Here is a 57,671-nt window from a genome sequence, read left to right as displayed (position 1 = left end):
CTGAGTAAGATAGTTGATTTTTAGGTAAGGTGATTAACCTCTCAGGGGCTTGTACCTGGGAGGTTAGTTTTTTATAACAGCAATTCAAAATATGAATTACCGGCATTTCTTAACAAAAAAAGCTACTTAGAATCTAAGTAGCTTTTGTACCCGGGGCCGGAGTCGAACCGGCACGAAGTTACCTCCATTGGTGTTTGAGACCAACGCGTCTACCAATTCCGCCACCCGGGCTGAAATGGGAATGCAAATCTAAAGAAAATTATTTAGGAATCAGTTGATTTTTTACTCAAAATCTTTATTAGTTTCCTGATATTTCACTTCTCCATGATTACCGGTAGGCAATAAACGACGCTCATTAACCGGTAATTGAGCAGTTAAATGCTGTGAAATATGTGGAAATTTATTTTTCATAATCTCCATTATGTCGTTAGAGTTACTGCCAAACTTAACTTCAACAAAATCTCCGGCTATTTGATCTCCTCTTTTGTCAAATAATGAAAAGTGAACCTTCACTGTCCGCTCGAAATTATTGGTAGCTCTGTCAAGGCAACGATCATAGTTTGTAGCTAATTCAAACTGGTTTATGAATAAGAAATAATTTGTTTGATATTTATCTGACAAATAAGAAAACATCTCCGGATTAGGAATAACAACATTCATAAATCGGCGGTCAGGATCGGGTACATCATATTTATCTGTTTGCTGACCTTTTTCTTCATCTCTGTTAGATGAAAGTAAATTTCTTAGTCCTCTACCCGGTTTTTCTTTTTGCTCTAACTCTGCAGATTCGTTTGAGTCTTCTGTCTTACCAATTGTAAATTTCCCGACAGGTGCTTCCATACGGTATCTCAAACTTCTGTAAACGGCATTTAAGTCCTCCAGTGCACCTTCAATTGTATCATTCAGCAATGACCTGGTTTCGTAAGCTGCAAGAATGTGTGCATTGATGTTTGTATTAAGCCCATGTCGGAACATTGCTCTTACTTCAGGTATACTGATTTTATTATGTCTGGCTAATTCATGGTCTGCATCTGAAAAGTACATATCCTGATTAAAAGGAATTATCATGACAGATTTATTGCTGCTAAATCCTTGAAAAGAGATACATATAAGCAGTAAAAGTAGAAAATTTCTCATGTTAAAAAATTAATTTAATGATACAACGGATTGTGCTTTTTTAATTAAAGTGCACTTTTCAGTTGCATAAAATTACACAATGCATTTTTTAAAACAAAATTTTTACCCTCCGGTGATGAGTTTATAAATATCATTTCCAAATGCAAATGCCATTAAAAGCAGGAGTAAAACCATACCAACTCCCTGTGCTTTTTCCATAGTTTTCTGACTGACAGGCTTTCCCTGTATCACTTCTATGAAGATAAACATAATGTGTCCACCATCGAGGGCAGGTATTGGAAGTATGTTCATAAATGCCAGTATGAATGAAATTAATCCGGTTAAATACCAAAATCGTTTCCAGTCCCATACACCACCATAAATAGTTGCGATACCAATTGGACTTTGTATGGATTCAGTGGCTTTGACCTGACCGGTAAACACTTTACCCAAGCCAATAGCATTGTAATAAATTGCTTCAAAGCCGTCTATAGTACCGTATTTTAAAGAGTTAAATACAGTATAAGGTTTTGTATCATAGTCCATCAAAGGGTTTGGGAAGAAGCCTAAGCGGCCATCTTCACCTACTTTAACGTAGTCCGTAAAGGTTTCACCGGAGCGCTTTACTTCAATTTCAATTTCTTGTCCTGCATATCCGCTCAGGGTTTCTGAAAAGTGGCCAAAGCTGCTTATTTCTACGGTATCTAATCTTAAAAACTGATCTCCTTTTTGAAGACCAAATTCCTCAGCAGGAGTCCCGGGCATAACTTCACTTACTTCAAAAGGGACATTCAGAAAACTAATGAACTGCCCTCCGCCTCTTCCGATTTCAAGAAATAAATTATCAGGGAGTTGAATTTCCTTTGTTTGTCCGTTTCTTTCCAAGGTTACTTTAGCTCCGAAAAGCATTTTTAAGGATTCAACTTCTTTGGCTCTGTCAAATGACCGGCCATTTATTTTAGTTATTTTATCTCCGGTTTTCAGCCCTGCATTTCTGGCTATTTCATGTGCATAGATGCCATTTTCGACAGCACTTATGGGCACATATTCCTTGTCAAAATAAAGAGTAGAACCGGCAAAAATCAAAATACCGACGATAACATTCATAACCACACCGGCAACTAAAACTATAAATCTTTGCCAAGCAGGTTTTGATCTGAACTCATAGTCTTCAGGAGGCTTTTCTAACTGATCTTTGTCCATGGATTCGTCTACCATCCCTACAATTTTCACATACCCTCCTAATGGAAACCAACCGATTCCATATTCTGTATCACCAACTTTTTTACTGAAAATTTTTGTATTTCCAAAGTCAAAAAAAACGTAAAATTTTTCAACTTTTATTCCAAACGCTTTTGCTGCGAGAAAGTGACCTAACTCATGGACAAATACCAAAAGGCCTAATCCCAAAAGAAGCTGGGCTACCATTATCAATGCTTCCATTAACTATAAATGATTTAAATTTTTGAAAATTAACGGCAAAGTTAGTTTAATTATTGAGTATAGACAATTTAAGCTGCTGTTAAAGTGAGAAACAACAAAGCTTTATGATAAACGCAGTTCCTGCAATATAGTTTTAAATTCACTAATTACCATTGCAGTTGCCCCCCAAATTATTTCATTGTTAATCTCTATGCAGGGAGCAATTAACTCAAAATTTTTAACTGCCGTAATTTTTTTATCTTTTACCAAATTGTCATTAATCAAATCTCTTACTTTAATTTCAAGCAGATAAGCTACTTCTTTTTTATCCGGTTTCATTTCCGGTCTTTGAGTGCTGTAGGCAATGGTTGGGTAAATATAAAAGTTGCTGGCGGGTATATACAATTCAGATAAACTGCCAATTATTGTCAAATTACTTTTACTCACACCTGTTTCTTCAGAAAATTCACGAATGGCCGTTTCAATAATATTCCGGTCAGAATCTTCTTTTTTGCCGCCCGGAAAACTAACCTGACCGCTGTGAACACCTTGATAATCCGGTCTTTTCATTAACAAGACATAAGGTGTTTTTTCAAAGTTGTACAGAAAAATCAGTACTCCCCCAACTTTTGCCTTCAACTTATCAGGCAACTTATAAGAGTCAGGATTTCTGAGCTTTGGAGCCATTTTAATTTGAGATTCCCAGCCGGGCAGAGGTTCCTTTAATCTTTTAGTGAGAAAATTAACTAAATCTTCAAGTTTCATTACTTTTTAAACTGAGGAGAAACTACTAATTCCTTACTGCCTTTAGTATAAGTATAAAAGCCCTGTCCTGTTTTAACGCCTAAATGTCCGGCTGTAACCATATTTACCAGTAAGGGACATGGAGCATATTTTGGATTTCCGAAACCATCGTGTAGAACCTCTAAAATAGAAAGACAGACATCCAAGCCTATAAAATCAGCTAATTGTAATGGTCCCATAGGGTGAGCCATACCAAGTTTCATGATTGTATCTATTTCTTCAACTCCTCCCACTCCTTCAAACAAGCTGATAATTGCTTCATTTATCATAGGCATTAAAATTCTGTTTGCTATGAATCCCGGATAGTCGTTCACGGCTACCGGTATTTTATTCAATTTTTCAGATATTTCAATAACTGCTTTGGTAGTAGCTTCATCAGTTGAATATCCTTTTATAATTTCTACCAGTTTCATAACCGGTACAGGATTCATAAAGTGCATACCAATTACTTTTTCAGGTCTTGTAGTTGAGGCAGCTACTTTCGTAATGGGTATAGAAGATGTGTTTGTTGATAAGATTGTTTTTGGAGGGCAAATGCTATCCAGGTTTTTAAATAACTTGAGTTTAATATCCAAATTTTCTGTTGCTGCTTCTACAACTAAGTCAGCATTTTTAGCAGCTTCTTCCAGTTTTGTATAGGTTTTGATATTTGCAAGCGTACTATTTTTTAGATTTTCGTCAATTCTGCCTTTTTCAAGCATTCTGCTCAGGTTTTTATCAATAGTTTCCATAGCTTTTTTCAGGGAATCTTCAGAGATATCCATTAGGCTAACTGAAAAGCCATTCATTGCAAAAACGTGTGCAATTCCATTCCCCATAGTTCCGGAGCCGATAACTGTTATATTTTTCATAGATTTAGTATTATTTTTTATTAAAAAAAGTCAATGTGTAAGTTTAAAAATCGAAATTCAATATTGTTCATCCTCGTTTGGAAAATCTTTTAGTTTTACATCTTCCACATAGCGACTTACGGCAACTTTAATGTCATCATAAAGGTTGAGGTATCTTCTCAGAAAGCGAGGTTGAAATTCTTTGGTAATCCCAAGCATATCATGTAAAACCAAAACCTGACCATCTATTTTTCCTCCTGCACCTATCCCGATTACCGGAATTGTTAGTTTTTTTGCTATTTTTTCTGCCAGATGGGCAGGGATTTTTTCAAGTACAATAGCAAAACAACCTAATTCTTGCAGAAGCATAGCGTCACTAATTAATCTTTCTGCTTCTTCATTTTCTGTTGCCCTTACAGTATAAGTGCCAAATTTGTAAATTGATTGAGGCGTCAATCCTAAATGTCCCATAACCGGGACTCCGGCTGTAAGAATTCTTTGAATGGATTCTTTAATTTCAATTCCCCCTTCCATTTTAATTGCATGAGCTCCGGATTCTTTCATTATTTTTATAGTTGACTCCAAAGCTATTTTTGAATTTCCCTGATAAGAACCAAAGGGTAAATCAACTACCACTAGTGCTCTTTTAACTGCCCGAACAACTGAAGTTGCATGATAAATCATTTGATCTAAAGTAATTGGTAAGGTAGTTTCATGACCTGCCATAACATTTGAAGCAGAGTCTCCTACTAAAATGACATCTACATTAGCGTCATCTACTATAGTAGCAAGTGAAAAATCATATGCAGTAAGCATAGAGATTTTTTCGTCATCATTTTTCATTTCTTGCAGGGTATGAGTGGTAACTCTTTTTACTTTTCTGTGGACAGACATAAACAAATTTTGGTGCAAATTATTAATTAATAATAAGATGAACAAATCAGCGCCTGCTTTCTTTACTATTTTAAAGGACTTTCGTTACTTTTGTCATCAAATTCAATTTCTTCAAACAAATTACTGCATGTTACTGTTTTTAACTGTCAAGAATAGATTCCTTCTTGTTTTATTAAGTTTCTCACTTTTCTTCTCAGCCTGCTCAACTGACTTTGACTTGGCAGATGACTGGAAAGAGGGTATGGCACTGTATGGATTAATCAATCCGGAAGATTCAGTACACTATGTTCGTATTAATAAAGTTTTTTTGGATCCTGAAACTGATGCTTTAGTGATTGCCCAAAACCCGGATTCAATTTATTATTATGAAAATCTTGATGTAACTATCAGAGAATTACCTAACGGGCCGGAGTGGACAGCTCAGCAAATTGACGGGAATTTAACTGATATAAACAAAAGTGAAGGGATCTTCTCGAATGAAAGAAATATTCTGTACCGATTTAATTTTCAGCCGAATCTGGACAGAAATTATCAAATTACAGCTACAAATTCAGAAACCGGATATACTGTAAGTTCGGTTACCGGTTTAGTAGGCGAGCTTCAAATGACTTTTCCAACTAACCCTGTAGTTACTCAAATTAATAAACTTTCTACCAACAGGCAGACAATCCGTTTTAATACTCCTGAGAATGGACGGGTTTATGATTTGAAAATTCGTTTTTTATATGAAGAATGGGAAATAGGAGATAGTGATAACAAAGAATTAAAATCCGTTGAATGGACGGCTTTTTCAGGGCTTACATCTCCCGGAACTTCAGGTGGAACATTGCTGACTTTCCAATATGACAATCGGGAGTTTTATAATCAGCTTGCAAATAGAATTCCTGCCGATAATTCTAAAAGAAGAAGAGTTAAACCATTGGGAAGTATTCAGTATATATTTATATCCGGTGGGGAAGAAATTTATAATTATATCATATCCGAAGGTGCTCAGTCAGGCTTGTCTGACGGGAGTGCCGGTTCAGTATACTCAAATATTGAAAATGGATATGGAGTATGGAGTAGTAGAAGTACAAGTTCCTTTGGTGACTTTAGAATTACTCCTACTTCAGTAGATTCACTTGCTTGTGGCAGCTTGACAAGACAATTAAACTTTGCTGACAGAGCCGGTTTTTTTGATTGCAACTAGCTGTCTATATGTCAGAAGACTAATGTTTAGATATTAAATTTGACTGTAATTGTGACAAAATTACAGCAAATAGAAATAAAAAGTCTATTGGCACAACTATTGAACTCCCAAAAGAAAAAAAATAAAATGGGAAAAATAATTGGAATTGATTTAGGTACAACAAATTCATGCGTTTCTGTAATGGAAGGTAATGAGCCGGTTGTAATATCAAATGAAGAAGGCAGAAGAACGACTCCTTCTATAGTTGCGTTTTTAGAAAACGGAGAAAGAAAAATTGGAGATTCTGCAAAAAGACAGGCGATTACGAATCCGGCAAACACAATTATGTCGATAAAGCGATTTATGGGAAATCGTTTTTCTGAAATCGGTAATGATGCAGAGCGTGCTTCTTACAAAGTTGTGAAAGGGGAAAACGACACCATTCGTGTTGATATAAATGGCAGAATGTATACTCCACAAGAAATTTCAGCTATGGTTTTGCAAAAAATGAAAAAAGTAGCTGAAGACTATTTAGGTCATGAAGTAAAAGAAGCTGTTGTTACAGTTCCTGCTTACTTTAATGATTCACAGCGTCAGGCAACTAAAGAAGCCGGTGAAATTGCAGGTCTAACTGTTAAGAGAATTTTAAATGAGCCAACAGCTGCAGCTTTGTCATATGGTCTGGATAAGAGAAACAAAGATATGACTATTGCAGTTTTTGACCTAGGTGGAGGTACGTTTGATATTTCTATACTGGAACTCGGTGATGGTGTTTTTGAAGTAAAATCTACAAATGGTGATACCCATCTGGGTGGCGATGATTTTGATCAGATAATTATCGATTGGTTAGCCGATGAATTTAAAAAAGAAGAAAATGTAGATTTGAAGAAAGACCCTATGGCACTTCAGCGACTAAAAGATGCAGCTGAAAAAGCAAAAATTGAACTTTCAGGTTCCTCAGAATCAGAAGTCAATTTACCTTATATAACTGCTATAGATGGAGTTCCTAAACACTTAGTGAAAAAACTCAGCAGGTCTAAATTTGAGCAATTGGCAGATGAATTGATACAACGTACGCTTGAGCCGTGTAAAAAAGCATTAAAAGATGCCGGAATGCAGTCTTCAGATATAGATGAAGTGGTCTTAGTAGGTGGTTCAACCAGAATACCAAAAATTCAGGAAGTAGTAGAAAAATTCTTTGGTAAAAAGCCATCTAAAGGAGTAAATCCGGATGAAGTAGTAGCCATTGGAGCAGCTATACAAGGTGGAATTTTAAGTGGGGATATTGACGATGAAATCGTTTTAGTTGATGTTACTCCGCTTTCCCTTGGTATTGAAACTATGGGTGGTGTAATGACTAAACTTATAGAGTCTAATGCAACTATACCGAAACGCGAAACTCAGGTGTTTACAACAGCTGCTGACAATCAGGGTTCAGTTGAAATACACGTATTACAGGGAGAACGCCCAATGTCTTCAGATAACAGAAGTATTGGCAGGTTCCATCTGGATGGAATACCGCCTGCACCAAGAGGAGTTCCGCAAATTGAAGTGACTTTTGATATAGATGCAAATGGTATATTGAGTGTTAAAGCTAAAGATAAAGGTACCGCTAAAGAGCAATCTATTAGAATTGAAGCTTCTACCGGATTGTCGAAAGATGAGGTAGAAAAAATGAAGCAGGAAGCAAAGGCTAATGAAGATAGTGATAAGAAAGCAAAAGAGAAGATAGAAAAACTTAATACAGCTGATTCATTAATCTTCCAGACCGAAAAGCAGCTGACTGAATTTGCAGATAAACTACCTGCGGAAAACAAAACAAAAATTGAGGAAGCTCATAATAAGCTAAAAGAAGTGCATAAAGCACAAAATATGGAAGAGCTGGATTCAGCTATTGAAGCTTTGAACAGTGCATGGCAGGAAGCTTCCCAGCATATTTATAAAGAGCAGGGAGGAAGTCAGCAACCAAATCCTGATCAACAACAAAACGGTGAAGGGAATAAGCAAAACGAAGATGATGATGTGACAGATGTTGATTACGAAGAGGTAAACGATAAGGATAAAGATAAAAAGTAATTGGTTAATTGTTAATTGTCTCAAATAAAAAAGTCCGGTAAAATTTACCGGACTTTTTTTATTGTACTTTTTTTTAAACATTTATAAATGACTGTCTATAATCTTTTTTAAATCTGAAAAACTTAATACCCCTGACTGTTTCCATGCAATCCGTCCATTTTTAAATAAAATTAATGTAGGAACTCCCATTATCTGATACTTTTTAGTGGCACTTTCATTTTTATCAACATCAATTTTTATCACTTTTAGTTTACCCTTAAAATGCGTTGCTATTTCATTGATGGTTGGCATCATCATTTTACAGGGTCCACACCATTCAGCATGAAAATCTGCTAATACGGGGATTTCTCCGTTTATTAACTCTGTAAATTTACTCATTATATAATTCTATTTTTTTGTTAGAAATTAGATGGCACACTTTTCTATGCATTGAATAATTTGTAAAACCTCAATTTTTGCTAAAGAATAGTAAGTGTTTTTCCCATCCTTTCTAAACTCAAGCAACCCATTGCTTTTCAATATACCAAGATGATGTGAAACGGCAGCTTGCTCCATTTCTAGTAAACGGTAAATGTCTGTTACTATAAGTTCTTTTTTCTTACCCAATAAGTCTACAATAGCCATTCTGGATGGATGTGCAATGGCCTTCAACATACTGGCGCATTGAAATAGTTTTTTTTCTTCTATTCGTTTTGTTAAAATCTCTGACATAGTTCATGTATTTAAATATCTAAATGCAAAGATATGAATAAAGGTTCCTATGAATAGCGTTTGGACTAAAAAAATCAATAAAAAAATAAAAGTAAATCTGATTACAAATTTTGTTTGAGCTATTTTTATTAGCTCATTAAATCCATAAAATTTAAAAAGAGTAGTTTGAAAAGGAGAGGTATTGAAAGAAAAAAGTATGACTTTTCGTATAGTTTTTAATTATTTAACATGCATTGATTTTTAGATAATTTTATGTCAAAAGCATGAATTAAAATGGAGTTAAATCTTCCGGTATTGTTTTTGATCAATATTATGTAACAGAATATATATTGGCTATATTTGCAGCAACAAAATAGGAATAGATTTATTTACGTTAAAGAAACTTAATTAAAAAAAAGTATGGATTTAATACTCTTGCAAATTGTAGAGGAGACACAAGGTGAAGAAACTATGTCTTTACTGTCATTATTATTTAAAGGTGGGTTACTGTTAATACCCATTCTGATTCTTTCCATTATAGCTGTTTATATTTTTATTGAACGCTATTTGACTATTAAAAAGGCGTCTAATATTGAAGCAGATTTTATGTCTAAAATTAAAGATTATGTAGTTAATGGTAATATAGAGTCTGCTTTGGAATTGTGCAGAAATACACCAACTCCGGTTGCCAGAATGATAGAAAAAGGAATAATTCGTATAGGAAAACCGTTAAAGAATATTGAAGTAGCGATTGAGAATATTGGGAAACTGGAGATTTATAAATTGGAGAGAGGGCTCAGTGTATTGGCAACCATTGCGGGAGCAGCTCCAATGCTTGGTTTCTTAGGAACAGTTGTAGGTATGATTCGGGCTTTCTTTAATTTGGCAAGTGAAGGAGCAAACATAGATGTAGGACTATTGGCCGGAGGTATTTATGAAGCTTTGATAACAACTGCTGTCGGTTTGGCCGTTGGAATTATTGCCTTTATAGCATATAATAGTCTAATTACAATGATAGATAAGGTAATTCACAGAATGGAAGCTACTTCTGTGGAATTTATTGATTTACTTCAGGAACCTGCTTAATATATGGCACTTAAAAGTAGAAATAGAGCTAATGCAACTTTCAATATGTCGTCTTTGACGGACATCATATTTTTATTGTTGATTTTCTTTATGCTTACATCCACTCTTGTAAGTCCCAATGCGTTAAAGCTGCTTTTGCCCAGCTCTAAAAGCCAGACTATGGCTAAAACTACAGTTTCTGTTTCTATAACTGAAAATATCGATTATTATATAGGAACCCGTCAAATTATGGCAGATAATCTGGAAGAAGAGTTATTAAATGAGCTAAGAGGCATTGAAGAGCCTACAGTTGTTTTAAATGCAGAAAAAAGCGTACCAATAGAATATGTAGTAAAAGTTATGGATATAGCGAATAAACTCAAAGTTGATATGATTTTGGCTACACAACCTAACTAATAGAGTTTAAGCTGATATTATGATAAAAGAAAACAAAAACTGGCAGCTGATTGAAGATAAAAACCGCAAAAGAGGTTTGGTATCTACAGTGCTGTTTCATGCTTTTTTGTTTATAGTTTTACTATTTGCAGGATGGAATTATCCATATCCGCCGCCACCGGAAGAAGGAGTTTATATAAATTTCGGGAGTATGCCTGAAAGTGCTTCTGAGGCACCACCTGAACGTCAGGGTGAAAGACCACCTCAGGAAACAGTAGATGATGCACAGCCGGAAGCCACAGAAAGTCAAACGGAAGCTGTGCAACCTGTAGAAACAGAAGTTGCTACTCAGGATCATACTGAAACAATAGCTATGCAGCCTGATGAAGAAGAAACTCCTGAAGAAGAAGAAGTTGTAGAAACTACTCCTGAGCCTGAGCCGGATCCTGAATTAGCATTTGACCCCACTCGTTTAAATTGGGGAAGCCCGGATGCTACAGACCCTAATGGTCAAAATCCACGTGAAGGTGGAGACAGAGCCGATGCTCAAGCTGACAGAGGAAGTGGTGATCAGGGAATACAGTTTATAGATGGTGGAGATGGCTTTTCTTATAGCTTAGGTAACAGATCGCTTGGCGAAACACCCAATTTAACAGCTCGTTCCAGGGAAGGTGGGCAGGTAACTATAAATATAGTAGTTGACAGGCAAGGTAAAGTAATTAGTGCAACTCGCTCGCAGAGAGGAACTACCACAACCAATCCACAGTTAATCAGACTGGCTATTGATGCTGCATATCAAGTTACTTTTAACCCCGATCCAAATGCACCGGATGAACAAAGAGGAACCCTTAGAATTGACTTCCGACTCAATTAATTCTATCGAAAGCTTATATAAGCAAAATCTGGATTTTTTATATAACCAGCTTCCCATGTTTCAAAATGTTGGGAAAGTCGCTTTTAAAGCTAATTTAGATAATACTTATAGCCTCTGCGAAATCCTTGATAATCCTCAAAAGAAGATTAAGACTATACATATAGCCGGTACAAATGGTAAAGGTTCTGTAGCGCATATGCTGGCAGCTATTTTTCAATCAGCCGGTTACAAAACAGGATTATACACCAGTCCGCATTATACAGAGTTCAGGGAAAGAATAAAAGTAAATGGGGAGATGGTCTCCAAAAGTTTTGTAAATACTTTTTTAGATAAAGTTAGAAGTCAGGTAAAGGAAATGCAGCCTTCTTTTTTTGAACTTACTGTCGCAATGGCTTTTGATTATTTCAGAAATGAACAAACTGATATCAATATAATTGAAACCGGAATGGGAGGAAGGCTTGACTCTACTAACGTAATTTTACCCGAATTAACAATTATTACAAATATCGGTTTGGATCACACAGCCTTTTTAGGTGATACACTTGAACTGATTGCAGCTGAAAAAGCAGGCATTATAAAAGAAAATACAGCTGTAGTTTGTGGTGCAATGAATGACAGTGCGTTACAGGTTATTAAAAATATTGCACTGTCTAGGAATGCTCCGGTTTATCAAACAGTTCAATCGCATCAGATAAAAAGTTCTTCTAATGGTACCTTTGATTATGATTTAGGCGAAGACTTTTTGATAGATGAGGTAAATCCATCTTTAAAGGGAGCTTTTCAGCAAGAAAATATTCATACGGTTTTAACTGCTATCAAAATTCTGAAAAATAAGTTTAATTTAGATGTTAGCAGCATTAAAAATGGACTGGAGAATACCAGAGAATTGACATCCATGTGGGGAAGACTACACTTTATAGCTCAAAACCCAACTATTGTTTTAGATGGAGCTCATAATGAAGAAGCAATTAAGTCTGTCATCAATGATATAAAAGCTATTAAATATGAGAATTTACACATTATCATAGGGTTTGTAAGTGATAAAAATCCCGAAAAATTTCTAAAGTACTTGCCGATAAATGCTGCATATTATATTTCTAAGCCTTCCGTAATAAGAGGAATGGATGTAAATGTTTTAGCCGGATTTTTTGTTGATTCTAAAAGAGAATTTTCAATTCACTCAACGGTAAATGAAGCTTATTTGTCAGCTGTAAATAAAGCCGGTAACAATGATTGTATCTTTGTTACCGGCAGTATCTTTACAGTTTCTGATGTTTTAGTCAGTTTATAAAATCTGTACTTTTCGGGTAACTTCGTTCCCATCTTTATGAAAACGAATCAGATACAAACCATTTGAAACGGAAAGTTTGGTAAAAGGAATTTGAATATGTTGCATCCCGTTTTGAACAAACTCCATATTGTTATAAATTGTTCTGCCTAAGTTATCAAAAACAGTAACCAATAATTCACCTGAGGATTCAGAATTAATTTTTACAGTTAAATCAGTGTTGTTAAACAAAGGGTTAGGATAAATTTTGATGTTATTTTCAAGTTTATTCGTTTCTTGCAAACTTGAAATGACCGTTGAATTAAAACCGGTACATCCCCTTGAATCTGTTACTTCAACCTGATAATTAAAGCCGGGTTCAATATTTCCGACAAATGAATCAGAACTACCGGTATTCCAGTTGTAGCTATATGGTGGAGTACCTCCGCTAACGCTTAAGTTTAGCTGATTTCCTTGTTGTACAAAGTCTATTTCTACCGGCTGAGGTTGAGAAACATCAACATTAAAGTTTATATCATTTCCCTGAACATCACTGATAGTTACAGAATAAGTTCCGGCACTAACATTAGATGCAGTGGGTCCGGTTGAATTATTACTCCAGTTATAGGTGTATGGTGGTGTCCCACCGTTAATATTTAAGACAATAGACCCGTCAGTATTATCAAAACAAGAGGGTTTGTTAACAGTAACTTCAGGTTGTAATACTGAAATATTCCCGGTTGAAAAGAAACTTACATCTGTTGGTGGTGTACAAGTATATGCACTATTATATGGCCTTACACTCCATCTGTAAGTATTAATATTAGGGTCAAGATTTGTAACAATGAAAGTAGTATCAGTTATTACTGTGTCTATGTTCGAGATATTCGGATTAATATATCTGCTGATGAGCACATGATAATGAGTTGCTCCTTCGACAGAGTTCCATCTGAATTGAGTGAAGTTGGGAAATAAGTTCGTTTGTCCGTCAGCAGGTTCAATAATAGTTGTTTTCTCAAGTGAATCAATTGAGGGTGGGGCATGATTGAGTAAGTTCGAACGCTGATTGAGCAGGTATGTGTTCATAGCATGCATCTGTTCATTACTAAAATATTCCTGACAAGCATCAAATGAATAAGACATAAAGTTGGCTGCGTCCGGATTTATAGGTGTTCCTGTAGGATCTGTAAGGCTTCCTGTATACGGACAATTCCATCTTGTCGCAATATAGTCTGCCGGTGTGTCACAAAAGAAGTCTGCTGAAGTAGCACAGTTACTACCATCTACTCTTTCCGGATTGCCGGGGGTATTTCCACCTTCCCAGCCGAAAAAGGTATGTGGAAGAGAAAAATAATGCCCAAACTCATGGGCTATGGTTGAGTTACCGGAGCCTGCGCAACTATTGTTTATGGCAATAAAATCTATAGAACCGGCATAATATCCACAGGCACCTGCGGGATTATTCACAAAAAACATATTTGCAACATTAGATACAATGTTGTTTTGAATCACAAAAGTATGAGGTCCCCAAAAACTGGTGTGTTCATACAAAGAGGTGTTGTTAATGTAATTTATATCCTCATAAATGTAAAAAAGGAAACCGGTTTCCTCAAATTGCTGATTCAAATTACAAAAAGCATTTAACAAATTTGAGGTTCGGTAGTAGCCTCCACCTATATCGTTACCGACTATATGTACTTTTACAGGAATGTAGTAAGGTTCAGCACTTCTTCTGAAAACAGGATTTGTGTTGTTTTTTACATGCTCCTTTAGCCATTTTGTCATTTCTTCTGGAAACTCTGTAGCACATGGCTCAAAAGGTTTTGCGGTTAAAAATAAAATACTGAGAGAGAAAGTTAAAAATAAAATTTTGTACATTGTGTGTATAAATTCATAAAAAAAGAAAAGCGAATATACTAAAAGAAGTAAAAGCTGATTAGGTTTAGCTTGAGTTTTTCCTTGAAAATAGTTAATATTTTCAATTACAATTATCGATTTATCATCTCTTTTAACGAATAATTATCTTAAATTTGTTCCCGAAACATCAAATAAAATAATAAAAAATTAAATTTTTATGAAAGTTACAGTAATCGGAGCAGGTAATGTTGGATCCACTTGCGCCAACGTAATTGCACAAGGAGACTATGTTAAAGAAGTAATTGTATTAGATATTAAAGAAGGCGTAGCTGAAGGTAAGTCATTAGATATGTGGCAGACAGCGCCTATTAACATGTATGGCACCAAGTTAACAGGAGTTACAAATGATTATGAAAAGACAGCAAATTCAGACGTTGTTGTCATAACCAGTGGTTTACCAAGGAAACCGGGTATGAGTCGTGATGATTTGATTTCTACAAATGCAAATATTGTAAAAACTGTTACTGAAAACGCCATTAAATATAGCCCTGAAACTATAATAATTGTTGTTTCCAATCCACTGGATGTAATGACATATTGTGCGTATTTATCAGCCAAAATTGATTCTAAAAAAGTTTTTGGAATGGCCGGTATATTAGATACGGCTCGTTATAAAGCCTTTTTGGCTGATGAGTTAGCTTGTTCTCCTAAAGATATACAAGCAGTTTTAATGGGCGGACATGGTGATACTATGGTACCACTTCCAAGATATACAACTGTAAGTGGTATACCTGTAGATGAGTTAATTGATGCTGATAAGCTAAATGCAATCATCGAAAGAACCAAAAAAGGTGGAGGCGAAATTGTAAATTTAATGGGTACTTCAGCATGGTATGCTCCCGGAGCGGCTGCGGCTCAGATGGTTGAAGCAATATTGAAAGATGAAAAAAGAATTTTCCCTTGCTGCACATGGTTACAAGGTGAGTATGGATTAAGTGACATTTATCTGGGAGTACCGGTTAAATTAGGTAAAAAAGGAATTGAAGAGATTATAGAGTTAAAGCTTAACAATGAAGAAATGGAACTTTTAAATGCCTCTGCAGAGTCAGTGAAGGAAGTTATGAGCGTACTTGATAAAATGGAACTTGTATCCTAAATTATAGGTTAATAATGGTGAGTGTGCATAGCACTCACCTTATTTTTTAATTTTTATGAATAATATAGAAATCCCTCTAATCATTACAGAGCTTGAAAAAGAAAGTTATCATCTTTTTTTTGAAGGAGTAATCCAAAATAAACCTGTCAGGCTGCTTTTGGACACAGGCGCTTCAAAAACAGTTTTAGATAAAAGCTTTCTGGAGGAGTTTCTGCCCGAAGTAATTGTAGAATCAAGCGACGATATAACAGGTGGCTTAGGAGCGTCTAATATTAAAAGTCAATATGCTGAAATTGAAGATTTTTCTCTTCAAAATATGCCATTGCCAAATATGAGAACAGCAGTTTTAGATTTAAGTCATGTAAACCAATCATATCAAAGGATTAAGCAACCTACAATTCAAGGTATTATTGGCAGTGATTTGCTTAAGCAATTTAATGCAATTATAGATTATGGCAATTCTAAAGTAGTTTTCGTTAAGTAAAATACGTATTTAATAAATGCGACTTTCAACTTGGAAAAATATTACTCTCTCGATAATTTTCCTGTCTTTTTTGGCAGGCAATATCCATGTTGTATTAATAGGATCGGCTTACGAAATAAATAAAGAATATATTATTGTCAATTTATGTAAAAATCAGCAACAAGATGATTTTGTATGCGATGGTTTGTGTTATTTAAAAGAACAGGTTGAGAAAACTACCTCAGATGAATCATTGCAATCTCCTAAAATTAATTTTTTATTTTTTAGTGAAGTAACTAAGAACTTTACATTTTATTCAACTGAATTGGATGTATTACTTCCGGTTTATTCTCAGAAGGATTATGCTGTTAACATAAGTATTCAACTCCCACCACCCAAAGAAATTTCCTAAAAGCGTATTCACAGCATTATTCAAATTTTTTCAATTAATCAGCGCATTACTAATTTGCAGACTAAAGCGAATGAGTATGCAATTTATCCATTTAAAATCTAAAAAAATGAACTATAAAAATATATTAAAAATAGTCTTTATGCTAATGCCTTTGTTATTTATTTTAACGGCATGTGATAAGGATGAGGACGAGAAAGATGAATTACAAGAAGTTAATTTTCACATTCATACTAATTTCGGACATCAGGAGCTTAAAATCAATCATGACTATTTTATTGACGACAGAAAAATTGTTTTTGATCATGTAGCTTATTATTTATCTGAATTTACCCTTCACAGAGAAGGTGGTGAAGATGTAATCTTGGATGACACCTACCTTTTGGTAACTCATGATGAAATGAATTATAAAGGGCAGAAAGTAGAGCCGGGTAATTATTCCGGTTATTCTTTTGTAGTAGGTGTTCCTGCAAATAAGAATACTGATGAAGGAGCAGATGCAAAAGATCCGTCAGAATATGAAGAAGGACACCCTTTAGGATTTCATTCGCCTTCCATGCATTGGAGCTGGAATACAGGTTATATATTTGTTAGAATAGATGGGCAGGTTGATGTATCAGAAGCGAAAGACGGATCTCAAATGGAGAGTTTAACCATCCATTTAGGTACAGATAATTTACTGCGTCAGGTGCATATGCATGAGAATTTTATAGTGCACACATCTATCCCAAGAACACTTCACCTTGATGTGAATTTAAGACATTTATTATCGCATCTGGACTTACAGGTAGAGAATTCTACAATGACAATGAATAATCCTGAGCTGGCAGAAAAAATTGCCGACAGAATTCCGGAAATCTTCGGGTCTCATTAAGAAAATTAAATCCCGGCAGTTTATTATTACTGTGTAATAGTTAGACTGCCGGGAATATTCTTATTTAGTTTTTATTTTAAAGTTTAATTCTTTTTAATTTTTAACAAAATGTATAAAAAATACTTTTTTTGTATAGTATTCCTATGGATTCTTTTGTCCGATAATAAGGTGTCAGCATGTGGGCCTTGTGGTTGCAGACCGGTTTCTTCTGTAAATGGAATATTGCCGGAGTCAAATACCAATTTTCTATCGATGAATGTTTTGTACAGTAAGTTTAAGACTGCTTCTGATAATTTAGCTGAGCACAATGAACAAAGGGTGAACATGAATTTACATTCAGGTTATTATGTTTTACCTAATTTATTAGTAGGTATAGAGATTCCCTATTCAACCATAGTCCATGAAAGCTTATATCATGGCAGAGATATAATTTATGGATTTTCAGATCCTTATTTGTATGGTAAATATGTTTTTACTTTTAATAATTTTATTGAAAGAGAAGATCAAATTAACACGCTTACACATGAACTTATTTTAGGTGCAGGAATACAGTTTCCTTTTGGCAGTCATACTCAGTTGAATTCAGAAGGTTATGCTGAACCCAGAATGCAGGCCGGTTATGGCAGTTGGGGATTTGGTTTTCATACGGACTATATGCTAAAACACAATAATGCCGGTATGCTTGCATCACTTCAATATAGATTTTTTAGTAAAAACAGTATGTATTTTAAACCCGGCAATTCTTTTTCATTAAAAAATGTCTTTTTTCATCAGTTTTTTAGAAATGACTTAGTTTTTACACCTGAAGTCGGATTTTTATTAAATGTTTTTGGTAAGGATTATATGGATGAATATGTTTATGAAAATGATAATGGTTTTTACCTGCTGAATGCCGGCATATCCGGAAGTGTTTATTATTTGAATAAAGGCGTCAGTATCGGCTTGAAATATCCTTTGTATCAGAAAAATGATCCGAACAGACTTTCCAATACTATTAATCTGCATGCAGCTTTTACTTATTTATTTTGATAGAGTTTCGGCCGGGATTTTTTAACTTCGGTTTTTAATCTAAAATAATTGTACATGTTGTTTCTTTCAGATGCTGAAATTGATGCTTTGGCTATCCATAAAGTGGGTAATAAAAATAGGGAAGAAGATTTGTTAATCTCTGATGAGTTATTAAATATCAGAGATTTAGAATTGAAAGATGCAGTTGCAAAGTATTTTTTTTCTTCTATGAAGGAAGATCTTTTTTTTACTTTTCATCATGAAACGGATATCGCGTTAAATGAAGTTTTTTATTACAGCAAAGAAATTTTTAAAAATCCTGATTCATTGTTGGAACATTCGGCTAACTTAGCCAAACTACTTTATGAACGTTCTGTGCACCCCAATGTAAAATCCGGTGAACTTTATGTGGGTTATTTCAAAAAATGTCAGGTGAATGAAGAGGAGGTTGATGCAATCGGACTTTTTAAATCAGAGTCAAGGCATAGTTTTTTAAAAGTATTGCAAAACAATAATAAAATAGATTTGGCGCATGAAAAGGGGATAGACATATCCAGATTAGATAAAGGCTGTTTGATTTATAAAACGAATGAGGAAAATGGTTACATACTGTCAGTAGTGGATAACACTAATAAAAGGTCAGAGGCAAAATATTGGATGGATGAATTTCTTCAGGTTAAGGAAAATGAAGACAATCATTATACAACGAGGAATTTTATGAATTTATGCAAGGATTTTATTACTCTGGATTTACCGGATAAATTTGAAGTTTCCAAACCGGATCAAATGGATTTATTAAGTAAGTCCGCTAATTATTTAAAGGAAAATGAGAGTCTGGATTTCAATACTTATGCGGAAAGTGTAATGGAACAGGGAGAAGTGATAGAACGTTTTAATAGTTTTAAAGACCAATATCAGGATGAAAAAGGGGTTAATCTCTACAATAACTTTGAAATATCCCCATCAACAGTTAAAAAGCAATCCAGAATTTTTAAAAGCATATTGAAGCTTGATAAGAACTTTCATATTTACATCCATGGAAATCGAAATATGATTGAACAGGGAGAAGATGAAAATGGTAGAAAGTTCTATAAGATTTATTATGAAAAGGAATCTTAGCATTAGTTAATTTAGATTATTAAAGGGTCATTTCCACAAAATAAGATTAGATATTGAGCTCAAAGTCAAATATTTTCATGCTGCCTTAATATAATGATGATTCTGACATTTAAGTCCAATATTTTTTATAGATAAAAGTAAATATATAAAATAAACTTTCTTTTAATCAAATTTATATGTAAATATATCGCATAAAAATAAAAATTAATAAAACATCTAACTACTGATGTTTTGCTGTCTTTTTGTTGTCATTTTACTTTTTTAAAATAGTCTTTTTTTGTATTTTTGCGCTCGATTTCAATCCGCATAGCGGAAATATATTTAACAATCAAAAAAAGTATTTATGAGTTTAGTAGGAAAAAAAGCACCCTTATTTGATGCAAATGCAGTAGTAGGTGGAGAAGAAATGGTAGAAAATTTTTCATTAGCTGATTATGAAGGTAAGAAGAATGTAGTTTTCTTTTTCTATCCATTGGATTTCACCTTTGTTTGCCCGACTGAGTTGATCGGATTTCAAGATAAGCTGGCTGAATTTGAGAAGAGAGATACGGTTGTTATCGGTTGCTCTGTTGATTCTCATTTTAGTCACTGGAAGTGGTTGCAAACTCCTCAGGATGTAGGTGGTATTCAGGGTGTAACTTATCCATTGGTTTCTGATTTATCTAAAACTATAGCTATGAACTATGGTGTTTTAGCCGGAGATTATGACTACAATGATAATGGAGAAGCAGTATTTAACGGAAATCCGGTTGCTTACAGAGGTTTATTTCTAATTGATAAGTCAGGAACTGTAAGACATCAGGTAGTGAATGACATGCCTTTAGGAAGAAGTGTGGATGAGGCTATCAGAATGGTTGATGCTTTGAACTTTTTTGAAGCAAAAGGGGAAGTTTGTCCGGCAAACTGGAAAGAAGGGGAAGATGCAATGCAGGCTTCTCAGGAAGGTGTTTCTTCTTACTTGTCTAAGAAAAAAACGGTTAACAATTAGTTTTAACCAAAGAAACAGTATTGTAAGAATAAAAAAGCTACCGGAAAATTTTCGGTAGCTTTTTTATTTAAAAATCTTTAAAGGTCAAATCGTTTACATTTTTAAAATCTGCTTAAGATAGCTGTTATCTTTAGTGTTGATTTGTAAAATATAACTTCCGTTTAACCAATTGTTGGTTTCAATTTTATGAGTAAAATCAATTGAGTTGGTATTAATACCTTTTTCTCTGAAAATAACTTTACCTTCTAAATTATAAACTACAACATCTACTTCCATATACTTATCCTGTAAATCATCAAATTGTATGTATAAGAAATCAGTTGCAGGATTAGGAAAGACGTTAATGCCGGACTCCTGAATTGAAAAAAACTCAACAGAAGTGGTATCTTCAGGAATAATAATTTCAAAATCACAATCCTCATTAGCAAAATCACTTTTGTATATTTCTTCTTCCAAAACGAAAGTGCAAAGCAACAGATTATTATTAACTGTATTACCGGGAAAATTAGAGATATAAGTAAATCCGGCATTGGGACCAATACCTTCAATAAAAGTTAATGGCATAGTTGTATCTTCTAAAAAAAGCAAATAATCAAACTCAATGTGTATCTTATCATCAATGACAGTTCTACTTGTGACTGTAGTTACAAGTAAACCACCGGCATTATCAATTTCAAATTCATCTCCTACATCTAAGCTTAAGTCCATTATGAGGATTTCTTCATCATTATCAAAATTTGCAGTAAAAAACCAGGTTTTACCGGCATTTAAATCTTCTCTTAGAAAGCCAATAACATTTCCTTGTTCATTTTCAATTTTAAAATAAATGATTCCATCTATAAAAACAGTTGATTTTGGTGTTTTGAAAATTTGCGTAGTCACCTCTTCATTTTGATAGCTTGCGATATGCCATTTAATTGTATCCGGCAACATCGAAGAGTAATTTTGAGCGTCAATTTTATTGAATGTAAATAACAAACAACAAATAGAAAGTAATAAATATTTCATAAGTAACTGATTAATAAAACTTTTTAAAAAAAATTATGGAATAAATTGGTTTATCAGATGTAAAAATAAGCTATAGTATTTAGAAAACTGAAAAAATCACCATCTAAATCTAACTTGTGCTTTAATTTCAGAGCGAACATTTCCATCAATTTCTTCAAGTCCGGAGCCGATTGTTTCTCTGTTAGTATAGTAGGTCTGGGCAAAACGCAGCCATAAATCTACATTTCTGATGACAGTATATCTCAGAAGTAAGTAATAGCGGGTACCTCTGTTTTGAAAAGCGGGGATTGAATAGCCGTAAAGAACATCATTTTCGTATGCATAAATTCGACTGTCAAAAGACTCTGTATCAAAAAGTGCAAATCTTGCAGTAACTCTCAACGGAAAACCGAGACTTGCATATCTTATATCCTGATAAATCAGAAAACCGGTTTCCTGAGGCCTTACGTTGTCATCAAAAAATGACATTTCAAACCGATTCCTTAGAGTGAAAGATTCAGAGATTTTGTAAGATGCCTGAAAACGAACATTGCTTCTTATCTGATCATCAATATAATTCATATTTTCTTCATTATCTCTTACATTTCTTGGTTTATTTTTAGTTTTATATCTGCCGTAAATTTCAATATTTCTGGATGGACGATAGGTTAACTGAACTAAATAATCCGTGCCAAAGGAAGGTGCGTCAGTTTGAAAACGCAACCAATCGTGTCTGAAAATATCTGCATAAGCATCTAAACGCCAGTTTCTCACCGGCCTGATAGACAGCCCCATATATAAGCCGTTTTCATTTACCGGTCTGGTTTGCTCAGCAAAGGCATTAGCAAAAAGGCTTTGGTAATCTTTCGTGAAATATCTATGCAGCAAAGAAAAGTCTGCCCGATTACCTAAACCGGCAATAAGTCCGTTGAGTGTTGCAAAACCACCATTTTGACTCATAGCGGTTTCTCCAAAGAAGTTGAGGTTTCGCCAAATATAATTATACTCAAGGCTGAAATTAGTCAGTGAACCGCTAGAATATTCAAATTGGTTATAAGGTCGTGTATTTCTCTGAAAATCTGTATCTGTTTGATGGTGGACAGCAGAAAGTCCTATGTATCTGGTTCTTTGCTGATATCTTAAGTTAGCTCCAAAAATAGTTTGCTGGACGGCATTCCGATTTCTCATTTCCGTTTCTGTACGATGCAGCCCGCTTTGCTGAAAAGAAGAAAATCCAACAACTTGAAATACTTCCGGGTCAAGGGTGTCTGTTTGAGTTATCACAGATGCATCTACGGGTTTGTGTGATCCAAAAACTGTTGCCTGTAAGTTATCCGTAATATTAACAGTCCCGGCTACACCGCGGAGAAATCTGTTTTCATTTACAGAAGTGTAGGGGCGAAGTGTTCTGCCATCTTTTTTTATACTCATAACAAAAGCGCTTTTTCGGGTAGCAAAGCCTCCCCACATAACCAGCCCCTGTCCAATACTTACTTCATAGTCACCAATTGCAATAGCTTCCATAGGGCCTATATCTCGCAAAAACAAATGTCCGGAATAGTAATCGAAGCCTTGCTTTTGAGTGCCTTTAAAAAACTCCTCACCCGGATCTTTTTCCGCTGTAAAGCCATAAGAAATTCGGTTGCCAAAAGTGTATCTTAATCGTGTATAGAGTCTGTAAGGGCTTCCTAAATATCTGGTTGCTGTACTGCCTTCAGGGAGAGGTGAATAACCTCTTTGCTCTTCAAGAACTTGCTGATATCTTACAAACCACACATAATCTCCTTCATACAACATTCTCCCTAAAGGAATTTGAAAGTCATCCAGTTCACCTCTGACCCTTACAAAAGGAAGTACACTTTCAATTGTTCTCAGGTCCCATTCAGGCACCACCTGCAATTCATAAATGTTTGCTAAATGCCCAAATTCATCTATATAATTTAATAATGCTGCAATTTGTATATCTGTTAAAAAAGGAATTGCTGCCAAATCTTCATAACGTGCTCTATTTAAATCCAATGGTCTGCGTTGCAATAATTCCAAATCTTCCAGATAGGATTCAAATTCAAACTCGGCTTCAGTTTCTTCAACTATCGATTCTATTAAATCTATGATTGCCCGGTCTTCTTGTTGACGTTCTATCTCAAACTCTCCTTCCGGTGGTGGAGGGTCATCTTCGGCAATTAGAAGGATGTGAGTTAAGAAGAAAAGTAAAAGTAAATTTTTAACTTTCATAAGATGTATTCTATTAGCGACTTAATCGGTTAAATCTGTTTTAGATGTAGAACTTCCAAAATAATAAGCAATAGATAAATGAGGTGTAAATCCCATAACCGGATGATAAAAAGAGGAAATATCAATAAGTAAATTATTTACATTAAAACCCAGTCCAAGAGATGGAGATGCAGGATCTGTCAAAAGCCCTAAACGTACTGATAATAAATCAGACATAGCATAATCAAGGCCAAATCTAAAGCGAAAATCCTGATTTAAATCCTTTTCAGTTTCAGCCATTAAAAACACATTTTTTAAGGGTTCATACCTTAAACCGAGTCCAATTACTGTAGGAATAACTTCCTCCTGAAAATCTTCCAGTGTTATTCTAAGCGGATTATAAATGTGACTGGCAATTAACAAATCCGGATTTATAAAATATTGAACACCTAATTCAAAAGTAAAGGTATTTCTTTGTCCAAATTCAGCAATATTAAGGCCTAAATAACTGATTTGACCACCTAAGGTTAAATTTTCAGATAACTTTCTACCATACGCAATGCCGACTTTTCTTTCATTGTAATTACTATTTCCAAAATAAGTAAGTGAAAGTCCGAAAACTCCGGATGAAGTTGGTAATACAAATGCTCCTTGAATTTTATCTAGTCCTTCTACCATAAACCTTCGTTCAGCATGAAATCCAAAGGCTGTTTTTTCCTGAAATCCTATTGCAGCCTGATTGTTGTACACTGAAAAAACATCTGATTGAACTGTTCTGATACCAGCGGTTCCGGCGGATTTTCCGCCGGCAAATGTTTTTCCCAGGGCACCATAACTATCCATTACAGTAAAGGAAATGATAAGAAAGGTGAAAATTAGTTTTAACATAAATATTAGTTTCAACACAAAAAAAACAAAAAAATAGACAATAATGGAAGAAAAGCTGAAAATTGATGTTTAAATAACCAAACTTTCTTTGAATAATATTACTTGATAGAGATGATTTTTACTTTTAATGTGCAAATACTATTTACCGAAAAAAAGTGTTTCTTAGCTTTTATAAACTTAAAATAGTAATTTTGCGCTCAATTAAATGCTTTTTATGTTTAGGTATAATTTATTTATTTTCCTTTCATTGATATACTTTTTTGTACCGGGTGCTTCTGCTCAGAATGTTAATGGTGTAGTTACAGATAGTAAAACAAATGAGCCATTGATTGGAGTAAATATTCTGGTAGAAGGACATGGTGGAACATCAACAGATTTAGACGGCCGGTTTATTTTAAATCTTGAAAATGGAGAATACAATATATTGGTTTCTTATTTAGGTTATCAAACCAAAACAGAATCAATAGTTATCAGCACTGATCAGATTTATGATTTATCTTTTATGCTTAAGCCTTCAAGCAGGGAGTTAGATATGGTTGTTGTAAGCGGAGGTAAATTTGAGCGGAAAATTACAGAAGAAACAGTTTCTATTGATGTTTTAAATGTGGAGTTGTTGCAGCGAACAAATTCAGTTCGTTTGAATGATGCTATTGAAAAAGTCCCGGGAGTCACTTTATTAGACGGTCAGGCAACTATCAGAGGTGGTTCCGGTTATGCGTATGGTGCCGGTAGCAGGGTAATGGTAGTAGTAGATGACATGCCAATGATTACTGCTGATCGTGGAGATATAAGATGGTCATCCATTCCTATGGAGGTAGCGGAACAGGTAGAAGTCATGAAAGGAGCGGCTTCTTCTTTATACGGAGCTTCCGCGCTCAATGGTGTGATTAATATTAGAACCGCATTTCCTGGCTCAGAACCGGAAACAAGAGTAAACCTTTTTTATGGTATTACAGATAACCCTCCCAGAGAAGAAACAAAGTGGTGGGATTACCCTCCTTATGAAGCCGGTTTGAGCATTGCTCATTTACAACGCTTTGGCAGATTTGATTTGGTTTTATCAGCTTTTGCAACACAGAAAAAAGGGCATTTGCGACTGGAAGATGATAATATTTACCGGGTTAATTTTAAAACCAGATATCGCCCTGAATCTATAGAAGGTCTTTCCTTTGGAATAAATGGGAATGTGACATATTCTGATGAAGGGGAGTTTTTCTTCTGGGAAAATGCAAGTGAGGGTGCGTATATACCAAGTGGAAGTGAAGGGCCGGATAGCAGAGGGACTTTATACAGAGGCAGAAGGACAAATTTCAATATAGACCCTTATGTAACATATTTCGACAGCAGAGGTAACAGACACTCACTTAGAAGCAGAATTTATACATTGTGGCAATATTATTCACGTGGAGGATATGCAACGGCCAGTATAATAAATGCTGAATATCAATTTCAGCGGACTTTTGCGAATGATTGGACATGGACCTCAGGAGTAGGGAATAACTACTTTTTTACTTTAAATAAAGATTTGGGAGATAATACCGGGAATCTGTCTTCTATTTTCACTCAATTGGATATGAAAATAAAAGATTTGACACTGGTTGCCGGTTTCAGGTGGGAAGTGTTCAACTTAAACGACAGCCTTGGAGCATCTTTGCCGGTAGGTAGACTTGGACTAAACTATCCGGTTACAAGAACAACACACATGAGAGCTTCTATAGGTCAGGGATATCGCTTCCCTTCTATTGCTGAAAGGTTTGTTGAGACAGATGTGGGAGATATAAGCATTTTCCCGAATCCGGATTTAAAACCTGAATATGGCTATTCGGCTGAACTGGGAGTAAAACAATCTATTGCCATCAGAAATTGGAGTAGTTATTTGGATTTAGCCCTTTTCTGGACAGATTACTGGGAAATGACCGAGTTTCAAATTGGTGTTTATCCTCCTCCGGGACAACCACCTTCTCCAAACTATATTGGTTTTAGATCTGAAAATGTTAGTCGTGCCAGAATAGCCGGTTTTGAGCTGGGTTGGTTAGGTGAAGGTAGTTTGTCTGAGAATACAGATATGCGTTTCTATGGAGGGTATACTTATGTTTATCCTGCTGATTTAACAGCTGATACTCTACTTGCGAAAGGAGATGTATTTGCGGATAGGTTTATTAATGATTTTCTGGTTAGAAATAATGAAAATGTCGACGGACTCTTAAAGTATCGCTACCGACACATGGTAAAAGCAGATGTTGAATTTGACTGGAAGCAATTTACTTTTGGATTTGATACCCGTTTTTATAGTTATATAGAAAATATTGATCAAATATTTCTGATTTTTATCCCTGATATTGCAGAGTATCGGGAAAACGAATCTAGGACAGGGAATTGGGTGTTTGGATTAAGGCTGGGTTATCAGGTGAATGATATGATTAATGTTCGCTTTATTGCAAATAATATTCTAAACAGGGAGTATTATATCAGACCGGCAAAACTTGAGCAGCCCAGAAACTACTTAATGCAGCTATCCTTTAATTTTTAAAAGGGATATCCAAAATTAATTCCAAGACTGAATTTTACTCCATTATTTAGAAGCTCAAAGTCTTCTGAAGTGCTAAACCTGTCTTTTGACATTATGTAATTATATCTGTAACCCAGACCGGTAAATAGATCAACAGCGATTTTGTCTAAAAAAAAGAACTGCCATCCTAATAGCAAGTTGGCATTTATATAATATACTTTTAAATAATCATTAATAAAACCTCTTGGGTTAATTTTAGCTAAGGAATAAGAAGCGTGGGGGGAGACGTAAATTCCGGTAGGTGAATATTGATCTTTTGACAGATAAAATTTATAGCCCGCCTGTACTCTGAATCCATTTACTACTAAATCAATTCCGGTAGTATCTTTGAATTCATTAAAGAAATAGCGTGTAATAAAATTAGCATATAAATAAGAGGCGCCTATATTATAGGATTGCTTCAGCCCGTTTGTTCTCTCATATAAAACTCTGAACTCGGCAGTTAAAGGGTTTTGGGAAATTAAAAGAGCAAATGGATTTGTTTTTAAAATGTGCTGTTTTTCTTGCTTGAAATTATTTAAATCCAGGCTTTGGGGTAATCTTTCATTATTTTGAGAGAAAACTAAAAAGTAATTAAAGCTTAGTAGAATAAAAATGAATAATTTAATTTTCAAAAGACTTGTTTTGGAGGTAAATATATAAAAAATGGTTTAATTCTTTTAGTTTCGCATTATGCTTCTTAAGTCCGCTACTTTTATTCTATTTTGTGGGGTTTTACTTTGTAATACCTTTTTGTATGCAATTGATACAGAAGATTCTGAAATTCAAAAGGTATTCAAACAAATTTACAATTTAGAACTTCAATCACTTTTAAGCAAGGAACATCATCCGGATTTTACGGAAAATCAGTTTTATCATCTGTATAAAACACATTATTACTGGTGGTCTTTCATCAGCGGAGATGACTCAAAAAATTTTAAAGAGCTGGCTTTGCAATCAATAGAATCAGGAGTTTCAGCTTTGAGCAATAAAAGCAGAAGAGAACTTAGTCGTGAAGAAATTTTTATTTTGGTTAGTCTGCATGGTTTTAGTTCCCGGATTTCAATGCTTGATGAAAAACTTTGGCCGGCATTTAGAAGCATGGAAGAGACCATGTCTTTAATTAGAATTGTTTTGCGTAATACAAATAATAATTATGACCCGTATAATCTTTTGGCCGGTATTTATTTGTATAATATGGATCACCTCATAAGATCCTATCCGATATTTTATCCGGCTGTTATTTTTTACCCCAAAGGAGATAGGGAAAAAGGATTTGATTATTTACATAAAGCGGCCAAATCTGATAATTTACTGATAAGCGTAGAGGCAAATTATTTTTTAATGAAAATTTATGCGGATTTAGAAAATGATTTTACCAATGCATTGATACATGCAGTTAATTTAATTGAAGTTGCTCCTGAAAACTACATTTTCCAGTACTATTATGTTAAAAGTCTTAAAAACTTAGGTTATCCGGAAACAGTTTTGGAAAGGAGAGTGAATAATATTTTAAGCAAGTTAAATCTCAATAGTGAGTTGCCGCTATCTTCTAAGCAGCATCTTGAAAAAGAGATGAAATCATTATTGGCATCTTCTACTGCCTCTGTGAAGCATTAATTTTCTTCAACATTTGGATATTGATTTTCTTCAACCAGATTGATTAAGTCTAATAAAAGATCACTTCTTAAATCATCTTTTCTGATTCTTACAGCTTCTGCTGCATTGCCATAGCCACCCATATAATATCTCATAAACCAGGGAAAGTAAGTAATAGATGCGTCAACCCAACTGAGAGTTAATGCCGTTGAATAGCCAATTGCTACTATGCCTGCTGTAAGTAAAAGAGAGTTCAGGCCTCCCCGGATATCTCCTGCATAAAACTGTCCTGAACCGGGAATTATCATACTCATGATTCTCGCTGTTCTGGGGTTTAGTCGGTCAATTCTTTTATTGTTTTCAAAAATATTTTCGATTTCCTGCTTGTAAAAAATGCTGTCTGAGGTTTGAATTTTCAGGAAATAATCTTTTGAATTTTCAAATTCCAAAACCTGAAAGTAACTTAAGGCTAAAAAGAAGTTATACTGATTGGCAAATTTGGGATCTCCGGGCTCGTCTATACTGAATAACTCCATTCTGGCTCGAATATAATTACCTTCAACTATAAGCAGAAAAGATTTTTTAAGTAAAAAAGTCAATTTATCTTCTTCATCTTCAGTTGCATAATATGCAAGATCATAATAAGAAATGGCTCTGCGAAAGTCACCGGTTTCATAATAAGCATCTGCAAGTAAATGAAAGGCTTTGGAGCTGAACTCCTGATCATCAAAGTATATTACTCTTTCAAAAGCCGGAATAGCCGCTTCATAATTTCCCCGGGCATACATCTCTTTCCCAAACTTCAGTGTCTCTTCAATAGTTTGAGCAGAAATAGTTGTAACACAACAAATAAGAAAATTAATCAGTAAGCCAGTCAAAACTTTGTACATGATGTCGTATTTGATGTTTTTGAATTTCATTACTTTTTTCAGCGGCTCTCCAGGAACCGTAAAGGTTTCCGGAATAAAAGCCAAGACCTATTGCTCCAAATACCCAACCATGAGCACTTTCGACCCCTCTGCGAGAGAAGCCTCTGTAGGCCTGAAAAGCAGCTCCGCCCACAAACAGAAAAGAAATAATTCCATCTTTCCATGCACCTGCATAAACTTTACCTAAGCCGGGGACAACCGTTGATAAGCCTAATGCAACTCCGGGTCTTTTATGATTGTAAGATTCAGCAGCATTAATGAGTGGTCTGAAGCGCAAATCAGCAGCTCTGTTATCAAAACCCTTCTCTGTATATAAAGAAATAGCTTTGTCATAATCATCCTGCATAAAAGCTATTTGAAGGTTGAGTTCAAGCCTTTCGTCAGCATTGAATTTATCAGTAGTTACTAAATAAGATTCTGCAGATTCAAAATTTCCCAGATAAATATTTAAGGCAATCAATTCCTTTAACATATCTGCTGATAGCGTTTCGGGCAAACCATGTCGTTTATAAATTTCGTTAATAGCATTTTCATATTTACCGGTTTTTCTCAAAGCCCGAATGAGGAAGTTTGCAGCTTCACCTTTCTCATCATTCATAAAAAGAACTCTTTCAAATTCAATTATAGATTGTGGATAATCTCCTTTGTAGTAAAGGTATTTACCAAAATTCATTGAGTTCTCTTCATTGTAAATATTTTCAGCCTTTTCCAAAAAAACAGTATCTGTTTTTATTTCAGAAAGCGTATCATTTTGAGAAAATGCAGGCGTTACAATGAATAAAAAACACCCTGCAAACAGGAGTGAAGTAAAAATATTTAGAGGCATAAATTGGTTATTAAGTTTATTTTACCGGATCTTTTAAAAGACGTCTTTCGGGGTGAACTTCATATAGTTCCGGACTTAGTCCGTTGCAACGCATTAAACGGTCAAAAGTATTAATTATACCTATAAATGCCCCCTGTTGTTGTATAGCAAGTAATCCAAATTCTGAGCAGGATGGCCAAAATTGGCAATTCCCCTCATCTTGAGAAGAAATAAACTCTTTGTAAAACCAATATAATCCGGAAAACATAATCTGGAACTCATTATCACTATTCTTGATAAAGTTATAAGCAGGCTCTTTTGACTTGCCTGCATTCGTCAGATTGTTCCTTAACACTTCAAATTTTTCGTTATTTGCCTGAAGTGGGTTGAATGTCAGAAACATCATAATTGTAAATATGATTGTCTTGCAGGTCATTGACTTTGACATTTCTAAAACGGGTTTCTTTATAAAGCTCCTGATCATTAACATATGCAATTTGTATAATTCTGGTTGGAAATTCTAATCCTCTGACATTTACATAATCTCTAAAAAACTGTCTGTTTAATAAATTTTCTTCAGCATCGTAAAAGGCTATACCATATATCTTTCTATCTTTTTGTGAAATTATGATATCTCCAATTAAATCTTCAAGTTCCTGTATGATGTGATAGGTGGTAATTACCATACCCTCATCTCTGATAACGTTACCTACTTGATAATATTTGTCATCAATACCATAATCATGTAAGTTGCCGCTAAGAGCATAATGGAACATCGTAAATTCAGTAAAGGCGGGAAAAGAAAATACTTCAGTTTCATCAGGTTTTATACTGTAAAAAAAAGTATCTCTCAATACCCATGTTTCTGCTTCCGGGAAACGAATATCATAAACTAACTTCTTATAGTTTTTATCGTAATATACAGTTCCCATGATTAGCTGATCTTTACCATCAGCTAATTTTTCTTTAATTGAAAAGTCAGCTTTTATCCTAAAAAAATGTTGCCCAAGAAGACTCTCGGGCAACATGGTAAAAATACTTATTAAGATAAATGCTATGAAATATAGCTTCATTAATAGTTAAATTTAAAAGAATAAGAACCCTGAAGCTCCTAATATAATAGCATAAACTAACCAGAATAGGAAATAGAGTGCAACACTGGCAATACAACCCCAAAGTGCTTTGATGGTTTCATCACGTGATTCGCTGATTAGGTATACAATAAGTATCCCAACTGCACCCAGACAGAATCCCCAAAGGAAAGATGGTATTCCTAATGGAGCCTGATACCCAACAGCTGAAGACATTAGACTTGAACGATCCATGCTTAGGTCTACAGCATTTAAAAGTGGTGAACCTGAAGCTTCAAGTTCAGAAAGTGTTACTCCGTGGTTTTCTAAAAGAAATGATTCTAACTCGCTAACGCCATTGAAGGATTCGTTAAAAGTTTGTTCATCAAATTCAAATAGATCCGCTGAATACGAAAATGCAGGCACACTTATAATAGTAAGTGCCATAAGTAGAAAAAAGTTTTTCATAGTTTTCATGATGATTTGGTTTTGTTAATAATTAATACAAGTTTAAAAAATATTTTTGAATACGGAACAATGTTATGACAAATAAAGTAAAATTAAAGCATGTAAGATGAACTTTTATGTATATTTTTTGAAGTCTTTTATATTGAAAATTACACATCATTACTGGAAAAAAAACGTCAGGATGTTGTAAGTATCTGTATATCAATAATGAAAATGGGATTGTTGAGAAAAATCTTTAGGTAAATCTGTCACAAAGGCTATCATTTTTCAGATTTTTAATTTAAAAAAAGTTTTTTAACAAATACTATTTTTTTTTCTGAACTAATTTACATATCTTTGCATTTAGATACTTAGATATGAATTTTAAACAAAAACATTAAAAAATGATAGTAGAACAATTTTATGACAAAGGTTTGGCACATGCCAGTTATGTAATTATTAGCGGAAAAGAAGCGGCATTGGTAGATCCGGCCAGAGATCCTAAGCCGTATTATGAATTTGTAGACAAGCATAATGCAAAAATCACAAAGGTTTTTGAAACGCATCCACATGCAGATTTTGTGAGTTCTCATTTAGAGATATCAGAAACGACAGGGGCGGATATTTATGTGAGCGAGCTTTTAGGTGCGGATTATCCTCATAAGTCACTTAATGAGGGAGACACCGTAACTTTAGGAGAAGTAAACTTTAGAATTATACATACTCCGGGTCACTCTCCGGACAGTATAACACTTTTATTACTTGACAAGGACGGTAAGCAGCACGGCGTTTTTACCGGAGATACATTATTTATTGGAGACGTTGGAAGACCGGATTTAAGAGAAAAAGCGGGTTCTATACATGCTAAAAGAGAAGAGTTGGCAAAAGATATGTACACCTCAACTCGTGAAAAGCTGATGAAGCTTGAAGAACAAGTTATGGTCTATCCGGCACACGGAGCGGGTTCTTTATGTGGTAAAAATCTAAGTACGGATCTTACCAGTACTATAGGAAAAGAATTAGAGCAAAATACAGCTCTACAACCTATGGATGAAGACACTTTTGTAAAAATGCTTTTAGAAGATCAACCCTTTATTCCAAAATACTTTGGATATAATGTTGCTTTAAATAAAGCAGGAGCACCAGCCTATGAAGAAAGTATTAAGGCGGTAAATCGTCCGGAAGGCGATGTGAATATTGAAGATGGGCATGTAATTATAGATACCAGAGATGAAAGAGAATTTAAGAAGGGGCATCTGAAGGGTAGTATAAACCTGATGAATGGCGGGAAGTTTGAAACATGGTTAGGTTCTATTGTCAGCCCTGACGAAAAGTATTATTTACTTGCAGAGGATGAGAATAGCAGGGAAGAATTGATTGAGAAAGCTGCAAAAATCGGTTATGAACTGAATATTAAAGCCGCAATTCTACCACAATCAAATATGAGCACTCAATCAGAGGATTTACCAATCGAAGATTTCGATAAAAATCCGGATTCATTCACTATAGTAGATGTGCGAAACGAGGGAGAGGCAAAAGAAGCGAAGTTCACCAACCGAATTCTTATTCCACTTAATGAATTAAGGGAGCGGTATGCTGAGATTCCTACAGGAAAGCCGGTTGTGGTTCATTGTGCCGCAGGTTACAGAAGTGCTGCCGGTTCGAGTATTTTAGAAGGTGCACTTAAAGATAAAGTGTATGATCTGGGTGAGCGAATCAATAATTATTAATAATTAAAACAAAGAAAGATGAATTTTTTATACGAGCCCTGGCCATGGTATGTGGCCGGGCCTTTAATAGGTATTACATTATTTTTACTCTTATGGGTAAGTAATAAAAACCTTGGTATTTCCTCGAGCTTTAGACATGTATGTGCAGCTTGTGTGCCGGCGAATATTTCATTTTTGAAATATGATTGGAAAGCAGAAAAGTGGAATTTGATTTTTGTATTAGGTGTTTTTTTAGGCGGTGTGATTGCATGGAATGTAATTGGACATCCGGAACTAATAGCTATATCAGATGCCACAATCAGAGACATTCAAAAGTTAGGAATAAGTCATGAGTCCGGTTTATTACCTTCTTCACTGATTTCTTTTGAGAGTTTTATCACATGGCAAGGATTTTTATTTATGGCTATAGGTGGGTTTTTTGTTGGTTTTGGAACCCGGTATGCCGGAGGTTGCACCTCCGGTCATGCCATCACCGGCTTATCTCATTTGCAATGGGCATCATTATTGGCTGTTGTTGGATTTTTTGCAGGTGGCTTAGTAATGACACACCTTATATTTCCCTTAATCTTTTAAATATTAGTTATGATTAGATGGTTTATATATTTGTTTTTAGGTATCCTTTTTGGGATAATATTAACAAAAAGTGAAGTGATTTCCTGGTATCGTATTCAGGAGATGTTCCGGTTTCAATCCTTTCATATGTATGGAATAATTGGTAGTGCCATTTTTACCGGGATGGTTTTAATAGGGTTGCTAAAACTGAACGGAGGAAAAGCAATTGATGGTACAAAAATTGATTTCCCCAAAAAAGTATATAACCATGGTTATATAATTGGAGGAAGTATATTTGGAATGGGGTGGGCTATGACAGGAGCATGTCCAGGACCTTTATTTGCTTTGGTTGGAGCAGGTGTTTATCCTGTATTAATAATTATATTGTTTGCATTAATAGGAACATGGGTTTATAGTTACTTTAGACCTAATTTACCACATTAATTGTTTAGTTTTATAAAAAATATTCAGCATTGAATCTAACAAAAATTATACCTGCTGCCGGGTGGATAAAAAACTATAAGAAATCTTGGCTAAACTATGATATTTCAGCAGGTTTAACCATAGGCGTAATGCTCATACCTCAGGGTATGGCTTATGCAATGGTTGCGGGCTTACCGCCTATTTATGGTTTGTATGCCGCATTGGTACCTTTGTTTATATATGCAGTTTTTGGAACTTCAAGATATCTTTCTGTCGGACCGGTCGCTATAGTAGCTATTTTAGTGGGCGCAAGTATTTTGCCTTATGCAGAACATGGTTCAGCTGAAGCTGTAAAGTATGCAGTAACACTCAGCTTTTTGGTTGGGATACTGCAATTATCAATGGGTGTTTTTCGCTTGGGTTTTATAGTTAACTTTTTATCACATCCGGTTTTAGCAGCATTTACATCGGCAGCTGCAATTATTATAGCGTTTAGTCAGCTGAAGCATGTGTTCGGACTCGATATGGAGTCCTCTAAGTTTGCTCATGAAATTGTATTAAATATTATACAGAATATACAAACACTGCATTTTCCGAGTATGATAACTGCTGTTATTGCTTTTGCATTAATATTTTTGATAAAAAAGTATAAAAAAAGCTTTCCTTCGTTTTTGATAGTGGTTGTATTGGGAATCTCTATTGTTTACATGGGAAATTTACATCAGGACGGAGTAAAAGTTTTGGGTGAAGTACCTTCCGGAATGCCACCGTTTACATTGCCTTTGTGGTCAGAGCTTTTAGAATTACTGCCTATAGCTTTTTCAATAGCATTAATTGGCTTTATAGAATCTATAGCTATTGCAAAAAAATTGTCAGAAAATGATAGCGATGGGCAACCTAAAAGTAATCAGGAGTTTATTTCTATGGGCTTATCAAATTTAGGAGGCAGCTTTTTTAGTTCTTTTCCGGTTGCCGGTGGTTTTTCAAGATCAACAGTTAATAAGGAGGCCGGAGCAAAAACTCAGCTTTCAAGTATTATTGCTTTGGCAATGGTGTTAGTAACATTACTTTTTTTAACAGACATGTTTTTTTATTTACCAAAAGCTATACTTGCAACGATTGTAATTTTTGCTGTAATAGGTTTGGTTGATTTTAAAACGCCATTAAAATTGATGAAGCTGTCAAAGGGTGATATTTTCATTTGGATAGCCACATTTTTAGTAACCCTCAGTATGGGTATTTTGTATGGGATTTTGATTGGCGCATTGATTTCATTGATTATTATAATTTTTAGAACTACTCAACCACATTTTGTAGAATTAGGCAGACTTCCCGATACTCCAATTTTCAGAAATGTTAAACGTTACGAAAATTGTATAAAAGAGCCGGGATTTGTAGTAGTTAGATTTGATGGTCCTTTATATTTTGCCAATCATGAATATTTTTCTGAGAATTTATTCGAAAAAATCAAAAATAATGCTGATGTTGAATATGTAGTTTTAGACGCAGCCGGGATTAATCATGTGGATTCAACAGCTTTTGAAATGTTGGAAAAAGTTACTGCAAAACTTAAAGAACAGGGAATTATATTAGTTATAACAAGTTTAATAGGGCCGGTTAGTGACAGAATGGAAAAGGCAGGATTTATTGATTTTATGGGCGAAGAAAATTTTTACAGGGAAGTCTATGAGGCTATATTGGATATTTCAGAAAACAGGATGAAATCAAAAAGTACAATTATCAGTTTGAAAGAGGAATTTTTAAAGGGGAAATAGCGTTATGCTAAGTATATGTTTGCACTAATAAAAAAAATATTCCCCCGATTAATCAGACAACCCGACTGGGAAGTCTTGTTTCAGGAAGGGGCTTTGTTGATTGATGTCCGAAAAGAAAAAGATTTTGAACTTGGGCATGCACCAAGAGCATTGAATATTCCCATGAATGAGTTGGAGACAAAGGCTGAAAAACTAAAAAAACTTAATGTTCCTGTAATTGTAGTTTGCGGTTCAGGTTTTAAAAGCGCTACCGCTAATGAAATCTTAAAAGACAAAGGTCTTGAAAAGGTTTATAATGGTGGAATGTGGTTTAATTTTCAACAATTTTCAAAGTAAATTTTAAAATATGAAAAATTTTATAGTATTATTTTTTTTAACAATAACCTTCACTTCGTGTGCTGGTTCAGTAAATAATGAAAATGTGCAAAATGTATCTGCACTAGATTTGCAGGAAGTATTTCTAAATGGAAGTGAATATTTGGTTATTGATTTAAGAACTCCACAAGAATTTAATAGAGGTCATATAGAGAATGCCATAAACATAAATTTTTATGGAAATGATTTTTGGGATAAGATGTTGAAAACAGCTGATGAGCCTAAAGATATCATTGTTTACTGTGCAAGTGGAAACAGAAGCAGTAGAATTTTTTCAACCTATATGGAACATCGTCAAGGTAAAGTTTATCATCTCAACAGAGGTTTTCAGGATTGGGTCCGCAATAATTTGCCGATTAAAAATTAAAATTTAATAAAAATGAATAAATATATAATTATAGCAATAGGTATTTCAATAGGGGCTGTAGCCGGATTTTTGTATTGGAATCAAATTGGTTGTTTGACAGGTAATTGTTCAATTACCTCAGTATGGTACAATTCAACCGTTTATGGTGCTTTGATTGGAGGTTTGGGGGCATCTGTGTTTTCAGATTCAAAAAAGAAGAGTCAGGAGAAAAACTAATTACCGACTTTCCAACGAAGAGTGAAGTTGACCGAACCATTTTGAAACCCGGTAAAATAAGGTTGACTAACCGCATCATAATTAAATAGTTGCAGGCTTAGATCATCACTTACATCAAATTCAAAAAGGTGTGCATCTACAGTTGCATCAATGATGTTAAGTGCATACAGTAAAATACTCGCTACAACTGAAATGTCTAAGTTTCTTCGATAATAATTTTTAAGTGTAATCAGGTTTTCCGTTGTATAAATATCTTCATAGGGGTCTGTAGTGTCCGGATTGTCATCCAATCGGGTAAGAATTGCATTTCTGAAGTTTCTATACTCACCGGCATTAAAATAGATAGAGTATCCTAATCCTGCAAAACCGGCATAAATAATTGGCAATTTCCAATATTTTCTGTTATAAACCTGACCGGCACCGGGAAGTACAGCACTTAAGAAAGCTGCTCTTGCAGGGCTGTGAGACGGTGCTTCCTTACTGATTGTTTTTTCCTGAATATTTTCTGTTTCAATTATAGCATCCTGCCTGCTTGTATCCGGAATTTCATCAAAGGGCGTTGCCGCATTAGCTGAAAAAATGTAAAAAGACAATATGATTAAAAGGAAAGTTTTCAAATGCCGGTTATTTATTAAATGAATAATGAAAAAACGAGCAGTTTATTTTTCCAGGAAGTCGAGAATTCTATTTAAATCTTCTTTAGAATAGAAAGAAATATTAATCTCACCTCCCTTGCTCTTCTTTTTAATTCTCACTTTAGTACTGAAAAGAGAGGTTAGTCCATCTTCAATTTTCTTTAATTCCGGAGATAAATCAGCTTTTTTATTTTCGTCTTTAGGTTTGGTTTTATCATTAAGATTTCTGGTAATTTCTTCAACTTTTCTTACAGATAAATCGCGTTTAAGGATGTCTTTATAAATGGCAAGTTGCGTGACCGGATCTTCAACATTAATGATTGCTCTTGCGTGACCCATACTGATTTTTTTAGTTTTAATACCTGACTGAATTTCAGGGGGTAACTTTAACAATCTCAGATAGTTTGTTATTGTAGAGCGGTTTTTTCCGAGTCTTTCACCTAATTTTTCGTGATTTATTTCACACTCATCCATCAGGCGTTTATAGTTAATAGCAATTTCAATAGAGTTTAAATCTTCTCTTTGAATATTCTCGATTAAAGCCATTTCAAGCATTTCCTGATCATCAGCAGTTCTGATAAAAGCAGGTACTTCTGTTAATCCGGCCATTTTAGAAGCTCTTAATCTTCTTTCACCGGCTATTAACTGATACTTGTCTGCTTGTATCATTCTCACTGTGATAGGTTGAATCACACCATGAACTACAATAGAGTCAGACAGTTCACCTAATTTTTCTTTATCAAAATCAACTCTGGGTTGAAATGGATTTATCTCAATTTGTGATAAGGGGATATGTATAATACTCCCGGAAATCTTTTTTTTCTGCTCAGGAATGCTTTCATTCTTCACATCCGAATCCAAACCTTCAAGTAAGGCTCTGATTCCTTTTCCTAATGCTTCTTTTTGCTTACTCATTTATTCTAGTATTTTGTCTGATTGCGGAATTTTAGTGATATCATTTTTTTGCAAAATTTCCCGCGACAGATTTAGATAGTTAATTGCTCCCGAGCTTTCTGCATCGTACATAATTGCCGGTTTACCAAAACTTGGAGCTTCTCCTAAACGGGTATTTCTGTGTACTATAGTATCAAATACTAAGGCATTAAAGTGACGTTTTACTTCTTCAGCGATTTGGTTTGATAAACGTAAACGAGTGTCAAACATGGTTAACAAAATCCCTTCAATAAGTAAATCAGGGTTTAATCTGCTTTGAACTATTTTAATGGTATTTAATAACTTTCCCAAACCTTCTAATGCAAAATACTCACACTGAACAGGTATTATCACAGAATCTGCAGCTGTAAGGGCATTTACTGTAACAAGTCCCAATGAAGGAGAACAATCTAAGATTATAAAATCATAATCATCCTTTATCTCATTGACCACCGTTTTCATTATTTTTTCCCGGTTAGGGTGGTTGATTAGTTCTATTTCAGCACCAACTAAATCAAGATGAGAGGGGAGGAGGTATAAATTTGGTGTTTCTGTTTCCAAAATGATATCTGCCGGACGAACTTCATTAATCATACATTCATAAATGCTGGTTTTAATGTGCTTAGGGTCAAAACCAACACCTGAAGTTGCATTTGCCTGAGGGTCGACATCAAGCAATAAAGTTTTATATTCCAGGACTGCAAAACTGGCAGCCAGATTGATTGCTGAAGTTGTTTTACCAACTCCGCCTTTTTGATTTGCTAATGCTATAACTTTTCCCATACGTTGTTTAAAAGACTTTTAGTATACTGCAAATATAAGCTTTTAATATCGAAATTTTGACTGCTGATATTGTTCATGTTTTTAGATTTTTTAACTGTTAAATTTCTTTTTATATGCTAAACTTGATATCATTGACTTAGCATGATTTATTTTTTGTAGAATCTTTAAAAAAATCTACATTTAGGGATAACTTTTTTAGTATTCTTATGTTTGTACAAAAAATTGAAAATATGATACTACTTTTAAACGGTACAAATAGAAAAGATAGCAGAACTAGCATTATTTCCGGTGTTTACCGCAAGATATTAGATGAAAAAAAGATTGATTACTGCTTTTTTTCGCTGGAAGATTTACCAAAAAACTTCCTGAGCAATACTATGTATGAAAAACGAGATCCGGAATGGCAAAAACTAATGGAATCTTATATTTTTCCGGCAGAAAAAATAATTTTAGTGGCTCCTGAGTATAATGGAAGCTTTCCGGGGATTTTAAAATTATTTATCGATAGTTCAGACGTTAAAAAAAGTTTTCACGGAAAAAAAGTTTCATTAACAGGTGTGGCAGCCGGAAGAGCAGGTAACCTAAGGGGAATGGAACACTTAAGCGGAATTTTTTTACATTTAAAAATGTCTGTTTTTCATAACAGACTCCCACTTTCTTCCATTGAAAACTTATTAGATGATAATGGGCTTAAGGATGATTCTACCTTAAAATTGATTGAGAAACAGATAGATGATTTTTTAATGGAAATTCTCTAGAATCTATTTAATATTAGAAAAAATATTTATTAACTTAGTAGACATAAGCATTATTTATGTCTACCAATTCATATTTAACGAACAAGCTTAAAGTTTGCTCAGCATTTTTGCTGATTGCTTTGGGTTTGGTTATGATTGTTTTCTTCTGGACTTATTCCGGAAGTTTTCTTACTTACCCCTGGATTGGAGTGTTTGCCGGAATCGCTTTTTTAATCGGAGGTTTTAGACTATTAAACAGTATTGATGATTCAGTTGTAACGAATAGCAAGGTGATGACCAACCGGCATTTGTCTTCCTTCAAAGAAAACGCGGTTAAAGTAAAGGTGAATCTGGATGAATGTGAAATTTTAACCAATAACTATGTAAAAGAAAATTCACCCTCAGATTATAATAGCGTATCAATTTTTGATTTATTTAACAGTAACGATGCTTCAAATGGGAATCAGGAATTATCTCAATCTGTAATTGTTTATAAAAAAGAATTGAACAATGCTATAATCACCTATTATAGTCCTGTTGTGTATAAGGATGCCTCTACGCTGCGTTTTCATATGGGATCCCAAAAACACACGTATATTTATATAAATAAAGATAATCCGGAGAGTTACTTTTTTGATATTTCTTTTCTGGAAGAAGATGCATGAGCAGGTATAGTGTTAAAAAGCCTGTTGATTTTAAGATGCAGCTTTTAATTCACTAAAATTAACAGGTACAACTTTTGAAACTCCCTGTTCTGCCATAGTTACTCCATAAATCACATCAACAGATGACATGGTAAGCTTGTTGTGAGTAACCAGTATAAACTGAGATTTTTCAGAAAATGAGCGAATTGTTTTGTTAAACTTTTCAATATTGGCATCGTCCAAAGGAGCATCTACTTCATCTAAAATGCAGAATGGAGCCGGCTTTAACAGGTAAAGGGAAAATAAAAGGGATAGAGCTGTTAAGGCTTTTTCTCCTCCGCTCAGCTGATCAATTACTTGTGGCCTTTTACCTTTTGGCTGAGCAAAAATTTGTATGCCCGATTCAAGGGGATTGTCCGGATTAACTAAACTCAAATCACACTGATCTTCTTCGGTAAAAAGACCCCTAAATACCATTTGGAAGTTTTCTCTGACTTTTACAAAAGCTTCTAAAAATCTACTTTTAGCCGTGTCTTCAATTTTATTTATGGTAGTAACTAAGGATGTTTTTGCATCTGTTAAGTCTTTACGCTGCTCGATTATAAAGTCATAGCGACTTTTCATTTCTTCATAGGCTTCAATTGCCATTGGATTTACCTCTCCAAAAGTTTCTATGCGGTGTTTTAGTTTTTGTGTTTTTTCTATGGCCTCAGATTCTGAAAGACTTTTGTCGGATTCTTCATTTATTAAATCATTGATGTCAGTATTGAATTCAATTTTAAGACGCTCTCTGAGACCACTGAGTTTTATTTTAAAATCAGTAATTTTTTCATTTAATTCTTTTAAAAGCTCTTCATTTTGTCGCTGTGCATTTTGTTTTTCCCGAAGGCTTTTTTCTTTTTCCTGAAGTTTTGCTTTTGCTTCAAAAAAAGTGTTTTCATCTGCCGTAAGGGTTTTTTCTAATAGCTTTTTTTCATCATGGGCATTATGCACATTTTCTTCAGTAACTTTAACTGACTTAATTAATTCGCTAATTTTTTCTTCTCCGGTTACTATCTCGCGTCTAATGTGTTTGTTTTCTTCAATTATCTCGTCTATGCGGATGTTTTTTTGGAGAATTTCTTTTTTCAAATTTTCCTGATGATTCTTTTTTTGATGAAAACTTAAGTTCACATCATTGAAAGATTGTTTGTTTGCAGATAATTGCTCAGCTTTTTGTTGAAATTTTTCTTCAAACTGCTGTTGGGATTCATTTAGTGTTTTTAGCGTTTTTTTGCGAACTGCAATTTTTTCTTCTAATGCCTGTTTTTCAGTTTTGATTTGCTGAATTTCATCCGAGATAGCTATGTTTTTGGACTTATTTTCCTCTATATTCGCATTTATCTGTTCAATTTTAGCATGAACAATATTTATCTGTTGCTGTAAAGATTGAATGTCTTCACTCACTTTAATAAGGGATTTTGCCGGGTCAATTCTTTCTAGTTCCTGTTCTTTTTGATTAACACCATCAATTTGTCCTTTTAAATCCCAGCTTTGCTTTTCCAGATTTTCAATCTCTTTTTTTAATTTTTCCAGCGACTTAGCCCTGCCGATTCTTTTGCCTTCAAACAGCCCCACAGAGCCACCTGACAATTGTTTGTCACCTTTTATCCATCGCCCTTCAGAATCTAGCAATACATTTCCTTTTTCGCTTAGGTTGAGGGTGCTTTTAGCTTGCTCTTCAGCTATGTAAACCTTTTGAAACAGGTATTCCAATAAAGGCATAAATTTTTGATCGGCTTCAATAACATCTATCGCTCTCACAGTACCTTCTATTTCATTTGCTCTATTTGATTTTTCATTACCAAAAGCACTGAGAATAAAAAAGTTAGCTCTGCCTTTTGCACTATCGTTAAGTGTTTTTACTGCTTTATCTGCAGTTTCCCAGTCCGGTACTATGAAGTAGTTCAAATAAGGTTCTAAAAAGTTCTCTATTGCAGGCCGGTACTTATTTTCACTGTAAATTACATCAGAAAGCAGGGGGATGTTTTGCATAAATTCCGTCCCTTTTTTCAAATATCTTATTGATTCCGGGAAACCTTCCATATTGTCTACCAGACTCTTCACTAAGGTATATTCATTTTTCCGGGCATCCCATTTTCTTTCAGTAGATGAAAGTTTTTCTTTTAAGCCGTCTTTTTTATCTGCTAAGTCTTTCTTTTTTTGAAGGTGATTTTCTACTTCTTTTTCAATGTCTGCCAGCTTGTTTTCTTCATTTTTTTTATTGGCTGAAAATGTGTTTAGTTCAGTTTGCAAATGTTGAATTTTGTCTCTTTTCTCTTTTTCTTCAACATCTGTTTTTTTAAAGTTTAACTCGAGATTTTGAAAGCGGGCTTCAAAAACAGCTGATTTTTTTTCAAATTCAACGATTTCTTTTTGCAGTTCCGCTGATTCGGATTTTACTTTTTTGAGTTGAGTTTCAAGTTCTGTTTTTTCTGATTCCTCATTCGTATTTGCCTCTTGAAGTTGCTTGACTTTTGTTTCAAGTACTGCCACTTCCTCATCTACTTGAACTTTTAAAATAGTTAGATTTTCAATGTCTTTTTCAAAAGATTGTCGTTTGGGTCCGGCTTCTTTTTCCTGTTTTTGAAGTTGTAACAGCTTTTCTTCCAAAAATTTAATTTCCTGCTTTTGAATATTCAGGCTGTTTTCAAGTTTATTGATTTTGTTATTCAGGTTGTTTACAGAGTGTTGGGATTGACTCAATTCTTTTTCTTTATCTAAAAGAGTTGTTTTCTCTTTTTCAATAAAACTGTTGAGCTTAGCAATCTCCCCGTCAAGCTCAGAAACTTTTAGTTTTTCATCATCAATTTGTTTTTCAAGCTTGTGATAGGCATTTTTTATATCATCTAGTTGAATAGATATTAGATTTAAGCTGCACTCTTTATATTCTGCTTTTAGCTTTTTGAATCGTTCTGCTTTTCTGGCCTGTTTTTCAAGACTTTTAAGATTTCCCTCAATTTCAAAAAGCAAGTCTTCCACTCGTTCTAAATCTGCATCCGTGGCGGAAAGCTTTTGGAGGGTTTCTTTTTTTCGCTGTTTATACTTACTAATACCGGCTGCCTGTTCAAAGAGTTTTCTGCGTGAGTTATCGCGGTCATTCAAAATTTCATCTATCATTTTCAGCTCTATGATAGCATAAGAATCACTGCTGATTCCGGTGTCTAAAAAGAGATTTGTAATATCTTTCAAACGGCAGGGAACATCATTGAGGCGATATTCACTTTCTCCATCTCTGTGTAAAATTCTGGTGACAGTAACTGAGGTAAACTCTGTTGGCAGATTATTTTTAGTATTTTCAAAAGTCAGGCTTACTTCTGCTAAGCCTGAAGCTTTTCTTTTACGGGTTCCGTTGAAAATAATATTTTCCATTTTTTCAAGTCGCAGAGAGGTAGTCTTTTGCTCGCCCAAAACCCAACGGATAGCATCTACAATATTTGATTTGCCACAACCATTCGGTCCGACAACTCCGGTAATGTTATTGTCGAAGGAAATGTGTGTTTTCTCAGCAAAACTTTTAAAACCCTTAATGTGCAAATCTGTCAGCCTCAAAATAGATGATTGTTTAGCATTGCAAAATAACAACATTTCAATGAAGGATGTAAAAGTTTTTTGGCTATTTCTGAAAAATTTAAAGCTTTCTATATTGCTTATTGTAATTTTGGAGCTTTAAAAAATATTTTAAAAAGCAGAGTTATGCGAATAGTCTTATCAGATGAATTATTTGAAGATTTAATTGAGTTGGTTGGAAAGAATGTAAAAGTGTATGAGTATACTTTTGAGGAAATGAAAAATAATTGTGGCTTAGTGTTAGTGGCAGAAAATGAAACTTATTTTTTTACCATTACTTCAAAAATGTTGGAAGATAACTATTCTGTTGCCACTATAGTGTTGAAAAAATTTGAAGCAAAGGTTTTGGAAAGCGAGCAGAATATCGAGTTAAAAACTATTGGCAAATTAGATAATATTCAGTTTTTTACTCAAAAGCATTTCTTCAATCCGGAAGGCGCAACCAAAGTAGAGATAGTTATAGAATGTGCGGTATTGGTTGAATTATCCGGAGGACAAAAGTACATGCTTATCCCTGAGGATGATGCTCATCAGGGAAGTAAAATAATCACAGAAACCGATGATGTTTTAGATAGCATTCGAAGAGTTCAGCTATCCTTTCACCGTCAGGTATTATAAACTTTTGTAGAGTTTTTCGGCGACATTAGGTTTGATCTCTTTTTTATAAAGCTCAATACTTTCGTTTACAATTCTGTAAGCTTCTTGTCTGCCTAAAAAGTCCTGTACCAGCGATTCCTTTTTTTCCAATTTTTTGTAATCTTCAAAAAATCTTCTCATTTCAGCAATTGTATGTGGAGGAAGTTCTTCTATTTCTTTTATGTGACCCACGGAAATATCGTTATCAGCAACAGCAATAATTTTATCATCTGCTTCGCCCTGATCAAGCATTCGCATTACACCAATAACTTTTGCATTCAAAATACACATATGGGGTATTTGAATCGAGGAAATTACTAAAATATCTAAAGGATCTTTGTCTTCACAGTAGGTTTGTGGAATGAAACCATAATTAGCCGGATAGTGAACGGAGGAAAACAAAACCCGATCAAGTCTTAGCATGCCGGTTTCTTTATCGAGTTCAAACTTTCCTTTACTTCCTTTTGGGATTTCTATTATACTTTGTACTATTCTGGGGCTGTGTTCCCCGTATGAGATATTATGCCAGGAATTCATTTTTATTTTTTTGCAAAAGTAAAGTTTTAAAAAGGGTTTTTCAATCTATTTCACTTTAATTATGCAGTATGGAAGCTTTTTTTTACTAATTTCAATGGTCGGAAAAATTCAGATTTCTATCAGAAAAATATAAAGTGTTTCTTTTTTAGAAGATTTTATTAACTTTAGCCGCCTAAAAGAATAGATTATACAATTTAGTAAATGCCTACATGGATGTAATAAGGGGATTGCTTGGGATTTCTGTCTTACTTTTAATTGCTTTTGCGATAAGTAAACACAGGTCAAAAATTGACTGGAGACTTGTTGTCACCGGTGTTATTCTGCAATTTATCTTTGCAGTTGGAGTGTTAAAAGTCCCTTTAGTAAGACAGGGATTTGAATTTGTTGCTAATTTTTTTGTAATAGTTTTGGAATTCAGCAGTGCGGGAGCTGAGTTTTTATTTGCCGGATTGGTAGCAGACACAAGCACATTCGGGTTTATTTTTGCCTTTCAGGTCTTGCCGACTATTGTCTTTTTTTCAGCGCTTTCATCTTTACTGTATTATTTAGGGATTTTACAAAGAATCGTTTTTGTGTTTGCATGGATAATGGGAAAAACTATGCGATTGTCCGGAGCTGAGAGCTTAGCTGCGGCAGCAAACATCTTTATTGGACAAACAGAAGCGCCCTTAGTTGTTAAGCCATATCTCGAAAAGATGTCTAAATCTGAAATTTTTTGCCTGATGACAGGAGGTATGGCAACTATTGCCGGAGGTGTTTTTGCGGCCTATGTGGGATTTTTGGGTGGTACTGACAGAGAAATGCAACTCCTTTTTGCATCTCATTTATTGTCTGCATCAATAATGTCGGCCCCTGCAGCTATAGTAGCCGCAAAGATAATTTTGCCGGAAACGAATCCTGAAAAACTCGAAAGGGAAATAATTATTCCAAAAGAAAAAATCGGATCTAATTTTTTAGATGCTATTTCAAATGGAACAACAGATGGTCTTAAGCTTGCCATAAATGTTGGAGCTATGCTTTTAACATTCACAGCGCTTATCTATATGATGAATTATTTATTTTTTCAAGGAATCGGAAGCTGGACAGGGTTAAATGACTTGATAGTGGCTCAAACGGACGGCAGGTATGAGGGTTTTACTCTTCAGTTTTTGCTTGGAATGCTCTTTTCACCATTGGCATGGGTTTTAGGGGTTCCGGCGCACGATATGGTGCTGATTGGTCAGCTTTTAGGTGAAAAGACAATACTCAATGAGTTTTTTGCTTATGCATCCTTAGGTGAATTCAAAGACGAAGGACTGATTATAAGTGAAAAGTCAATCATAATTGCAACTTATGCTCTGTGTGGATTTGCCAATTTTGCTTCTATAGGTATTCAAATTGGAGGTATAGGTGCCATTGCTCCCGGTCAAAGAAAAACGCTTTCTTCACTGGGCATAAGAGCACTTATTGGTGGAACTTTAGCTGCTTTTATGACAGCCACTATTGCCGGTATGCTTTTTTAATAAAAGCTGAATTTTTACTGAACATTTGACAGTAAAAAGCCTTTGTCCGGAGTCCTCACAAAAACAAATCGTCTTCTTTCGGTATTTAGAGAAGCCATAAAAACCAGTTCCTGTATGTATTCGGTGTACCCATCCTGAGTTTCATTTTCTCTGAATGTCCCATATTCCGTGCTTTCAGATTGGTTTAGCCAAATATTAATAACATCTGTAGTTGACTGGGCAGTGAACTGCTCATTTGGATTATTGAAGTTGAGATTCGTTTTTAAGTGTCTATCCGTTTCGCTGCCTTTATAAGCCATCAACTTAGCTACTTCCTGCACCTTACCCTCTGAGGCATATTTCAAAATTATATCCAGATTTTCACGAATTTCTTCTCTGGCGAGTGTGTCATATGGTTTCATCAATTCCGGGTCTTTCGCAATAACTTCTTCAGACTCTTCCGTCTCTACTTTCGTTTTTTCAGATTCCTTTTTTTCTTTCTCACTGCCACAAGCGTTAAAAAAAAGTGCTATTACAAGACTTAAAAATATTATTGATATGTTTTTCATGTGTTTGTTTTTTAAGAAAAAATTAAAAGTCAAAAGTTTATTTTGGACTAAAAGGCAAAAATACTGTTGTTTTCTCAATTAACAAATTTATTTTTTTATCTGTATTTATAAGGAACTTTAATTTAAGGCTTTTCTTATAAAACCGGCGATATAATGTTATAAAATTTAATTCGAATATTAATAGGTCTAAAATGTACAAAAACAAGCATAGTAAAGTGTAACTTTGCAATTAACAAAAAATCTTTTTATTAAATAATTTCACTAATTATCAGTTGTTAAGCTGTTAAATTTATATTTAGGAGGTAAAAATTATAACAATTAATGGATATTCGGGAAGACATAGTTTATGAAGTTATACAGTCGATGGCTGACAAGGAAGAGAAGTTTTTTGTAAAGTCAGCCAGAAAAAACACCTTTTATTTTACGCTGTATACCCTTATAAAGAAAAAGGAAATATATGACAGTAAGGAATTAGCCAAAGAATTAGAGAAAAGTGGTTGTAAGCAACCTTTGTATAAATTAAAATCCTACCTGAAAGCAGAGCTTCTCCAGTCAATAATACGCTATAATAAGGAAAATAATGAAATTGACATTTTGCAACAGTTATCTGAGGTTAAGATTCTGATGTTGAAAGGACTTTACTCGGAAGCACTTAAGGTTCTCTTTACACTCAAGATTTCTATAATTGAAAAGGGACTTTTTCATTTTATTCCGACCATATATAGTATGAATTACAAATTAGGTATGCTTAAAAAGGACACAGACCCCAATGTTTTTGTTGAATACAGGCAACATTTTGAAGAAAATCTGATTAACTATAAACTGGACTATCTGTATTATTATATAAAGGAAATACATTTAAGAAAATTTAGTATAAAAGAAGATTTAGAGCTGCGTTCTACTGTAGAAAATGTTTTAGATGATCCGGTGATGATTGAAAACAATTCTTCAGAGAGTACATTAATTAAAATTAAACGTTATAATATTTTTTCGCTGTATTATTTGATGGTTTCTGATTTAGATGAGAGCCTTAAAAATGCATTTAAAGCTATAGATTTACTCAATATCTACCCCGGTGCTGAATATTACTCAGATATAAAAATTCCTTTAGTTAGAAATGTTATTCTGTTTTTAAGCAATTTAAAAAGGAAAGATTTAATTGAAAAGGAGGCTCATAAATTTATACATGAGTTAACTGATTTGTCAAAGAGCAACTATAATGCACTTGCTGTTTTATTTCAAATTCAGAATATGCAAATGATTTGCAGCAATGACTTCAGCAACTTAGAATTAAATACCAAAAAGTTTTTAAAAAAACAACGATTATTCAGCATTGATTTCAGAGCCATACTTTTAATGGGGTTTTCATTAGTATATATGAAAAAAGGAGATTATGACAATGCTTTAGATTGGATAGAGAAAGCTACAAGTTTTTGTAAGAAGCATGAACTGCCTTATAGATTGCTTGGGGCAAGAGTAATCAGTTATTGGATTCATTTTAAACTGGGCAATTACAGAATCTTAGACAGCGTACATTTATCTATTAAAAGGCAAATGGAGAAATATGAGATTAGTTCAAATTCGTATGATTTTTTGGTAAAGTACAGTAGGAAATACATACAGGCTTATGATATTACAGAGCAAATCCCAATTTTAGAAAAGTGGAAACAAGATTTTGACAACTTAGAATTCACAGATAAAATGCATTTTGATACTATATACTTTAGTTTTTTTGATAATCTGGAAGAAATGATTAAAAGCCATAAAGAATCTAAGGCAGTGAAAAGTATTAGGTAAATGTGATGCCGGTAGTCTCGTTTATAGTAAACGGATATTTTATTATTTTTTAAAAAAATGCGTTTTGCTATTGGACGAAGTGTTTTCCATTTTATTCTTAAACTTGAGTAAACTTTAAAAATGAAGCGAGATAAAATTATAGAAGCGATTAAAGAACTACCTAAAGAAATTGAGTTAGAGGAGTTAATTGAAAAATTAATTTTTGTTGACAAAATTGAAAAGGGGATAAAACAGCTAGATAAAAAGAATACAATTAGCCATGAAAAAGTGAAAGAAATCGCAAAAAAATGGTAAAAATTGTTTGGACAGAATTAGCAATTCATGACCTTAGAAATATCTATGATTACATTTCTTTAGACTCCAAAGTTTTTGCAAAAAGACAAGTGAATAAAATATTTGAAAGAGTGTAAATACTTAAAAAGCAGCCTAAAATAGGACGTATAGTTCCTGAAATTGGGAAAAAAGATATAAGAGAGCTCATTGAAGGAAATTACAGAATTGTTTATAGAGTTAAACCAACATTTATAGGAATTGTTAGAATTCATCATTTATCTAAAGAAAAGCTAAATATAAAATAGCACTAACTGTCCGTATTAGCTTTATTTAGAAGAATTAGGGCTTTCATCTCTCCTTGCGTCGAACAGTAAAATTTTTCACGCAAGATTCAAGCAGCGGGCACCCCAAGTGCGGAATAAAGGCCGTATTCCCTTCTGCGAAACGGTTTCTTTATGGTCTTTAAGCTTAAAGTTCATCCAAAATATAAATACTAAAGCCTTCCGTGCCGTTAACCAGGCCTTGAGGGATTGTCCAATAAAACAAGAAAACCGGAACGCATAGACTATGAGAAGAAAATGGACAGAGAACAGCCTCACACCCCACCGTCGTTGTGAGCTTCAAAAGGGGAGCCGAGAGGGCATGCTTGAAGTGTGAAATCTCCTGATTGGGGGCAGAGGGTTCTAAAAAACGACCAATTTATCCATCTTTAATACCTGACTTTCGCTCTTAACTGTAATAATATAAACTCCCTTTGTCAAGCCTTTCAGAGGCAAGACATTTTCATTTTGATATAAATCTTGAGTGAGTACTTTCCGACCTTGTAAATCATAAACAGCAACAGAAGGATTTGTAATCTCTTCTGGAAGGTTGATGGTTGTGTAGCCGGAAGCAGGGTTTGGAAAAATTTGAATATTAAATTCATTTACACTAATTTCTTCTACCGGGACAATACAATAAAATGTTGAAGAATATGTAGAAATACCACTTAATGGAATTTCTTTCTTTTCATTTTGATTAATCGTTGTTAAGTCCGAAGATAATCGAGCAATAAATCGCTCATTAGCCTCTTCATATTCCACGAATACAGGGGGAGTAGAAGACAGATATAAATTAGACGATAACCATGCATTTTTCAAGCCGGGCACATACACTTTTTTGGCATCAAAGTCAAAGGGATATGAGGTCATGAATTGACCTGAATCTATATCATAGATGTGTAACTTAGATTGAAAGTTTGTATCTGTAGAGTTGGTTAAAATAGCAATTTCAGAATTTATTTCGTTTATTGACATTGAAGGCGGTTCATTTCTCCAGGATGTCACATTATATATGGTATCTAATTCTGTAATCTGCATGTATGAAAAGCTATCTGTATCAGAATAATAATGTGTAAAAAATGTTTGCAAAGAGTCTTCCGTTTTTTGAGAGATAAACATCACTTCGTTTTCATCTCCGGCAGCGAAAAATATCTCCCCTTCAATGGCACTGATATCAACATCAAGTAAAATTGAACCTGTTTCTACTTTAATATTGTAATACTTTCTTATAGTATCATCTTTCATTCCTATTAGGTGTAAACCAAAATATGAATAGCTGCTTTCAAATATATCTACCAAACTATCTATTTGTAAAGTAGCAATGTTTAATAGTGATTTATCATTTAAATTTAGTTTTGAAAACTCAATTTCATTTCCATTTTTACTAAATACATAATTAGAATTATGCCAATCCGGAATCATTTGAATAATGTTGGGAACAAAAATTGAAGTATCTTCTAAAGGAGTACTTTGAATGTTAAGATCATATTTTTCAAAATAAATACTGTCATTATTTGATGCATACGACATTTCCACCCTAATTGGACCGGTAAGTCCTTCAACAAAAGTTGCCCTTACTCCCAGCAAATCACCTGAATGAATTACCGGTTGTAATTCAATTAAAATTTCTCCAAAATTTTGCGGATAACTTGGAATTAAAGTAAAAACAGTAGGTTGAAAAGCACCTTCAGCTGAATAACCAAAGAAAACACTTTCACGACAATCAGGTGATGCAATTGAATCTTTAATGAAATTTGATAAAAGAATAAAGAAACAAAATAGTATGCTGATTTTTCTAAAAAAATTCATTAGTTTTAATTTTTACTGTATTAATATTTTTTCTGTTTGATATTGGTAATTTTCACCCTCAACTTGCAATAGGTAATTTCCTGCTTGCAGATTACTTATATCCATAATATACTGATGCCCGTTAAAGAGCTGAGTTTCAAATTCACGGACCTGACGACCGGACATGTCATATAGTCTTATAATAGCTACATCGGGTTGTTGCATGCCGGAAGGCATAAAAAAAAGATGATTTGAAGCGGGATTAGGATACACTTGCAATTTTAATTGAAGTTTTTCCGGTGTAAAAACACTGGTAGTGTCTTCTTCATCTATAAGGTCATCGGGATGGTAGTCATAAAAGAATTCCTCTGTACAGGTAGCCGTATGGCAAGTGTCACAGCCGGGCACTACGCAACCCATAGAATCGGTTTTAATTAATACTGCATGTTGAATTGGGGTTTCTTGTTGAATATACAGCATGTCATATATCTTTCCAGTTATCAAATATCCACCATCAGATGCTTTTTTTAAAAAATAAATAAAATGTGGCCGATTTCCCGGTCGTTCCACTAAATAATGATAATATCTTCTCCATAAAGAATCGCCATCTTCAGATAGTTTATGCATACAAATGACTCCTTGTTCCCCATTCCAAGACCAAACGGCATCTATTATGCAATGTCCACCTGCTACATACGTATTGTCATCATTTACAACTAATTGACTATATCTATAATCATTATGCCCTGCTGAGACAGCTAAATGACCATCCCAATGCCATAAATATTGATGATTGGCATCATATTTTGAAATATGTTGCGTAACAAATTGATCATACCAAAAGTTGGGATTCCCCAGAGGGTACATGTTTTCCACAATTTCAAATGCCCTTCCAACCATTACATATCCTCCATCCGGTGTAGGTTGATAGCTTGAAGTTCTGGAAACTCCAAGTTCATAATCACTTACAAAATTGTTTTCAAGACGATCCAATTCATTTCCATCCATATCCGTTATGATTACTAATGGGTAATTCAGAGGTAGATATGCAGTTGGTAATAAGGGATGTTTATACGAATCACGCTGAGAGCCTGCAATTAATATTTGATTGTTCATATAGTCCAGATTTATTTGACCACCATATAAATGATGTTCATGTTTTTTATATTCTTTAACCCATAAGAGTTCCCCCTGACTTGACATTTTGCCTAATAGCACATTAAATTTTTGAAAACTTTGCCAATGCGGAAAACTGTAATAGTCATCATAAATTGTATGACCAACAAAATATATATTGCCACTTATACTATCAATAACAAAATCCTCCACTACATTTCTGATTTCTTGTTGATAAGTAGAATCTTCGACTATAGAACGGTCAACATAAGTAAACCAGTTAAATTTTAAAGTATTTAAATCTACTTCAGCAAAAAAAGCAAATCTGCCGAAAGTTCTAACCGTAGTATCACATCTACCCTGGATTATGGCAGTAGAGTCGTTTAATAACTCTATTAAATGGGAATAATAGATTGGTATAGAATCAATTTTAGGAAGATGTAGAGTGTCAATTAAGTTACCATTAAAATCAAATTTTGCAAACATAGAAAAGGCCGGTAAATCAATATAATTAATAGATTGACTATATGCAGCAAGATAACCGCTATTCGTTTCCACTACATCATATGTCATGTTAGAAGGTATAGAAAACACATCACCACGTATAAAAGTGGGGGTTTGCTGTGCTTTTAGAGAAATATTACTAAAGAATAAAATGTATAATATAAATAAGTAAAGGTATTTCATAAGGGTGTGTTTAAATCCGCTAAGCATATAGGTCTATGCTTAGCAGATTTATTTATAATTAATTATTTATTGTAACTTTGCCATTTTTTAAGATTTTATCACCGGATTGGATATAATACATATAGATGCCATTAGCCACTTGTCTTGTGTCCCAAATTTTTTGACCTTTATACCGATTAATCATAAAATCTTTCTGTAATTTACCGGACACATCATAAATCATAAGTTTTGCATCAGGATAATTTTTCTTCAATTCATATTCAAAAATGACCATTACTTGTGCCGGATTGGGATACACTAATAAAGATACGAATTGTTCATCATTTAACGAAAATTTGTCAGAATTTTGAGCTCTGCGATATTGCTGAGGAGGTCCGGGAAGTTCCGGTAGTGGATCAAACAATTCATATCCTGTAAAATGTAAAATTCCACTGGCTATAACTGCCGGCCAACCTTGTTTATTTGCGTAATATTTGAGTGATTCCAAATCAGTTGTATCAGCCTCCAAAATTGATAAACCTGATGTTGTAATGTTTTGAAATACAAAATCTAGTAATCCGTGATAATCATAATGCAATGCATGAATATAGTCCGGCAAGTTGTCATAGTCAATAAGTATATCGTCCATAAGCCCACCGTAATCCGGATCCTCAACATACAAAAAATTATCCATTACTTCAGCATATAATGAGGGTAAATTTTCTTTCTTAGCAGTCCATGTTCTGATACTGTCCATTTCATAATTAGTCGTATCATTCATATAATGCCTTAATACAGCACTTGCACTTTGGTGTTTTTCCTCATTGAGTTTACTGAGCTGAAGTTCAATTATGCCACGCGGTGTTTGAGTACTCCAATTTGCTACTATGATATCTAACATATAAACAGGTAATGAATTTGGAATAGAGTCCTTTAAAAAATCAATAAATTGATAGCCCATTGTTGCCTCTGGGTTTGCTACACATAAGTCAAGTAACATTTCATTAGGCAAAATACCCGTTTGAGCAGCTTGCTTTATTGCCGTAGTTGATAAGTAAGGAGATTCTGCAATCAAGCCATTATATAACTCCCACGCTTCACTCGACCAGGCATTTTGAATGTCCTCAAGTAAAGAATTTGTATTTCCTCCGTCAATTAACTGATTATAAGAAAACAAAACACTTGAGTACTGTACAAAAGAAGTGTTAAAATTATCTTTTTGCTGATCAAGCATTATATGTGTTAAAACAGAAGATAAATAATTGTTTGAAGGATTATAATTCGCATCACAATCATTGGGATATCCTAATCCTTCGGTATTTACATTGTTTGTATTGTAAAATTCAGGAATTTCAATCGATTCATTTTCATAATAAAAATAAATCATAGGCCAAGCAGATGGATTATTTATGTCTCTGTATGGATGATTGTCATAATCAGAAAATTTATTGCCGGCGGGTACTTCTTCACCCAAAATATTGGTACCTTGATGTAACTTTACACCATCTCCATCTGATGTGCCAACTGCTACTATATCATTGAAGTTATCCACATATTCATTACATTCAAACAATAGGCCATCAACTGGAGCATAAGCAACATCTGGTATTGATCTGTTATTTCCGTTTGCAAGTGTTGCATAAGAAGTTGAAGTAATCTTATTGTTATACAACCTGTTTGGTTCAATTCCACTGTTTCTCACCCAAATTCCAACCTGCTCATTATTGTTGATATCAATTGAGCCTAAAATGTCATTTTGTTCAATGGCAAATCCGGTTCCTGTTTCCACCGCTATTGCACTTAACGTATCTGCATTTGGAAAAGTAGTTATTTCAAAATTATTCAGAACTATTGTAGCATAATCAACCCCTGCATTTAAAATACCTGTACGATTCCCTATAAAATCACTATTTTCGACAGTATATGTTTTAAATGGGTCAGAATACTTTCCTGCCCAAATACCTTGTTTAAGGTTTTCAAACTTACTCCTGACAATATTTTGAGGAGGACATGAAAAAGGTGGATTAAACACACCCGGTACTGTTACACATAAACTGGTAACAGTATAGTTTGCATCTAATGATGTAATTCCAGACCTTTCCCAGTTAGAACTTTCAGTATTTTCATCTAAGTTTAGAAACTTACAACCTCTGAATCGAACACCATTAACACCCCAAAGCACTACCATTCCAGTACCATAATTTACTCCTGAATTATAATTTTCTCCATTAGCTATAAATTCTACATTGTCAAATCTGCTTAAATTTGGACGCAGTTGACTAGGGTTATTAGGGTAGAAGTTTTGATAGGGAAATAAGAAAACAGCATTTTTGCAGTTTTTAAAAGTCGCATCTTCTGCTATAATAATTCCTCCTGTATTTCTATTATATTCATTAGGATTATATGTAGCTATACCAATTTCAGCACCGTCAATGATTGCTCCATTTTTTAAATGTACTTTTCCCTGTTGGTTAATATAGTTAATCGTGTATTGATGTTGTTCATTATCACCCCAAACTTCAATTCCTTTCCAAAGACCATTACAAGCATTAGTTATTTTGCCTCCGTCAATAATTAATTTTGCATTTGGTTCTACAATTATTTTTGCATCATCAGGCATTAAAACTTTACAAGTAATTGTTAATGTATTGCCTGACTTAATTATTAGGTCCTGGTATAATCTTATGTTCAAATTAAGAACAGAATCCTTAGTGATTAAGATAGGTTCTGGAGAATAAGGACAATCTCTTACAACATTTCTTGCATTTGTTATTCCTAATGATCTGTGCATTTGAGATAATTGATTGTCATATAAAAACCTTGCTCCAGAACAACATTCTTGATCCATTATACTTTCAGGACATTGATTTGCATGGCCCAATCCAAGATTATGGCCTATTTCATGTGCATAAGCATCAACACCAGATTGCCATGAAATAGGACAAGCGGGACAACATTGTGAATATAGGTGACAATAATACCCATTATTGTGAGCTTTATACTTACTAAAAGCATCAAAGGCATAAATTTTTAAAAATTCAGAGAAATTTAAATTTTGATTAGGAAATCTTCCTTTCATTAAACCTTTTGAAACCCAGTCAGGATTAGTACAAGTTGGGTTCGTGTTCAAAAGTACTCTTTTATCATAATTGCATTCGCTTCCAGTCATATAGATATTTATAGCTTTGTTATCGCTTGGAGGGTGGATAGAATCCAAAGCATCTGACATAGAACTATGATCCAAAAAAATGTCTGCATCCCATAAATTTGGATCTACGACTTCAACTATATCATGTAGATAAAATTGAATCCTAGTGTCCGGTTGATTGTTTAAAGTGCCAGTTGGAACAATTGTTTCAGATGTACAATCTGAATTTGATGATGGTTGAATATCTGTAAAGGCATCATTTAAATCTGAAACAATTAATTGTAGAAAATCAACATGATTTTGATTATTTGATTCAAAATTTCTTGGTTCATTTTCATCATAATGTATAATGATGAATCTCAAATTCAATGTTTTTACAGGTGTATTTTGAATATTTGGATAAAAGGCTTGAACTTCTTCAAGATTTCCACTAAGAGAGAAATTAGCACAGCTTGACGAAAATACTTTTAAGCTTAAAGTACAAATAAAAAAGGTTAAGATTATTACCCCCCCCTATAAATAATAAAGTTTCTTAATGTTTTGATAATTGTAAAAGTTTAAGTTTAGTAATATTCAAATATAGATAAAATATTTTGAA

The 57,671-nt window shown here is 34.2% G+C and carries 53 protein-coding genes, 1 tRNA gene and 1 pseudogene (1 of these 55 running past the window's edge); 29 read left to right on the top strand and 26 right to left on the bottom strand.

The genetic code is table 11. The features are described 5' to 3' along the window. Nucleotides 1-8: the end of a PKD domain-containing protein gene (locus EA412_12340; GenBank protein ID TVR77070.1), read on the top strand. Its footprint begins 2,101 nt before the window's first position; only the last 8 of its 2,109 coding nucleotides appear in the window; the start codon falls outside the window, past its left edge; its stop codon occupies nucleotides 6-8. Nucleotides 9-144: 136 nt separating this feature from the next. On the opposite strand, the gene EA412_12335 is transcribed toward EA412_12340, so the two are convergent. The 6 genes from EA412_12335 to panB form a co-directional block, all read right to left on the bottom strand. Then, nucleotides 145-231: transfer RNA gene (locus EA412_12335), tRNA-Leu, on the bottom strand. Nucleotides 232-282: 51 nt separating this feature from the next. Beyond that, nucleotides 283-1,137: a hypothetical protein gene (locus tag EA412_12330; protein TVR77069.1), complete on the bottom strand. Its 855-nt coding sequence runs from the start codon at nucleotides 1,135-1,137 to the stop codon at nucleotides 283-285. A gap of 102 nt (nucleotides 1,138-1,239) precedes the next feature. Further along, on the bottom strand, nucleotides 1,240-2,559 hold the full coding sequence (gene rseP / locus EA412_12325; protein TVR77068.1) for an RIP metalloprotease RseP: 1,320 nt from the start codon (nucleotides 2,557-2,559) through the stop codon (nucleotides 1,240-1,242). Between the two features lie 102 nt (nucleotides 2,560-2,661). Further along, on the bottom strand, nucleotides 2,662-3,303 hold the full coding sequence (locus EA412_12320; GenBank protein ID TVR77067.1) for a CoA pyrophosphatase: 642 nt from the start codon (nucleotides 3,301-3,303) through the stop codon (nucleotides 2,662-2,664). Further along, nucleotides 3,303-4,193, bottom strand: coding sequence for a 3-hydroxybutyryl-CoA dehydrogenase (locus EA412_12315; protein TVR77066.1), 891 nt, complete (start codon nucleotides 4,191-4,193; stop codon nucleotides 3,303-3,305). Before EA412_12315 ends, EA412_12320 begins: the two co-directional genes overlap by 1 nt. A gap of 57 nt (nucleotides 4,194-4,250) precedes the next feature. Further along, on the bottom strand, nucleotides 4,251-5,066 hold the full coding sequence (gene panB, locus EA412_12310) for a 3-methyl-2-oxobutanoate hydroxymethyltransferase (GenBank protein TVR77065.1): 816 nt from the start codon (nucleotides 5,064-5,066) through the stop codon (nucleotides 4,251-4,253). A gap of 37 nt (nucleotides 5,067-5,103) precedes the next feature. On the opposite strand from panB, the gene EA412_12305 reads away from it, so the two are divergent. Both EA412_12305 and dnaK read left to right on the top strand, forming a co-directional pair. Next, nucleotides 5,104-6,255 (top strand): DUF4249 family protein, encoded by a 1,152-nt coding sequence (locus tag EA412_12305; protein ID TVR77064.1) that lies wholly within the window; start codon nucleotides 5,104-5,106, stop codon nucleotides 6,253-6,255. A gap of 126 nt (nucleotides 6,256-6,381) precedes the next feature. Next, complete coding sequence (gene dnaK, locus EA412_12300) at nucleotides 6,382-8,310, top strand: molecular chaperone DnaK (protein TVR77063.1); 1,929 nt, start codon at nucleotides 6,382-6,384, stop codon at nucleotides 8,308-8,310. 81 nt (nucleotides 8,311-8,391) lie between these two features. On the opposite strand, the gene trxA is transcribed toward dnaK, so the two are convergent. After that, entirely contained in the window at nucleotides 8,392-8,688 is a 297-nt protein-coding gene (gene trxA / locus EA412_12295; GenBank protein ID TVR77062.1) for a thioredoxin, read from the bottom strand. A 27-nt stretch (nucleotides 8,689-8,715) separates the two neighbouring features. Continuing rightward, complete coding sequence (locus EA412_12290; GenBank protein ID TVR77061.1) at nucleotides 8,716-9,021, bottom strand: ArsR family transcriptional regulator; 306 nt, start codon at nucleotides 9,019-9,021, stop codon at nucleotides 8,716-8,718. A gap of 399 nt (nucleotides 9,022-9,420) precedes the next feature. Between EA412_12290 and EA412_12285 the strand changes: the two genes are divergently transcribed. From EA412_12285 to EA412_12270, 4 genes are read left to right on the top strand one after another with little or no spacing between them, the layout of a single operon-like run. After that, on the top strand, nucleotides 9,421-10,086 hold the full coding sequence (locus tag EA412_12285) for a MotA/TolQ/ExbB proton channel family protein (protein ID TVR77060.1): 666 nt from the start codon (nucleotides 9,421-9,423) through the stop codon (nucleotides 10,084-10,086). A gap of 3 nt (nucleotides 10,087-10,089) precedes the next feature. Further along, nucleotides 10,090-10,482: a biopolymer transporter ExbD gene (locus tag EA412_12280; protein TVR77059.1), complete on the top strand. Its 393-nt coding sequence runs from the start codon at nucleotides 10,090-10,092 to the stop codon at nucleotides 10,480-10,482. A gap of 19 nt (nucleotides 10,483-10,501) precedes the next feature. Continuing rightward, the gene (locus tag EA412_12275) at nucleotides 10,502-11,335 is read left to right on the top strand and encodes a TonB family protein (protein ID TVR77058.1); all 834 of its coding nucleotides are present in this window, start codon (nucleotides 10,502-10,504) and stop codon (nucleotides 11,333-11,335) included. Then, nucleotides 11,247-12,626 (top strand): bifunctional folylpolyglutamate synthase/dihydrofolate synthase, encoded by a 1,380-nt coding sequence (locus tag EA412_12270; protein ID TVR77057.1) that lies wholly within the window; start codon nucleotides 11,247-11,249, stop codon nucleotides 12,624-12,626. The genes EA412_12275 and EA412_12270 overlap by 89 nt, the downstream gene beginning before the upstream one ends. On the opposite strand, the gene EA412_12265 is transcribed toward EA412_12270, so the two are convergent. After that, nucleotides 12,621-14,480, bottom strand: coding sequence for a T9SS C-terminal target domain-containing protein (locus tag EA412_12265; GenBank protein ID TVR77056.1), 1,860 nt, complete (start codon nucleotides 14,478-14,480; stop codon nucleotides 12,621-12,623). The genes EA412_12270 and EA412_12265 overlap by 6 nt on opposite strands. Before the next feature lie 196 nt (nucleotides 14,481-14,676). Here EA412_12265 and mdh point away from each other — a divergent pair, with 196 nt between their 5' ends. The 7 genes from mdh (at nucleotide 14,677) to EA412_12230 (ending at nucleotide 20,476) form a co-directional block, all read left to right on the top strand. Next, nucleotides 14,677-15,615, top strand: coding sequence for a malate dehydrogenase (gene mdh / locus EA412_12260; GenBank protein ID TVR77055.1), 939 nt, complete (start codon nucleotides 14,677-14,679; stop codon nucleotides 15,613-15,615). Nucleotides 15,616-15,670: 55 nt separating this feature from the next. Next, nucleotides 15,671-16,099: a clan AA aspartic protease gene (locus EA412_12255; GenBank protein ID TVR77054.1), complete on the top strand. Its 429-nt coding sequence runs from the start codon at nucleotides 15,671-15,673 to the stop codon at nucleotides 16,097-16,099. A 16-nt stretch (nucleotides 16,100-16,115) separates the two neighbouring features. Beyond that, on the top strand, nucleotides 16,116-16,490 hold the full coding sequence (locus EA412_12250) for a hypothetical protein (GenBank protein ID TVR77053.1): 375 nt from the start codon (nucleotides 16,116-16,118) through the stop codon (nucleotides 16,488-16,490). Nucleotides 16,491-16,566: 76 nt separating this feature from the next. Next, nucleotides 16,567-17,361: a hypothetical protein gene (locus tag EA412_12245; protein ID TVR77052.1), complete on the top strand. Its 795-nt coding sequence runs from the start codon at nucleotides 16,567-16,569 to the stop codon at nucleotides 17,359-17,361. 153 nt (nucleotides 17,362-17,514) lie between these two features. Next, a complete protein-coding gene (locus tag EA412_12240) occupies nucleotides 17,515-18,390 on the top strand; it encodes a hypothetical protein (protein TVR77051.1) in 876 nt (291 codons plus the stop codon). A gap of 54 nt (nucleotides 18,391-18,444) precedes the next feature. Beyond that, nucleotides 18,445-19,488 carry a nucleoid-associated protein gene (locus EA412_12235; protein ID TVR77050.1) on the top strand — a complete coding sequence of 348 codons (1,044 nt, stop codon included), beginning with the start codon at nucleotides 18,445-18,447 and terminating at the stop codon, nucleotides 19,486-19,488. Nucleotides 19,489-19,831: 343 nt separating this feature from the next. Further along, nucleotides 19,832-20,476, top strand: a complete 645-nt coding sequence (locus EA412_12230; GenBank protein ID TVR77049.1) for a peroxiredoxin — start codon at nucleotides 19,832-19,834, stop codon at nucleotides 20,474-20,476. Nucleotides 20,477-20,569: 93 nt separating this feature from the next. On the opposite strand, the gene EA412_12225 is transcribed toward EA412_12230, so the two are convergent. The 3 genes from EA412_12225 to EA412_12215 form a co-directional block, all read right to left on the bottom strand. Further along, nucleotides 20,570-21,484, bottom strand: coding sequence for a T9SS C-terminal target domain-containing protein (locus EA412_12225; protein TVR77048.1), 915 nt, complete (start codon nucleotides 21,482-21,484; stop codon nucleotides 20,570-20,572). 96 nt (nucleotides 21,485-21,580) lie between these two features. Then, nucleotides 21,581-23,698 (bottom strand): helix-hairpin-helix domain-containing protein, encoded by a 2,118-nt coding sequence (locus EA412_12220; protein ID TVR77047.1) that lies wholly within the window; start codon nucleotides 23,696-23,698, stop codon nucleotides 21,581-21,583. Between the two features lie 21 nt (nucleotides 23,699-23,719). Continuing rightward, nucleotides 23,720-24,565: a hypothetical protein gene (locus EA412_12215; GenBank protein TVR77046.1), complete on the bottom strand. Its 846-nt coding sequence runs from the start codon at nucleotides 24,563-24,565 to the stop codon at nucleotides 23,720-23,722. A 205-nt stretch (nucleotides 24,566-24,770) separates the two neighbouring features. Here EA412_12215 and EA412_12210 point away from each other — a divergent pair, with 205 nt between their 5' ends. Next, on the top strand, nucleotides 24,771-27,095 hold the full coding sequence (locus EA412_12210; protein TVR77045.1) for a TonB-dependent receptor: 2,325 nt from the start codon (nucleotides 24,771-24,773) through the stop codon (nucleotides 27,093-27,095). Here EA412_12210 and EA412_12205 read toward each other — a convergent pair. Next, nucleotides 27,092-27,748 carry a hypothetical protein gene (locus EA412_12205; protein ID TVR77044.1) on the bottom strand — a complete coding sequence of 219 codons (657 nt, stop codon included), beginning with the start codon at nucleotides 27,746-27,748 and terminating at the stop codon, nucleotides 27,092-27,094. The two genes, EA412_12210 and EA412_12205, sit on opposite strands and share 4 nt — an antisense overlap. A 118-nt stretch (nucleotides 27,749-27,866) precedes the next feature. Here EA412_12205 and EA412_12200 point away from each other — a divergent pair, with 118 nt between their 5' ends. After that, complete coding sequence (locus EA412_12200) at nucleotides 27,867-28,733, top strand: hypothetical protein (GenBank protein TVR77043.1); 867 nt, start codon at nucleotides 27,867-27,869, stop codon at nucleotides 28,731-28,733. Here the strand turns inward: EA412_12200 and EA412_12195 are convergent. The 4 genes from EA412_12195 to EA412_12180 all read right to left on the bottom strand — a co-directional run bounded on the left by EA412_12195 (nucleotide 28,730) and on the right by EA412_12180 (nucleotide 31,993). Continuing rightward, nucleotides 28,730-29,632 (bottom strand): hypothetical protein, encoded by a 903-nt coding sequence (locus EA412_12195; protein TVR77042.1) that lies wholly within the window; start codon nucleotides 29,630-29,632, stop codon nucleotides 28,730-28,732. The two genes, EA412_12200 and EA412_12195, sit on opposite strands and share 4 nt — an antisense overlap. After that, on the bottom strand, nucleotides 29,571-30,467 hold the full coding sequence (locus tag EA412_12190; protein ID TVR77041.1) for a hypothetical protein: 897 nt from the start codon (nucleotides 30,465-30,467) through the stop codon (nucleotides 29,571-29,573). The genes EA412_12195 and EA412_12190 overlap by 62 nt, the downstream gene beginning before the upstream one ends. Before the next feature lie 16 nt (nucleotides 30,468-30,483). Next, complete coding sequence (locus tag EA412_12185; protein TVR77040.1) at nucleotides 30,484-30,936, bottom strand: membrane protein insertion efficiency factor YidD; 453 nt, start codon at nucleotides 30,934-30,936, stop codon at nucleotides 30,484-30,486. Nucleotides 30,937-31,531: 595 nt separating this feature from the next. Next, entirely contained in the window at nucleotides 31,532-31,993 is a 462-nt protein-coding gene (locus tag EA412_12180; protein ID TVR77039.1) for a hypothetical protein, read from the bottom strand. Between the two features lie 374 nt (nucleotides 31,994-32,367). On the opposite strand from EA412_12180, the gene EA412_12175 reads away from it, so the two are divergent. Genes EA412_12175 through EA412_12145 form a run of 7 tightly spaced genes read left to right on the top strand, consistent with a single transcriptional unit; the run spans nucleotide 32,368 to nucleotide 37,401 of the window. Next, the gene (locus EA412_12175; GenBank protein TVR77038.1) at nucleotides 32,368-33,693 is read left to right on the top strand and encodes an MBL fold metallo-hydrolase; all 1,326 of its coding nucleotides are present in this window, start codon (nucleotides 32,368-32,370) and stop codon (nucleotides 33,691-33,693) included. 18 nt (nucleotides 33,694-33,711) lie between these two features. Continuing rightward, nucleotides 33,712-34,266, top strand: coding sequence for a YeeE/YedE family protein (locus EA412_12170; protein TVR77037.1), 555 nt, complete (start codon nucleotides 33,712-33,714; stop codon nucleotides 34,264-34,266). A gap of 9 nt (nucleotides 34,267-34,275) precedes the next feature. Next, a complete protein-coding gene (locus tag EA412_12165) occupies nucleotides 34,276-34,689 on the top strand; it encodes a YeeE/YedE family protein (GenBank protein TVR77036.1) in 414 nt (137 codons plus the stop codon). A 29-nt stretch (nucleotides 34,690-34,718) separates the two neighbouring features. Continuing rightward, the gene (gene sulP / locus EA412_12160; GenBank protein ID TVR77035.1) at nucleotides 34,719-36,443 is read left to right on the top strand and encodes a sulfate permease; all 1,725 of its coding nucleotides are present in this window, start codon (nucleotides 34,719-34,721) and stop codon (nucleotides 36,441-36,443) included. Nucleotides 36,444-36,458: 15 nt separating this feature from the next. Further along, entirely contained in the window at nucleotides 36,459-36,779 is a 321-nt protein-coding gene (locus tag EA412_12155; protein ID TVR77034.1) for a rhodanese-like domain-containing protein, read from the top strand. A 10-nt stretch (nucleotides 36,780-36,789) separates the two neighbouring features. Then, the gene (locus tag EA412_12150) at nucleotides 36,790-37,185 is read left to right on the top strand and encodes a rhodanese-like domain-containing protein (GenBank protein ID TVR77033.1); all 396 of its coding nucleotides are present in this window, start codon (nucleotides 36,790-36,792) and stop codon (nucleotides 37,183-37,185) included. Between the two features lie 12 nt (nucleotides 37,186-37,197). Next, on the top strand, nucleotides 37,198-37,401 hold the full coding sequence (locus EA412_12145) for a hypothetical protein (protein ID TVR77032.1): 204 nt from the start codon (nucleotides 37,198-37,200) through the stop codon (nucleotides 37,399-37,401). Here the strand turns inward: EA412_12145 and EA412_12140 are convergent. The 3 genes from EA412_12140 to EA412_12130 all read right to left on the bottom strand — a co-directional run bounded on the left by EA412_12140 (nucleotide 37,398) and on the right by EA412_12130 (nucleotide 39,752). Further along, nucleotides 37,398-37,994 carry a hypothetical protein gene (locus tag EA412_12140; GenBank protein TVR77031.1) on the bottom strand — a complete coding sequence of 199 codons (597 nt, stop codon included), beginning with the start codon at nucleotides 37,992-37,994 and terminating at the stop codon, nucleotides 37,398-37,400. The genes EA412_12145 and EA412_12140 overlap by 4 nt on opposite strands. A gap of 66 nt (nucleotides 37,995-38,060) precedes the next feature. Continuing rightward, the gene (locus tag EA412_12135) at nucleotides 38,061-38,951 is read right to left on the bottom strand and encodes a ParB/RepB/Spo0J family partition protein (protein TVR77030.1); all 891 of its coding nucleotides are present in this window, start codon (nucleotides 38,949-38,951) and stop codon (nucleotides 38,061-38,063) included. After that, nucleotides 38,952-39,752 (bottom strand): ParA family protein, encoded by an 801-nt coding sequence (locus EA412_12130; GenBank protein TVR77029.1) that lies wholly within the window; start codon nucleotides 39,750-39,752, stop codon nucleotides 38,952-38,954. It abuts the gene before it with no gap. Nucleotides 39,753-39,958: 206 nt separating this feature from the next. On the opposite strand from EA412_12130, the gene EA412_12125 reads away from it, so the two are divergent. Both EA412_12125 and EA412_12120 read left to right on the top strand, forming a co-directional pair. Further along, on the top strand, nucleotides 39,959-40,510 hold the full coding sequence (locus tag EA412_12125; protein TVR77028.1) for an NADPH-dependent oxidoreductase: 552 nt from the start codon (nucleotides 39,959-39,961) through the stop codon (nucleotides 40,508-40,510). Nucleotides 40,511-40,566: 56 nt separating this feature from the next. After that, nucleotides 40,567-41,154: a hypothetical protein gene (locus EA412_12120; GenBank protein ID TVR77027.1), complete on the top strand. Its 588-nt coding sequence runs from the start codon at nucleotides 40,567-40,569 to the stop codon at nucleotides 41,152-41,154. Nucleotides 41,155-41,184: 30 nt separating this feature from the next. Here the strand turns inward: EA412_12120 and smc are convergent, their stop codons facing one another. Further along, a complete protein-coding gene (smc, locus tag EA412_12115; protein ID TVR77026.1) occupies nucleotides 41,185-44,760 on the bottom strand; it encodes a chromosome segregation protein SMC in 3,576 nt (1,191 codons plus the stop codon). Between the two features lie 24 nt (nucleotides 44,761-44,784). Between smc and EA412_12110 the strand changes: the two genes are divergently transcribed. After that, the gene (locus EA412_12110; protein ID TVR77025.1) at nucleotides 44,785-45,360 is read left to right on the top strand and encodes a hypothetical protein; all 576 of its coding nucleotides are present in this window, start codon (nucleotides 44,785-44,787) and stop codon (nucleotides 45,358-45,360) included. On the opposite strand, the gene EA412_12105 is transcribed toward EA412_12110, so the two are convergent. Then, nucleotides 45,355-45,915 (bottom strand): inorganic diphosphatase, encoded by a 561-nt coding sequence (locus EA412_12105; GenBank protein TVR77024.1) that lies wholly within the window; start codon nucleotides 45,913-45,915, stop codon nucleotides 45,355-45,357. The genes EA412_12110 and EA412_12105 overlap by 6 nt on opposite strands. 209 nt (nucleotides 45,916-46,124) lie before the next feature. Here EA412_12105 and EA412_12100 point away from each other — a divergent pair, with 209 nt between their 5' ends. Continuing rightward, nucleotides 46,125-47,417, top strand: coding sequence for a hypothetical protein (locus EA412_12100; protein TVR77023.1), 1,293 nt, complete (start codon nucleotides 46,125-46,127; stop codon nucleotides 47,415-47,417). Between the two features lie 14 nt (nucleotides 47,418-47,431). On the opposite strand, the gene EA412_12095 is transcribed toward EA412_12100, so the two are convergent. Beyond that, nucleotides 47,432-47,965 (bottom strand): hypothetical protein, encoded by a 534-nt coding sequence (locus tag EA412_12095; GenBank protein TVR77022.1) that lies wholly within the window; start codon nucleotides 47,963-47,965, stop codon nucleotides 47,432-47,434. 321 nt (nucleotides 47,966-48,286) lie between these two features. On the opposite strand from EA412_12095, the gene EA412_12090 reads away from it, so the two are divergent. Both EA412_12090 and EA412_12085 read left to right on the top strand, forming a co-directional pair. Then, nucleotides 48,287-49,762: a hypothetical protein gene (locus EA412_12090; protein TVR77021.1), complete on the top strand. Its 1,476-nt coding sequence runs from the start codon at nucleotides 48,287-48,289 to the stop codon at nucleotides 49,760-49,762. A gap of 287 nt (nucleotides 49,763-50,049) precedes the next feature. After that, nucleotides 50,050-50,340 (top strand): annotated as a pseudogene (locus EA412_12085) (type II toxin-antitoxin system RelE/ParE family toxin). Nucleotides 50,341-50,718: 378 nt separating this feature from the next. Here the strand turns inward: EA412_12085 and EA412_12080 are convergent. The 3 genes from EA412_12080 to EA412_12070 are packed head-to-tail and all read right to left on the bottom strand — an operon-like array spanning nucleotide 50,719 to nucleotide 57,442. Then, nucleotides 50,719-52,164 (bottom strand): T9SS C-terminal target domain-containing protein, encoded by a 1,446-nt coding sequence (locus tag EA412_12080; GenBank protein ID TVR77020.1) that lies wholly within the window; start codon nucleotides 52,162-52,164, stop codon nucleotides 50,719-50,721. A 12-nt stretch (nucleotides 52,165-52,176) separates the two neighbouring features. Beyond that, nucleotides 52,177-53,973 (bottom strand): T9SS C-terminal target domain-containing protein, encoded by a 1,797-nt coding sequence (locus tag EA412_12075; GenBank protein TVR77019.1) that lies wholly within the window; start codon nucleotides 53,971-53,973, stop codon nucleotides 52,177-52,179. A gap of 31 nt (nucleotides 53,974-54,004) precedes the next feature. Next, nucleotides 54,005-57,442, bottom strand: coding sequence for a T9SS C-terminal target domain-containing protein (locus tag EA412_12070; protein TVR77018.1), 3,438 nt, complete (start codon nucleotides 57,440-57,442; stop codon nucleotides 54,005-54,007). Between the last annotated feature and the right edge of the window lie 229 nt (nucleotides 57,443-57,671).

The sequence above is a fragment of the Chitinophagaceae bacterium genome, from assembly GCA_007695095.1.
GTDB lineage: Bacteria > Bacteroidota > Bacteroidia > Chitinophagales > REEL01 > REEL01.
Note: the sequence above shows the minus strand (reverse complement) of the source record. Positions and strands in the feature narration are given on the sequence as shown.

Excerpts from the sequence above, each read along its gene's own strand:
- EA412_12230 (TVR77049.1), top strand. The coding sequence starts at position 19,832 with ATGAGTTTAGTAGGAAAAAAAGCACCCTTATTTGATGCAAATGCAGTA.
- EA412_12165 (TVR77036.1), top strand. The coding sequence starts at position 34,276 with ATGATTAGATGGTTTATATATTTGTTTTTAGGTATCCTTTTTGGGATA.
- EA412_12255 (TVR77054.1), top strand. The coding sequence starts at position 15,671 with ATGAATAATATAGAAATCCCTCTAATCATTACAGAGCTTGAAAAAGAA.
- EA412_12225 (TVR77048.1), bottom strand. The coding sequence starts at position 21,484 with ATGAAATATTTATTACTTTCTATTTGTTGTTTGTTATTTACATTCAAT.
- EA412_12155 (TVR77034.1), top strand. The coding sequence starts at position 36,459 with ATGTTTGCACTAATAAAAAAAATATTCCCCCGATTAATCAGACAACCC.
- EA412_12090 (TVR77021.1), top strand. The coding sequence starts at position 48,287 with ATGGATATTCGGGAAGACATAGTTTATGAAGTTATACAGTCGATGGCT.
- EA412_12095 (TVR77022.1), bottom strand. The coding sequence starts at position 47,965 with ATGAAAAACATATCAATAATATTTTTAAGTCTTGTAATAGCACTTTTT.
- EA412_12275 (TVR77058.1), top strand. The coding sequence starts at position 10,502 with ATGATAAAAGAAAACAAAAACTGGCAGCTGATTGAAGATAAAAACCGC.
- EA412_12285 (TVR77060.1), top strand. The coding sequence starts at position 9,421 with ATGGATTTAATACTCTTGCAAATTGTAGAGGAGACACAAGGTGAAGAA.
- EA412_12290 (TVR77061.1), bottom strand. The coding sequence starts at position 9,021 with ATGTCAGAGATTTTAACAAAACGAATAGAAGAAAAAAAACTATTTCAA.
- EA412_12330 (TVR77069.1), bottom strand. The coding sequence starts at position 1,137 with ATGAGAAATTTTCTACTTTTACTGCTTATATGTATCTCTTTTCAAGGA.
- mdh (TVR77055.1), top strand. The coding sequence starts at position 14,677 with ATGAAAGTTACAGTAATCGGAGCAGGTAATGTTGGATCCACTTGCGCC.
- panB (TVR77065.1), bottom strand. The coding sequence starts at position 5,066 with ATGTCTGTCCACAGAAAAGTAAAAAGAGTTACCACTCATACCCTGCAA.
- EA412_12270 (TVR77057.1), top strand. The coding sequence starts at position 11,247 with ATGCTGCATATCAAGTTACTTTTAACCCCGATCCAAATGCACCGGATG.
- rseP (TVR77068.1), bottom strand. The coding sequence starts at position 2,559 with ATGGAAGCATTGATAATGGTAGCCCAGCTTCTTTTGGGATTAGGCCTT.
- EA412_12145 (TVR77032.1), top strand. The coding sequence starts at position 37,198 with ATGAATAAATATATAATTATAGCAATAGGTATTTCAATAGGGGCTGTA.
- EA412_12080 (TVR77020.1), bottom strand. The coding sequence starts at position 52,164 with ATGAATTTTTTTAGAAAAATCAGCATACTATTTTGTTTCTTTATTCTT.
- EA412_12190 (TVR77041.1), bottom strand. The coding sequence starts at position 30,467 with ATGCCTCTAAATATTTTTACTTCACTCCTGTTTGCAGGGTGTTTTTTA.
- EA412_12125 (TVR77028.1), top strand. The coding sequence starts at position 39,959 with ATGTTTGTACAAAAAATTGAAAATATGATACTACTTTTAAACGGTACA.
- EA412_12175 (TVR77038.1), top strand. The coding sequence starts at position 32,368 with ATGATAGTAGAACAATTTTATGACAAAGGTTTGGCACATGCCAGTTAT.
- EA412_12195 (TVR77042.1), bottom strand. The coding sequence starts at position 29,632 with ATGAAATTCAAAAACATCAAATACGACATCATGTACAAAGTTTTGACT.
- EA412_12265 (TVR77056.1), bottom strand. The coding sequence starts at position 14,480 with ATGTACAAAATTTTATTTTTAACTTTCTCTCTCAGTATTTTATTTTTA.
- EA412_12100 (TVR77023.1), top strand. The coding sequence starts at position 46,125 with ATGGATGTAATAAGGGGATTGCTTGGGATTTCTGTCTTACTTTTAATT.
- smc (TVR77026.1), bottom strand. The coding sequence starts at position 44,760 with ATGTTGTTATTTTGCAATGCTAAACAATCATCTATTTTGAGGCTGACA.
- EA412_12220 (TVR77047.1), bottom strand. The coding sequence starts at position 23,698 with ATGAAAGTTAAAAATTTACTTTTACTTTTCTTCTTAACTCACATCCTT.
- EA412_12315 (TVR77066.1), bottom strand. The coding sequence starts at position 4,193 with ATGAAAAATATAACAGTTATCGGCTCCGGAACTATGGGGAATGGAATT.
- EA412_12245 (TVR77052.1), top strand. The coding sequence starts at position 16,567 with ATGCAATTTATCCATTTAAAATCTAAAAAAATGAACTATAAAAATATA.
- EA412_12105 (TVR77024.1), bottom strand. The coding sequence starts at position 45,915 with ATGAATTCCTGGCATAATATCTCATACGGGGAACACAGCCCCAGAATA.
- EA412_12075 (TVR77019.1), bottom strand. The coding sequence starts at position 53,973 with ATGCTTAGCGGATTTAAACACACCCTTATGAAATACCTTTACTTATTT.
- EA412_12170 (TVR77037.1), top strand. The coding sequence starts at position 33,712 with ATGAATTTTTTATACGAGCCCTGGCCATGGTATGTGGCCGGGCCTTTA.
- EA412_12185 (TVR77040.1), bottom strand. The coding sequence starts at position 30,936 with ATGTTAATGATCAGGAGCTTTATAAAGAAACCCGTTTTAGAAATGTCA.
- EA412_12320 (TVR77067.1), bottom strand. The coding sequence starts at position 3,303 with ATGAAACTTGAAGATTTAGTTAATTTTCTCACTAAAAGATTAAAGGAA.
- EA412_12280 (TVR77059.1), top strand. The coding sequence starts at position 10,090 with ATGGCACTTAAAAGTAGAAATAGAGCTAATGCAACTTTCAATATGTCG.
- EA412_12305 (TVR77064.1), top strand. The coding sequence starts at position 5,104 with ATGAACAAATCAGCGCCTGCTTTCTTTACTATTTTAAAGGACTTTCGT.
- EA412_12135 (TVR77030.1), bottom strand. The coding sequence starts at position 38,951 with ATGAGTAAGCAAAAAGAAGCATTAGGAAAAGGAATCAGAGCCTTACTT.
- trxA (TVR77062.1), bottom strand. The coding sequence starts at position 8,688 with ATGAGTAAATTTACAGAGTTAATAAACGGAGAAATCCCCGTATTAGCA.
- EA412_12210 (TVR77045.1), top strand. The coding sequence starts at position 24,771 with ATGCTTTTTATGTTTAGGTATAATTTATTTATTTTCCTTTCATTGATA.
- EA412_12180 (TVR77039.1), bottom strand. The coding sequence starts at position 31,993 with ATGAAAACTATGAAAAACTTTTTTCTACTTATGGCACTTACTATTATA.
- EA412_12250 (TVR77053.1), top strand. The coding sequence starts at position 16,116 with ATGCGACTTTCAACTTGGAAAAATATTACTCTCTCGATAATTTTCCTG.
- EA412_12130 (TVR77029.1), bottom strand. The coding sequence starts at position 39,752 with ATGGGAAAAGTTATAGCATTAGCAAATCAAAAAGGCGGAGTTGGTAAA.
- EA412_12215 (TVR77046.1), bottom strand. The coding sequence starts at position 24,565 with ATGTTAAAACTAATTTTCACCTTTCTTATCATTTCCTTTACTGTAATG.
- EA412_12150 (TVR77033.1), top strand. The coding sequence starts at position 36,790 with ATGAAAAATTTTATAGTATTATTTTTTTTAACAATAACCTTCACTTCG.
- EA412_12120 (TVR77027.1), top strand. The coding sequence starts at position 40,567 with ATGTCTACCAATTCATATTTAACGAACAAGCTTAAAGTTTGCTCAGCA.
- dnaK (TVR77063.1), top strand. The coding sequence starts at position 6,382 with ATGGGAAAAATAATTGGAATTGATTTAGGTACAACAAATTCATGCGTT.
- EA412_12235 (TVR77050.1), top strand. The coding sequence starts at position 18,445 with ATGTTGTTTCTTTCAGATGCTGAAATTGATGCTTTGGCTATCCATAAA.